Consider the following 55,999-nt stretch of genomic DNA (forward strand, 5'->3'; position numbering starts at 1 on the left):
TGCGACAACATTAACGGAAGCCGGTTATGTTGGAGAAGATGTAGAAAATATTATTCAGAAACTTCTACAAAAATGCGACTATGATGTAGAGAAAGCACAGCGTGGTATCGTCTATATTGACGAAATTGATAAAATATCCCGTAAATCTGACAACCCGTCAATTACACGCGATGTTTCAGGTGAAGGCGTTCAGCAAGCTTTACTTAAACTTATTGAAGGTACCATTGCAGCAGTGCCCCCTCAAGGAGGCCGTAAACATCCACAACAGGAATTTTTGCAAGTCGATACTTCTAAAATTCTATTTATTTGTGGTGGTGCATTCGCAGGTCTTGATAAAGTGATTGGCCAACGGTTAAATACACGTTCAGGTATTGGTTTCTCTGCTGAGGTCAAAAGCGAATCCGAGCGAGCGACTGAAGGTGAGTTACTTTCTCAAGTGGAACCAGAAGATTTAATTAAGTTTGGTTTGATTCCTGAATTTATTGGTCGTTTACCTGTCGTAGCTACTTTAGGCGAATTAAGTGAAGAAGCATTAATTCAGATTCTGAAAGAGCCTAAAAATGCGTTGACTAAACAATATCAAGCACTTTTTGAACTTGAAGGCGTTAATCTTGAGTTTCGTGAAGAAGCATTGAAAGCAATTGCGAAAAAAGCCATGTCGAGGAAAACCGGAGCACGTGGTTTGCGTTCTATTGTGGAAGGCGCTTTGCTAGAAACTATGTATGATTTGCCATCAATGGAGCATGTTGAGAAGGTAGTGATTGATGAAATGGTGGTTGCCGGTCAATCAGAACCTTTAGTGATTTATAGTCAACCTGATATACAAGCATCAGGTGAAAAATAAATCTTAATGCTTTTCTTAGTTGAATTGTGTAATGCAAAATGAGGGTTTTCCCCTCATTTTGTGTTTAATACCGAATCAGGCTATTGAATATCAAAATTTTGTCCCCATGTAACTCTATATTTAAACTGAGGTTTCTCAAAACTTTTAAGGAAACCCTAAAATTGGCATAAGCTAAACGAAGAGAGAACCTTATGAATCTTGAGCGTTCCGAACGCATTGAAATTCCTGTACTGCCTCTGCGAGATGTCGTGGTTTATCCACATATGGTGATCCCATTGTTTGTTGGCCGCGAAAAATCGATTCACTGTCTTGAAGCTGCAATGGATCAGAATAAACAGGTCATGTTGGTGGCTCAAAAAGAAGCATCGACTGATGAGCCAGGTGTAAATGATCTTTTCTCTGTAGGGACAGTTGCTTCTGTTTTGCAGATGCTAAAACTACCAGATGGTACGGTTAAAGTCTTAGTTGAAGGTCTGCGTCGTGCAAAAATCACTATGCTAACAGATAATGGAGAATATTTCATTGCCCAGGCTGAGTATTTTAGTTCTCCGACTGTTGATGAAAAAGAGCAAGAAGTCTTAAATCGGACAACCATTAATCAGTTTGAAGGCTATATTAAACTGAATAAAAAGATCCCACCTGAAGTATTAACATCATTGCATTCTATTGAACAATCGGACAAATTGGCTGATACAATCGCTTCTCATATGCCGTTAAAACTAGCGGATAAACAGCGTGTATTAGAAATGGCTGATGTGGTTGAGCGCCTTGAATATTTGATGGCAATGATGGAGTCTGAAATTGATTTACTGCAGGTTGAAAAACGTATTCGTAATCGCGTTAAAAAGCAGATGGAGAAAAGTCAGCGCGAATACTATTTGAATGAGCAGATGAAAGCAATTCAGAAAGAATTAGGTGAGATGGAAGACGCGCCTGATGAATATGAAATGTTCAAGCGCAAAATCGAAGAAGTTAAAATGCCTAAGGAAGCTCTGCAAAAAGCGGAGGCAGAATTACAAAAATTGAAAATGATGTCACCTATGTCTGCTGAAGCGACAGTTTTACGGAGCTATATTGATTGGATGGTGGAGGTCCCGTGGAATGCTCGTAGTAAAGTTAAAAAAGATTTGCTGAAAGCTCAGGAGACACTGGATAGCGATCATTATGGTTTAGAACGTGTTAAGGAACGTATTCTTGAATACTTAGCTGTACAAAGTCGCGTGAGTAAAATTAAAGGGCCAATTTTATGTTTGGTCGGACCGCCTGGTGTTGGTAAAACATCATTGGGTCAATCAATTGCTAAAGCGACAGGGCGTAAATATATTCGTATGGCACTTGGTGGTGTCCGTGATGAAGCAGAAATTCGTGGACATAGACGAACATACATTGGCTCTATGCCCGGGAAACTTATTCAAAAAATGGCAAAAGTGGGTGTTAAGAACCCCTTATTTTTGTTAGATGAAATTGACAAAATGTCTTCGGATATGCGTGGCGATCCGGCATCGGCTTTACTTGAAGTACTTGATCCAGAACAGAATGTTGCGTTTAATGATCACTATTTAGAAGTTGATTATGACCTTTCTGATGTGATGTTCGTTGCGACTTCAAATTCGATGAACATTCCAGCACCGTTATTAGATCGTATGGAAGTGATTCGTCTTTCAGGTTACACCGAAGATGAAAAACTTAATATTGCCAAAAAACATTTGTTACCTAAACAGATTCAGCGAAATGCATTGAAAAAAGGCGAGCTTACGATCGACGATAGCGCAATTATTGGTATTATTCGTTATTATACCCGCGAGGCTGGTGTTCGTGGTTTAGAACGTGAAATTTCCAAATTATGCCGTAAAGCAGTAAAAGCACTACTGATGTATAAATCATTGAAACACCTTGTCATCAATGAAGATAATCTAAAAGACTATCTTGGTGTGCGTAAAGTTGATTACGGTCGTGCAGATACCGAAAATCGTATCGGTCAAGTGACGGGTTTAGCTTGGACAGAAGTTGGTGGCGATTTATTAACTATTGAAACCGCTTGTGTACCTGGCAAAGGTAAACTCACTTATACCGGATCGTTAGGTGAGGTTATGCAAGAATCTATTCAAACGGCGTTAACTGCAGTTCGGGCGCGAGCAGAAAAGCTGGGTATTAATGCTGATTTCTACGAAAAACGGGATATTCATGTGCATGTACCTGAGGGAGCAACACCAAAAGATGGTCCCAGTGCAGGAATTGGAATGTGCACAGCGTTAGTTTCTTGTTTGACCGGTAATCCTGTACGAGCAGACGTAGCGATGACTGGTGAGATAACATTACGAGGATTAGTGTTACCAATTGGTGGTTTAAAAGAAAAATTGTTAGCCGCTCACCGTGGTGGTATAAAAATCGTGCTAATTCCCGATGAAAATCGTCGAGATTTGGAAGAAATACCCCAAAATGTTATCGCAGATCTAAAAATTTACCCGGTAAAGACCATTGAAGAGGTTTTTTCTATTGCACTACAAAATCCCCCCTTTGGGATGGAGATAGTGACTAAAAAATGCTCTTAATGCATTGATTTAAATTAAAAATTTCACATAAACTTAAAACTGATAAATCTTAAATGATTTATCAGTTTTTTTTATCTACTAAATAAATTAAGTAAACAAATCTATAATTATTTGGCTGTAATATGTTTTCTTGCCATACTTTTGTAGTATTGATACGACGGTGTCATCTTTTTGTGAACCGTTAGCAATATGTTTGTTTAATCCATAATTAATAAAATGGGGATGATAAGCGTGAAAAAGAAAGAGCTAATAGAAAAAATTGCTAAAGAGTCAAAGGCTGCTAAATCAGTCTCTGAGAGCGTGTTAAATGCATTTCTCAAAATTGTATCTCAAACTCTCAAAAAAGGAGATAAAATTCAGTTAATAGGCTTTGGTGCTTTTGAAAGTAAAGAGCGCCCAGCACGTACTGGACGTAATCCTCAAACAGGTAAGGCTATTAAGATAGCTGCGGCAAAGGTACCGACATTTAAAGCCGGCCAAGGATTAAAAGATGCTGTTAACGGCCACAAGAAAAAATAAGGATTGCGGCATACTGTTAACGGATAAACTAAAACCGAATCAATTGTTTTAGTAAGTTAGGATAGAGCGCATCATAAAGGTGATGCGCTTTTTTCTTTTACGCTAAAATAGCGTATTATGCGTCTATTTACTTTGACTAAAACGGAGAGTAGCCTCTTTATGATGGACAACCTACGCACGGCGGCGAATAGTCCTGTGCTAAAAATAGTATTTGTGATTATTATCCTATCTTTTGTGCTTACCGGCGTTTGTGGTTACCTGATTGGCGGTTCAAGTAATCACGCGGCGAAAGTGAATGGCACAGCAATTAGTCAAGTTCAATTACAGCAAGCTTTTCAGCAAGAAAAGCAAGCATTACAAGAACGACTAGGTAATCAATTTGCTGAAATTGCCAGCAGCGAGCAAGGGATCCAGATGCTGCGTCGTCAAGCTTTAGAACGTTTAATTGGTGTGACATTGCTCAATCAATATTCAAATCAATTGGGTTTAACGGCGAGTGATGAGCAAATTAAGCAAGATATCTACAACATGCCGATATTTCAGACTGACGGGCATTTTGATAGTGAAAAATATCGGGCTATTTTATCTCAACATAATGTTAATGCCGATGATCTTGCCCAAGAAATACGACAAAATTTGATTAACCGTCAACTCAGTAAAATGTATGTGACAGATGAATTTGTCTTACCTGAAGAAATTAAGTCCTATGCTGAGTTACTTTTACAGCAACGTGAAGTAAAAACAGCAACTATATCGCTTGCTAACTATCAATCTAAACAAACGGTGACAGATAAAGAATTACAAGATTACTATAATACACATCAGAACAGTTTTATTTCACCCGAACAGGTACAGGTTAGTTATATTAAGTTAGATGCCGCTTCTCAACGTGAAAATGTGGCAGTCAAAGATGAAGAGCTGAAAAGCTATTATGAGCAAAATATAGCTAATTTTACGCAGCCTGCGCAAAAACATTACAGCATGATCCAATTGGCAACAGAAAAAGAAGCCGATTCCGTTGCTAAAGAATTGGCTGGTGGGGCTGATTTTAAGCAATTAGTTACCGAAAAATCGACAGATAAATTTAGTGCAGCAAATCATGGTGCTCTTGGTTGGATGGAGGTGACTTCAACGCCAAGTGAAATTATTGCTGCGAATCTAACTAAAAAAGGACAGGTTTCTGGCGTAATAAAATCGGCTAGCAATTATATTATATTTCGTCTTGATAATATTAAACCTGAAGTAATAAAACCTTTTCAGTCAGTAAAAACTGAGATTGCCGATAGCCTAAAAAATGAAAAAGCGATTAATGCATTTTATTCATTACAACAAACTGCAAGTCGCGTGGCGATGGATGATAACGAATCATTAGCAGCAGCTGAAAAAGTTACTGGTATTAAAGCGGTAACAACAGATTGGTTTAGTCGTAATAATCTTCCTGAAGAAATAAGATTTGATAAAGTGGCTGATTCTATTTTTAACGGCAACTTATTAGATAAAAATGGGCCAACAGGTATTAACTCAGATGTTATTAATGTAGATGGTGATCGTGCGTTTGTTATTCGAGTTGAAAAATATAAACCAGAGGTAACACAACCATTCGATGAGGTGAAAAAATCAGTAGCTGAATTAGTCAAGCTTAATAAAGCTACAAAAGAGATGGAAGCAGAGGGCAATAAATTGCTGAGCGCATTAAAACAAGGGACAGATGCAGCGGCTTTGGCAAAACAGTGTATTACCTTTGGTGAGGCAAAGATTATCAAACGTTTTGATCAAAATGACTCATTGGCTGAGCAAATTTTTCAGATGCCAATTCCTAAAGAAAATACACCGACTTATCTCAGTAGCAAAGATAGCAAAAATAATTTAGTTATTATTCAATTGGTCAAAGTTACTCAGGGGCAACCGACGGAAGATGAATTAAAAGTCTTTTCGCAACGCTATAAAATGATACTTGGCGATGTGATGATGGAATCACTGATGTTGAATTTACGTGATAAGGCTAAAGTCGATTTAGGCCGAATTGAGTAATTTGCGATCGACTTCCACATAATTTTATACAATTACATAAATTAGAGGCTGCGCTTGTGCAGCCTCTTGCTGTTATATCATTTTATTGTCGTAATGTTTTTTTATTCTTGTATCTTATTCATTGCTTAGGTGTGCCACGAATGCACCCTGAGGCAAATAAGGGTGCAATGCTGTGCGAGAGATGAGGGTCGGCCCCTCGGAGGCGGTGTCCAGACGCAGCCTTCAAACTACCCTGAGCTGCTGCTGTTAAGAGCGGTGGTGGTGAGCGTCAGGGAAAAGGCGTAGTCAGATGTGTCATGTATGTGTTGTGAAGATGAACGAAAGTGAACTGTAGATGCAGTGTCGAAAGGAACAAGATGATGTCAAAAACGCGCTTTTTAAGCGGTGCGTGATAAGTCCAGCGGTTATCTGGTTACTGGCTGGTCGGCATCCGGCATATAGACAGCATGAGCATAACACAGGCTCTGGCATGGAACGTGGGAACCTGTCGTCCCGATGCGAAGGGAGCGGCGTCGAACAGAAGCCCTGTGAGCGCCTAAGTACCAATGCGGGGCACAGGGGCAGATGGTTCCGTAGTAGTGATGAAACGCCTGTAATGGGCGTGGAGCGAAGGGGGCCAGTCGTTGGGGCTGTATTACAGGTCAACCGCGCAAGCGGGAGGAGCCTGTGAGCCAGTCCAAACCGTTTGCGTTATCTAGACAGGCTGTCTGGTGTGCGTACAAGAAGGTAAAAGCCAACAAAGGCAGTGCCGGAATCGATGGTCAGTCGATCGAGGAATTTGATAAGAACCTCTTGGGGAACCTATACAAAATCTGGAATCGAATGGCTTCGGGCAGCTATATGCCGCCAGTAGTTCGGCGTGTTGAGATACCAAAGGCGACGGGTGGAACGAGACCGCTGGGGATACCTACGGTCTCGGATCGCATCGCGCAGATGGTGGTCAAAAACATGCTGGAGCCGATTCTGGAGCCACTATTCCACGATGACTCCTGGCTACCGCCCACACAAATCTGCGCACGATGCCCTGAAGCTAGCCCGGCAACGATGCTGGCGCACTGACTGGGTGCTGGATGTAGACATCAAAGGGTTCTTCGATAACATCGATCATGAGCTCCTGATGAAGGCGGTGCGCAAGCACACGGATTACAAGTGGGTGTTGCTCTACATTGAGCGATGGCTGACCGCTTCGGTACAGATGCCGGATGGGACTGTGCAGACAAGGGATAAAGGTACGCCTCAAGGGGGCGTCATTAGTCCGTTGTTGGCAAATCTGTTCCTGCACTATGCATTCGACATGTGGATGAAACGGGAATTTCCTGTCGTCCGGTTTGAGCGATACGCTGATGATATTGTCTCCACTGCAAGAGCCATGCGCAGGCAATGATGTTGCGTGGCAGGCTCAGAGCGCGCCTGGGTGAATGTAAGCTGGAAATGAGTCCGGGCAAGACGAAAGTCGTCTACTGCAAGGACAGGGAAAGAACGGGGGCATATCCTGAAATCAGCTTCGACTTTCTGGGCTATACATTCAGGCCAAGAAAGTCATTATCGAAAGAGGGAGAGCTGTCAGTGAATTTCCTGCCAGCGATAAGCGCCAGAGCTGCGAAGGCAATCCGGCAGACGGTACGGGGCTGGGATCTGAGTCACAAAACTCCGTTGTCTTTGGAAGTAATGGCACGCTGGCTCAATCCCATGTTACGAGGTTGGATTAAGTATTATGGACGCTTTTATCGGTCAGCGATGGACTGTATAGCCAGTCATATAGATCTGCACCTTGCGAAATGGGTCGCCCGCAAATATAAGCGGGTACACGGTAGCCTGGCTCAGGCATATGAATGGTTGAGAAGGATACAGAGCGCTAAGCCCTGTCTGTTTGCACACTGGGAAATTTGTACGCGGCGTGAATGGTCAACGACAAGAGCCGGATGACGGGAGACTGTCACGTCCGGTTCCGTGGGAGCGCAGGGGGGAAGTTCCCTTGCGCGACCCGATAGTATCAGATCGAGATTAGAAACTGCCTCATCAAGGATCAGCAATTTAGGCTCCACAACCATAGCGCGTGCCAGGCATACACGTTGTAACTGACCACCGCTTAGTTGAGGTGGACGTTGATTGAGTAGAAAACTATCCAATTCAACAGCATTTAGCATTTTAGTTATGCGTGCATGCTGTTCCTTTTTAGTTAGCGATAAAAGGTGACGAATGGGTTCACGAATAATTTCGTCTATGGTTTTACGTGGGTTAACGGCAGTTATCGGATCTTGAAATACGATCTGAACATCTTTACGAAATTGGCTAATTGCTTTTCCTTTCAGCTTGGTTAGAGAAGTTCCGCACCAGCGGATCTCGCCACAACTAGGCGAGATAAGACCCACCAATAAACGTGTTAGCGTACTTTTTCCACAACCACTGCGACCCAATAAAGCAACGGTTTCTCCAGCCTTTAGTGTTAGCGTTATTTGGTTTCACGAGTTTCGCACAAAACTAATTTGGGTACGCTAATAAAACACGGATTTGCTCAGTAATAGCACTTTTGATTACGTCCCAATTTTGTTGATAAAGGGTTATTTTTTCAGATATACGACGTTTATGTTGTTCAAACCACGCAGAAATAGCGAGAAGAATATGATTTCTTTGCGCTCGGCTCGTGCGAGCCTGACAGCGTTCAATACCACAGTTTTGTTTAACTTCTCGATGATAAACTTCAACAGACCAACGGGCATCCATGATAGATTTGAGGTATTGACGGGTGGGATTCTCTTTGTTTGTTACTATGTAATCAATACGGCCGTTTTTGGCTGTAAATTTGAAAACGGTTACCCAACCATATCCTCGCAAGTGTATTGACGTTCCTTCTTCTGAGATGTCTAACTTGTTCAGTTCACGAGTTTCGCACAGGCATATAAAATTCTAGAAATGGCTTAAAAGCAATGATCAATCTGCAAGTTACTAAAACACATGAATTTTCTTAAATTACAATAAGTTGTATTTGATTTATAAGGTTTTATCTATTTATATATTATGCTGAATTAAACTTAAAAATAGCGCGTTTTTTTATTGGTGCGAAACTCGTGCAGTTGTTTGTTATGGTTAACAATCCTATTTTTCCTCAGCGTGGTTACCCAGATCCAACCATGAGAGCGAATTGATTTCAGGTTATCCAGGCTAGAATACCAAGCATCCATCACTACGGCTTCTGGCATGATCCCTCTTTTTTTAGCAAGAGTGAGCATTTCGGAAAAGTGCGTGTTTTTTGTTTTTCCATCAGAATCTTTATCATAAATAAGATAATTGATAGGAATTGATTCAACCTTCGTCAGATCATGCCAAAGCAAATTAACTAAACCTATGCCAGCAATAACATCATGTTCATTACCTGAATATTGATAATGGACCATCACTATTTTTTTACTACGTGTTTTGGCAATCAATGTATCATCGGCAATTAGTACGCAAGGGCTTTTTTTGTCTATAGAAGGTTCAACTAATCGCCATAGGTCTTTAGGTCTAAAACATCTACTTTTTAGCCATCGGCTAACAGTGTTATGAGATAAAGGCGATGGGCTTACTTCTGATAACGCTAAACCAGAGTATCTTAAACTGCTTACTTGTAAGAATGTTTTATAGATATCTTTAATACACGAGTTTCGCACGGGCATATAAAATTCTAGAAATGGCTTCAGAACAATAATTAATCTGTAACTTGCTAAGACGTATAAATTTACTTAAATTACAATAAGTTATTTTTAATTTATGAGATTTTTTCTATTTATATATTATGCTGAATTAAACTTAAAAATAGAGCGTTTTTTTATTGGTGCGAAACTCGTGTAATACATGGATAACCCGACAAAATATGAACACCCTGATTTTTTCTTGTTTTTAAATTTATACTTCTTTTTTGGAGATTGCGAAACTCGTGGGTTTAAAAGCAGGGGTTGATCGGGATGTCGCTACCAATGTAAAAATGATCCACTTGCTAATGTAAAACTGATCCACTAAGAGTAAATATGGCAGTTTTAAGGTACTGCCGATGATAACATTGGAGATCAGAGTGGAAATTTCTGTTTTACATCGCCAGGGTATGTCTATACGTGCGATTGCGCGACGGCTTTCATGCTCAAGAGTAACCGTGAGGCGATATCTTCGTAGCACTGAAGCGGCGGCGAATATGCGTTATAAATCGAGAGCGCCTAGACCCGGTAAGTTGGATCCCTTCAAGGTATATATTCTCGAACGCGTAGAGGCGGCCAGACCTGATTGGATACCGGCCTGCGTATTGCTACGGGAGATCCGTGAACGAGGCTACACAGGCAGTTATAGCTTGCTGACCGCTTTTCTTCATCCTATGAAAAAAACCGTTATTGAAGATGTTGTCCGCTTTGAGACTGAACCCGGTGAACAGATGCAGGTTGACTTCACGATTATCAGACAGGGGAAGAATCCTTTGATGGCATTCGTTGCCACGTTAGGCTGGAGTCGCTCCACTTTTGTTAGGTTTTACACCTGTCAAAATTCAGCAGCCTGGGGCGACGGGATTGAGTCAGCCCTACAGTATTTTGGCGGTACGCCTCGTCAGCTGCTATTTGATAATCCGAAGACCATTATCATTGAGCGTGATGTTTATGGTCCTGGTAAACACCGCTGGAACCCACAGCTTATCAAACTTGCCGAAAAATATGCTTTCAGTCCGAAAGTCTGCCGTCCATACAGGGGGAAGACTAAAGGTAAGGTTGAACCTTTTGATCACTATCTTAAGAACAGTTTCATTGTTCCACTAACCGCGTTATTTCGTCAGGCAGGGCTTACTTTGGATGCTACCGCCGCCAACTCACGTATTGGAGACTGGCTGAGTACAATAGCTAATGTACGTAAACACGGCACTACGGGTGTATCGCCGGAAGAGCGCATGCTACAAGAACGCTTGGCACTGTTGCCGCTGCCGAAAGTCATGCAAGCATTTCCTTTACCGATACATCAGACTCGCCCCATTCCTATCGAGAGCCTACAACATCCTTTGTCCGTCTATCAGTCGATTCTGGAGATGCCGATATGAATCTTCAGTATGAACGCATCGAAAAATTCTACCAGCAGCTTAAACTGGACAGACTAAGCACAGAGTGCCCAGCTGTAGCGCAAGGAACTGTCGACAAGAACGGTACACTCGCTGACTTTCTAGAGTCTGTTTTACGACACCAGTATGAAGGACTTACTGAACGTCGGCGTCAAACGATACTCCGTTTATCTGGGCTGCCAGTGATAAAGACGTTGGAGCAGTTTGATTACAAATATGCCAGCGGTGTTCCCCGTAACCAAATACAGGAACTGGCTGGACTGGCTTTTATTGAGCGCCAGGAGAATACGTGTTGCTAGGTCCGTCTGGTGTCGGTAAGACCCACCTTGCTACTGCCATCAGCTATAGGGCTGCGATGCAGGGATTAAGCATCCGTTTTCTAACTGCGGCGGACATGATGTTGCAGCTGCTTACCTCTCATCGACAAGGTGACCTTAAAGGATATCTTACCCGAGTTATCAGTAAACCTAGACTATTGATTATCGATGAAGTTGGCTATTTACCTTTTGGCAAGGAAGAAGCAAACCTGTTCTTCCAGGTGGTGGCAAAGCGATATGAAGCGGGTAGTGTGCTCTTAACTAGTAACCTGTCTTTTGCTCAGTGGTCAAGTACATTTGGTGACGATGAGACGCTAACAGCGGCTATGCTGGATAGATTGCTGCACCATGCACATATTGTACAGATTAGTGGACAAAGTTATCGGTTAAAAGACAAGCTAAAAAGCGGTCAGCTACATAAAAAATTGAAACCGGAACTTAGCGAGTAAATTAAAGGGGGTGGATCAGTTTTACTTTGGCAAAGTGGATCAGAATTCAGTTGGCATTGACAGGGATAGCCAAAAGTGACTCTATCAATCTCAAGCAATGTCATACAGAGAACCTCAGATCATATAATGCCAGATGAGCGGCTACTAAATTATGCGTAATTTGGTGTTTAGGTGTGTTAAAGATGGTGTTAACGTTGCTATATTCGACAATTTTACCATCGTGCATGACCGCGACGTCATCAGCCAAACGCGCTACTACTCCCATATCATGGGTGACTAATAACATACCAACCGCTCGAGTTTGGATAGTGTTTTCTAGTAGATCAAGAATATGTGTTTGGGCAACCGTATCAAGATCAGTCGTTGGTTCATCAGCAATGATAAATGGTGCATCACTGAGTATCGCTATTGCTATCATCAGGCGCTGTAACATCCCTCCACTCATTTCAAAAGGATAAAGTGAAAGTATATGGCTAGCATTTTCTAATCCAACTGACTGTAATGTTATGTTAATCCTCTCGATATCGACAGGTTTGCCAAGAGCCCGGCAGGTTTCTTGAATATGGCTAGCCATTGTATTAAGCGGATTAAAAGCACTGCGTGGATTTTGCATGATGGTTGCGATGTGGCTACCACGTAATTGTTGAGCGGAGATAATATCTCCATCTAGTAGTAAGCTTCCGGCGGTCTGATTTACGCCTGCAGGTAATATTCCGAGCATGGCGGCGCATGTTAATGACTTGCCACAACCGCTGCTACCGACTAATGCTAACACTTTGCCTTTATTAATGGTGAGTGATACATCTTGAACCAGCAGTCGTTGTGCTTTTAGTGTTATATTTTGTAGCTCAATTTTCTGTGACATTAGCCGTTACGCTCCGCTAGCAGATAAGGATCGAGGTGATCGCGTAGGGCATCGCCAAGTAGATTAAAAGCCATCACCGTTAGAAATAGGGCTAAACCCGGCCACAACATTTGTAGAGGTTGAGTCCAGATATATTGGCGAGCATCATTGATCATAACTCCCCATTCAGCCGTTGGCGCACTAACACCCAGTCCAAGAAAAGACATGCCTGCCACATGTAACATCATATGACCAAGATCTAAGCTTGCCAAAACCAATAACGATGGAATAATTGCACCGGCTAGGTGATCAATGAATAAACGGCTGTTGCTGGCGCCATACATCCTTGCTATTAGAATAAATTCACGTTGACGCAGAGAAATAACAATGTTTCGCACCATACGTGCATACCAAGCCCAATGTGATAAAGCGATAGCAATGATTACGTTTGCTAGCCCTGTTCCTAAAACGCCGACCATAAAAAATGATAAAATTGAAGCAGGGAACGTCATAAAAAGTTCAGTGGTACGCATCAGGATTTGATCTATTTTGCCACCCAATAACCCAGCGCTGCCACCAATGATTAATCCTAATGACAGTATCAAAATAAGACAGAGTATGACGGAGCCTAGCGAAACACACGTAGCTGCTAATAAACGAGAGAAAATATCGCGGCCTAAATGGTCGGTGCCAAGCCAGTGTTGCTGATTTGGTGGTAGTAGTCGCTGTGTTAACTCGATCGCTTGTGGATCGTAAGGTAGCCACCAGTAGTACAATAATGATGATCGCTAAGCGGACAGACCAACGAGTTGAAAGATAAAAATTCATGCATTTCCTCTTTCATGACGTTGGATCCTTGGGTCAAGAATGGCGTTAAGGAGATCAACCAGCAGATTGCATAACACATAAACTACAACCATCATTAAGGTGAAACATTGGATCACCGGATAATCTCGATATTGCAGATACGGCATAGCGACCTATACCGGGCCAGGCAAATATGCTTTCAATAATCAGGGTACCACCGATGAGCTCACCAATGTGCATTCCAAGTGCGGTTACTATCGGTAATGATGCATTACGTAAAATATGTCGTCTTTCAGTTTGTTGCTTGTTTAGTCCCCGTAACCTTGCCCAGCTAACATGTCGTTGTCCTGCAACTTCTAACATACTGGCACGTAGCAATCTGGCGTTAATGGCTAGTGACATAAAAGCAATAGAAAATGCCGGCAAGATAATATGTTGCCAGCTACCTATAGAGAAGTAATTTATTTGATACTTGTGGGAATATCCGGGAATTGGCGGGAACTCATGGGATTTCTTGAGGTTAGAAGTGATTTTCTGATTTGATACCAATGCTTAAAAAATAAACAATTGTTCGCCTAGAAGTAAAATATTTGATACCACTACAAGCAAGCTTTAATGTCCTTTAAATTGCATTTACAAAAAATTTTAACTGGGCCAATGCCTATTTCAGGCTCTGGCCCGGATGTTAGTATCAGAGTGGTCTACTTCTGAAATGGTTTCTCTGGTACTGATTTCAATTTTGGATAAAATCTCTCTAAATTGTTTTTCTGACATGGACTCCATCCTCAAAGCAGCTCGTTTTTTATCTTCTGTTAGCTCAAGAAGTGCTTGGTTTTCAGGATTAAGCAGGTAGAGGATTGTCTCTACCCCTTTACGAGCTAGCATAGCTGTCAGTTGTACCCGCTCTTCTTGAGTTAAAAATGATAGCATCTCCACCAGTGAATCACGACAATCAATATTTTCTGGTTTTTTTGGTGTTTCATCATTTCCAAACTTAAGCCATTCTAGAGTCACGCCCTCACTTTCCGCGATTCGAGAAAGAAGGTTTTCACGTGGCATTGGTGGATTTGCCTCCTTTTTGTAATAAGTATTGAGTGTATTGATGTTTATTCCCCAAGCCCTAGCCGCCGCACTTCTAGAAGGGTACTTTCTTGCTAGCTGGGCAATTCTATCAATGACAGGTTCTTTATCAGGTGCACGAAAAACACCAACTTGTTCTTTTTTCATAAGCAGTTCCTTTCTGTAAAAACAAAGCAAAAACATATAGTTATAAATAAATCACCAAAAATACCTTGATTTGGTGTTTTTGGTGATTTATATTTTACCCGTATAGATAACCATCTGATTACTCATGCGGATAACTTTTTAGGATAGACGAATGATGAGCAAAAAAGAAGACATGTGTGCTGATTGGCACCCTGAGATCATTAAAGCGGAGATCCATAAGCGAGGGTTGTCGTTTCGCTTACTGTCCTTGCAAGCCGGTTACAGCAAGGATTCGCTCAAAACGGTTTTACGGACTCCTTGTAAAACCTATCAGAAGATTATTGGTGAGGCGCTGGGGGTCGAACCTGAAACCATTTGGCCCAGCCGTTACAAGATTAAAAGTTACATACGTAAGGCATCATAATTATGTTTGTTGTTGCTAAAGAACTTATTGGCGTAATGGGTCTCCCAAAAACCACCAAGGGCATTAGAGAGATATTGGCACGTTTAACCAAAAATACGCCCGCTCTGGTACGTAAACGTCAAGGGACCAAGGCTTACGAGTACCACATTGATTGTCTGCCCCTTGAAGCCCAATGCGCGATCCGTGAGCGTCATCTTCAACAACTGATGAACGCTGCACCAGTGGATGATGCCGGCAAACAACCCACCGTATCAAAGGTCAACACCGCTCCTGAAAAGCTTGGCAAGCTGGACGTTTACCGCCGTTGCCCGGCATTGGTTGGCAATAAACTGGCCGACCTGACGGATAAACAGCGCCAGATCGCGGATGCACGCATGTTGTTGGTTCAGCACATTATCACGATCGGCCAACAGCCTCGTTATAGCTGTGCGCAGGCCATCCGCTTTATCGTCCAGCAGGCGAAAACCGGCCAGTTGCCCGAGAGCATCGCGCAAGCGGCACAGGTAGCCAATGCCAAGAAAGGCCAAAACCGTCAACTGAGTGAAATCACGCTTAAGCGCTGGCTGGCCGACTACAGAAAGGCCACTACCCCCGCCGAACGCCTAATAGTGCTGGCACCGGGTAAGCGCGAGGTGGTCAAACCGGAGCAAATCGCCTGGTTACATGACTATCTGGCGCACTATCGCAAGCCGAACGGGTGCAGCATGAAAGAGGCCTATGCGGATTTTTGCGCCGAGTGGCAACAACGCTATGCCGATGAGCCGCTGATGTTGGCCGCGCAGCCTTCCTATGATGCGGTGCTGTATGCGATGGATAAACTACCCGAAATCGTCAAACAGCGCGGGCGCAAAACCGGCAGCGAATATCGCCAGCTGGAAGGGTTTGTTCGCCGCGACTGGACCAGCCTGCCGGTGAACTACGTCTGGATTGGCGACGGTCACGGTATGAAGATGAAAGTGGCTCATCCCGATCACGGTCAACCCTTTTCGCCGGAAGTGACGTTTATTATCGACGGCAGCTGCCGCTATATCACCGGCTGGAGCCTGTCGCTCTCTGAAAATGTGATTGCCGTCACCGATGCCCTGCGTTATGGCATTGCCACCCACGGTAAGCCGTTTCTCTACTACTCGGATAACGGCAGCGGCGAAACCAATCTCACCCTGGATGCAAACGTGACCGGTATTCTACGGCGGCTCGAAATTGACCACCCGACCGGTATCGCCGGCAATCCCCAGGGGCGCGGCATTATCGAACGCCTTAACCGTACTTTGCCCATGTACATTGCTCGCCGCTTTGCCACTTATTACGGTACCGGCGCTGACCGGGAAACCGTGCGCAAGACCGGCAAGGCGCTTAAATCCGCCTTAAACGCCCAGGCAAAGGGCCATGCACTGACGGTCGCCCAGCAAAGCACGCTACGCAAGCTCCCCTCTTGGGAGATGCTGATTGATGAAATCAAGGCCGGGGTGGAATGGTACAACGCCCGCCCGCACAGTGAATTACCCAAACGCCCGGATGGCCAGCATTACAGTCCGGCCGAGTTTCGCCGCTGGAAACTGGAGCACGACGACACTGAGCTGGAGTGGCTGACACAGTTTGAACTGCGCGACCTGTTTATGCCACAGACCGAGCGCACGGTCAGGCGCTGTGAAATCCGTTTCCTTAACAATATTTATTATGCCGCCAAACTGGCCGATGAGCACGACCGCAAGGTGTTAATCAGTTACGACATTCACGATGCCAGCAAGGTTATCGTGCGCCGCAGGGACGGTACTTACCTCTGTGAAGCCCTGTGGGACGGCAATAAACAGCTGGCCTTCCCGGTAACGGCGGAATACCACAACCGGCAGCAACGTATCAAAGGGATGCGTAAGCGGGGTGAGGAGAAAGTGGCGCTTGCTGAGGCAGAAAATACCCTGACCTTGCCGGGCGAAAAAGTCAATGACCTCGGCTTACCGGTCAATGTTTATCGGCAAAGGGGGAATGCCGCATTACAGGCTGAGGTTGAAGAACAGAGCGACCTCGATACGGAAGCCGCGTTACAACGAGGTTTGGCATTACTGGAAGCACAACAGATTGACCCGTTGTTGTAAAAAAGCCATCTGGTCTGCCAACCGAATGGCCCAGCAAGAGACAAATCTTTTCTCTTTAAGGAGGTAGCTATCATGACTGAAAACATAGCGATTATCAAGCAGCTGCAACCGCTAATCGATACGGGCCAGATAACACAGGCGCAGATTGCCCGCGAAACCGGCCAGTCGAGCGCGGTGATATCCAGCTTTATCAACGGCAGTTATAACGGCAATAACCAGCGGGTCGGTGAACTGTTAACCCGCTGGCTGACGGATTATCAGCAAAAAAAGACTTTGCCCGCGCCACCACAGTTTGTGGAGACGGCCACGGTCAAGGAGATATGGGCGGTGTTCCAGTTTGTCCGGCTGGCACAGTGCATGAATGTGATTGTCGGGGTGCCGGGGGTGGGTAAAACCTTTGCCGCCCGCCAGTACTGCCAGCATGCCAATACTTGGATGGTGACCCTTTCCCCGGCCCACGCCAGCATTACCGAGTGTCTGCTGGAGCTGGCCGAGGCGCTGGGCCTGAGCGACCTGCCCAAAAACAAGGGGACGCTGGCGCGCGCGATTCGGCGGCGGCTGACCGGCACTCACGGGCTGGTGATTGTCGATGAGGCTGACCACCTGGGCATTGACGGCCTGGAGCAGCTGCGTGCCATTCAGGATGCGACCGGGGTCGGTATGGTGCTGATGGGTAACCCGCGCGGCCTGTCGAAATCGGCCCGTTCAACCCAGGGGGCGGATGACCTGGCCCGGCTGTACAGCCGTATCGCCCGCTCCAAACGGCTGTTAAAGGCCAAAAAAGCGGATGTGGCGGCGATTGCTGCCGCCTGGGGCATTACCGGCGAAAGTGAGCTGACGCTGGTACAGGCCATTGCCCAGAAAGCCGGTGCCTTGCGGGTGTTATCCCACACCCTGCGCCAGGCATGGCTGATGGCCAGCGGTGATGCACAGGCCCAACTGGGGGAAAAATACATCAAGGCGGCGTTCAGGGAGGTGTATACCGATACCGACCTGCTGCCGGCCAGGGGGTGAGCATGGGCGGCGTACTCTTTACCGACAGCGCCGGACGCCAGGTGCTGCTCAATACCCGGCGGGTGGTGTCCGTCTCACTGGAATCGTCACGCAGCCTGTTAGTGTCGTTTGGCAACCGGGGAGACGCGCTCTATGTGCTGCCGGATGCACAGGAGGTGATGATGCACTTATACCATGACATGAACCAGTTAATCAGGAGAGCCAGTGATGAATAACTCTTTACGCCATGAAGTCCGCGCCCTGCGGCGTATGGCCCGCTACGCAAGCTATAACGTTGATGGCACTATCCGGCCCAATATTACCCTGTCACGCGGGGCAACGCCGTACCTCTGGCTGGACCGGTATGAGATGGCAGCGGCGACCTTGCCCCCGGCGCAGCAACATTATTACCGGTGGCAGGGATTTGATGTAGATAGCTGGGAAGCGCTGCAACTGGGCTGTTATCTCTCTGGCCCAAGCCAGCGTCAGGCGTGGTACGCCGCCTGGCGCACCTTACGGGCATTGCTGTCCGGGCGTGCAGTGCCGTCCGAATCGGGGCCGGTTTTACTGAGCAAACTACTGTGTGAGGCTCGGCTATTAATGAAAATGCTGAAAAGGACAGGTCACCATGATGAACATGTTTGATGCCATGAACGCCGTGCGCAGCCGGCTACGTCAGGCGGGCAGCGACATCCTGCATACCCGGCGTTACTGCCAGCGCCCCTTTATAAAAATCACCCCGCCGGTACGCCCGGAGGAGAGGGATAACGCGACGGAAATCACCCTTTGCTGCCAGGGAGAGCGCCGTCAGGTGTACGCCCGCCGGATTGAGGGGTGTCTGGTGTATTGGGAGTGGCCATGAGTGAAGACGACGTTGTGGCAGTGCTGTTTTTTATCATCATACCGCTGGCGATAGCCGCCAGTGATAATCGCAAAAAGTAAACATGAGGCTGACGATGAACGAGCTAAATACCATGCCCTCCATCCCGGCGGGCTACCGGCGCAACGCACAGGGTCACCTGGTGCCCACTGACACTATCAAACCCGTTGATGACATGCGCGACGAGCTGGTCAATGCCCTGTTTGACGAGGCGCTTCAACTACGGTGTCAAATGGCCGCGTTCAAACAGCGCGCCATGCAGCAGATAAGCGATTTTATCGACCTGTCCGCCGCAGAGTACGGCGTCAATTATGGGGCCACTAAAGGTAATGTGACGCTGACCAGCTTTGACGGCGAGCGACGTGTGCGCAGAGCGGTGGATGAGCACCGTATTTTTGATGAGCGTATTCAGGTCGCAAAAGAAAAAATAGAGGCCTGTATTACTAAATGGTCAGGCGGTGCAGATGCCAAATTGATGGCGCTGGTCAACCGCGCTTTCAATGTCAATAAACAGGGCTACATTGATATCAATAGCGTGCTATCACTACGAGACCTTGATATTGATGATGAAGACTGGCAAGAGGCTATGCGCGCCGTGACGGACTCAATAAAAGTCAGCGGCTCGACCCGTTATATTCGTTTTTATCAACGGGAGGGGAACAAAGAATATACACAATTGCTGCTCGATATCTCCAGACTGTAATGCCTTTTTAATCGATTGTTTTAAATCCGGCGCGTGCGTCAGGGCTTCGTGCGCGCAAAATTTAGCCGAGGACATATTATGTCAGTGAATGAAAAGTCTATTTATGATGCCGCCCTGGCGCCATGACCGGCAAATGTTAAAAACCATTGATGCCTGCGGCCAACTGGCCGGGGCGCTATCGCGTTTCCTGACTCATGAGCAGAACGTCGGGCAGGTCTGCATCGCTGCCGCTGAGGTGGACATCATGATTGGCCAGCTGCATGCTAACGGCATGGGGGCAATAATGGAGGATGAAAAAATCCGCAGACTGCAACGCCTGGCGCAGCGTCTGCTGGCGGAAAATCTGCCGGATAACGAGGGGATTGCCTTTGCGCCTGACCGCCTTATCAATGACGCGCTGGATGCCGGCGAGCAGGCGTTGGCTCTTTATAATCGTGGCCTAAGCACCGCCGCCGACAAGCGTCTGGCCGCCCGGTTTATCCGTAAGGCGGTCGGGCATTTCTGGCATGCAGCCCAGCATTGCATCAGTGAAGCACAGCGTGAAGCAACACTGTCCCGGGAGGTTTCAGCATGAGCAATATGGTGATGAAACAGGTCCTTGAACAACTGCATCTTACCCCGCGCCTGACCTGTAGTGACCTGGCTCAACGCACGGGCTTCAAGCCCGGTGAGCTGATTGATACGCTGCGCCGGGCCGTGCTGGATGGCGTCCTGGCAGAGCTTAACGGCTTCTATGCCCTGAGCAGTCCGACCACAAGCCCCCGTCCTGGCTATCCCTGGGTGGAAGGTCGGTTGTTGCCCGATTGGGTTGCGCGGCTGGCGACCGGCGCAAAAGGCGGTGAGCAGGTTTGCGTGGTGGCAGAAACCCAGGAATGGGCACAGAAAAAAGACGGCGTGCCCGCCTTTATGCTGGCGTATCTGACACTTTCCCCCACACGATGCCACTGCGCCAGCAGCGGGCAGGATATCAGCGCGCAGGTGCTGCGCTATTTACCCTTTGACCCGACGCCGGTCTCGAGGAGGTAAGCATGGAATTATTATCGATTCCCGTCGCCCAGTGGCCGCCGCAGAACCATGATCCTCGCCGCCTAAAGGTGTTTATCCATCCCGAGGTGCTGGTTCAGGTATTCGATGAAGGTAACGGCATTTACCGATTGACGGTCAATCTGCTGGCCCTTGGTGGTAACGGGCGCTGGAAAGACGGGATATCGTGGGACAGGCTGCAAGAGATTAAGGATGCGGTCGGTTTTGCCGGGCAGGATGCAGTCGAGGTCTATCCTGCCGCACAGGATGTGGTCAACGTCGCTAACATGCGGCATCTGTGGGTGCTGCCCGAAAAGCTGCCTTTTGCCTGGCGGCATAAGCCATGATGTTGCGAAACAGGAGAGAATACGTGAACCGCTCAACACTTATCAAACTTATTCACCTAGCCCGGCGTCAACTCCAGCTTGATGACGAGACCTACCGCGCGGCGCTTGGCAAGGTATGTAGCACAAAAACCAGCTGCCGGGATATGACCGTACCCGAGCTGGTCAGGGTGTTACATGCCTTTCAGCAAAAAGGCTTTAAAGTGTGTTCAAAGCCGGTTTTACGCGGCGTTAAACCCGCTTCACCGGGCGCTAAAATCCTCGCCATCTGGCAGACCCTGCACCGCCAGGGGTTTGTGCAGTCGGGCGATGAGGTAGCACTGAATGCCTGGATAACGCGTACCACGGCAAAGGAGAACGGCGGCCTGGGGGTGGTGCAGCTGGCCTGGCTCAATCAGGATAGTGCGTTGGCCGTCAAGGTGCTTGAACGTCTCAAGCGCTGGCATCGGCGCTGCATGCTGGCGACACTCCCACCGGGTACGCCGACTGAAAGTTATCCGCGCGTTTGTCAGCGTTATGAGGCCGAGACCCGTGTATCGTCATAACGTCGGTAACGGGTTATCGTTACCGTGGGCAGAAGGGGCGTCTCGCTTTAGGGTTATGGGATAATATATTGTATAATAACATGATTACTCAACTTACCTGATGAGGTAGACGATGAAGACACACCAAGCAGATTTACTCGCCGATGATACCCAGTTGCATGCGTTAATTGACCGAATAGACACGGTGGATGAGGAAACCTTACAGCCTCAGTGGCCACAATTACTCGCGGCCCTGGTGGATGTGATGGATAATGAACTGCAACGCCAAGGATTTACCACCCCCCAATCTCGCCCTCTGGCGCGTAAAATGGCGGCGGCCCTGGCCGCGTATGCGGGTGGGCGTAACTATTATTTGCCCAAAGGCGACAGTCTGCTTACGGCGTTACGCGACGATGAAATTTTCCACCGCTGGCAGCAGGGCACACCGATTGAAACGCTACGCAAGGAATACCGGCTCGGCCAGATACAGATTTATAAAGTGATTGCCACCCAGCGCCAGCGCTATGTCAAGCGTACCCAACCCGCCCTGTTTGCCGACTAACCCCTGCTAACGTATCCGAACAATCGACAGGCCCCCAGGGGACGGATTGTTAACGGAGCGTAATCCCCCGCCTTATCACGCAACGCTTACCCTGTGACCAGGAATCCCTGTATCAAGGTTATCGCTATGCCGCCGTTGCCCGACCCGTTACGTAAAAAACTCCTCGCCGTCTCCGGTGCCGGTCTGTTGACTATCGCCGCCTGCTATACCGCGTTCTGGGAAGGTCACGCCCCCCAGCCCTATGCCGACAGCGGCGGGGTGCTGACGGTGTGCTACGGCCATACCGGTGGCGATATCACCCCCGAGATGACCAAAACGCCGGCGCAATGTGAGGCCCTGCTGGCGGCGGATATGCGCCAGGCTTTCGCTGTGATTGACCAGCATGTCACCGTACCGCTGTCAGAGGGGCAGCGCGTGGCGCTCGCGGCGTTTATTCACAATGTCGGGTCGGGGGCCTTTGCGCGCTCGACCCTGCTAAAGCGCCTGAATGCCGGCGATATCCCGGCGGCCTGCGATGAGTTTCGTCGCTGGGTTAAGGTGAAGGGCGTCACGCTGAACGGTCTGGTCAATCGCCGCGCCGCCGATGAATGGCTGTGTCGGCATGGACTGCCTGACCCCGAGGCGACGCCGTGAACACGTTACTTAAAACGGGGCTGACGCTGTGCCTGCTGGCGTTATTACTCGCTACCGCCGGCTGGCTCTGGCAACGTGAACGCCTGCGGGAAACCGCGCTGCACGATTTGCGCCAGGAGCGGGACGAAGCCTGGCAGGCGCTGGCAGAGCAACGCCAAATACAGCAGGTCTTTCATACCCTGGAGCAGACCGTTGAGCATGAAAAACAGCAACAGCGCGGAGAAAGTGAAAAAGGCCGCCAGCAGGTGCGCCAGCGGTTATCGCGGGTCAATTGTGCCCGTGAGCCTGTGCCTGGCCCTGTGGCTGACCGGGTGCGCCGCGCCGCCCGTGAAAGTGGTAACGTTGCCGCCGGTACCGCTCCCTGAAGGCTTACTGGCGGCCTGTCCGGCTCCGCTACCACCGGAGCCGTTGACCTTTGGGGCCAACGTGGAGTATTCCCTGCAACTGCTGGCCGTGATCAAGCAGTGCAATGCCGACAAGGCCGCCTTGCGCCAGGCCGAGCATTACCGACAAGAGCAACCCCATGATGAGTAAACGATGGAAACGATAACCCCCTCAATACCGGACAACGGACGGACCCGAACCCCGACCGCGCGTTATTGCGCCGCGTGCCGGGCTCCGATAGACCCGGCACGGCTGGCCGTGATGCCCCAGGCGCGCTGCTGTGTGGCCTGCCAGGCACGACGGGAGCAGCGGCGTGTGGGTTAACGTGCTTAAAGACTATATTGCCCCGGCGCTCTCTGCTGCCAGCACCGCAGGGGCGCTGTTTATGTGGCTGATGCGCCGCTCCTTTGCCGGACGCGAGCAGGTCGAGCGCCTTAACGCCCGACTGCTGACGGTAGAAACCCAGCTGGGTAATGCGCCGTCGGCACAGACAGTGCATGCCCTGAAAGTGGAAATCACCGAGCTGCGCGGCGATTTGAAAGAAACCCGCGCCAGCTTGCAGGCGGTGACGCATCAGCTGGAGTTACTGGTGGAAAAAGCCCTTTACCGGAGTGACGGATGATTGACGATATTTTGACGCAAGACCAGCGCCTGGTGATAGTGCGTTCACTGAATGAGTATCACGGCGAATTAAATGAATCGGTGTTGCAGGACTGCCTCGACGCCTACGGTCATAAGGTGTCCCGCGACCGGGTGCGCGTGTTGCTGGCCTGGCTGGCGGAGCAGGACCTGTTGCGGCTTGATACCTTGCCCGGGGGTTATCTGGTGGCCCATCTGAGCGGGCGCGGGCAGGAGGTCGCCGAGGGTCGCGCGACCGTGCCGGGCGTGAAGAAGCCGCGTCGGCGCTAGGGAGGTCGCGATGGAAGAAAACCTCACGCGCGGGCGCGCCGGTAAGGTGGATTTATTACCGGCGGATATTCGTCAACGCCTGTTTGCCCTGCTGCGAGAAAAACGCATTACCCAGTTACAGATTGTGGACGAGATTAACCGCCTGATTGATGCCGCAGGCCTCCCTGTCGAGCAACACCTGTCCCGCTCAGGGGTGAACCGGCTGGCAACGCAGAACGAGCGGGTGGCGCGGGATTTACGCGAGCTGCGTGAACAGACCAGCGCCCTAACCGCCGAACTGGGCGAAAAACCCACCGGCGAAACCTCGCGGCTGATTATGGAGATGGCCCGCTCCCTGCTGTTCAAGGGCATCCGCAAGCACCAGATTGCCAGCCAGGATAATGATGAGATTGATATTGATTTTCTCAAAGAAGCCATGCTGGCCGCCCAGCGCCTGGAGCGCACGGCAGAGATGAGCCACAAGCGCGAGGCACAAATCCGCCAGGCTTATGCCGAGGAAGCGGCGAATGCCGTCAGTGAAGCGCTCCGTGGACAAGAGGGCATGAGTCACCAGATGGAAAGCAAAATCCGCGACATTTTGCTAGGTAAGGCCTAATGCATTTTTTAACAGTTTGATTTTTAATGGAAACAGACAATGCGAACCGCTGAACAACCGGCCCCGATGACCCGATTGACCGACCCGCGCAAAATTGACCTGCGCGAGGCCACCCGCGTCTGCGGCGTTGATGTACCCGAATCGCTGACGTTACCGGAAAATGAACCGGTGTTTTTACCTTACCAACAACGCTGGTTCCTCGACGACAGCCCGGTGTGTATTGCCGAAAAATCCCGCCGTACCGGCCTGACCTGGGCCGAGGCCGGGCGCAACGTCATCACCGCCAGCAAGTCGCGGCGCGATGGCGGACGCAACGTGTTTTACGTCGGCAGCAAGAAGGAGATGGCGCTGGAATATATTGCCGCCTGCGCGCTGTTTGCCCGCGCCTTTAACCAGCTGGCCCAGGCCGATGTTTACGAGTCCACCTTCTGGGATAGCGAGAAGCACGAGGAAATTCTCCAGTACATGATCCGCTTTCCGCACAGCGGCTTTAAAATTCAGGCGTTAAGCGCTCGCCCGTCCAACCTCCGTGGCTTGCAGGGCGATGTGGTGATTGACGAGGCGGCGTTCCATGAATCCCTTGAAGAGCTGCTCAAGGCGGCGCTGGCGCTCAACATGTGGGGCGCGCGGGTGCGGTTGATTTCCACCCATAACGGGGTCGATAACCCGTTTAATGCCTATATTCAGGACGCCCGCGAAGGGCGCAAGGATTACAGCCTGCACCGCATCACGCTCGATGAGGCCATTGGCGAAGGACTGTATCGCCGTATCTGCACGGTCACCGGGCAGGTGTGGTCGCCTGACGCCGAAAAAGCGTGGCGCGATAACCTGTATAAAAATGCGCCCAATACGGAATGTGCCGAGGAGGAATACGGCTGCGTGCCGCGCAAGTCGGGCGGTGCTTATCTTTCCCGCCCGCTGATTGAGGCGGCGATGGCCCCGGCAGGCCGTGTCCCCCTGCTGCGCTTTGAAGCCCCAGCGGTATTTGAACTGTGGAGCGCCGCGCAGCGCGAAGCTGAAGTAGAGGCCTGGTGTCAGGCGCATCTCGAGGCGGTGCTGGCGACGCTTACGCTGGACTGTCGTTACTGTTTCGGCGAGGACTTTGCCCGTAAGGGCGATCTGTCGGTTTTTGTGGTACTGGCCATCGCCCCGGATTTAAGCAAGCGCGAGGCGCTGCGCGTCGAGCTGCGCAACGTCACCTATGACCAGCAAAAGCAGATAATGCTCACCATCCTGACCCGGCTGCCGCGTCTGGTGGGGGCCGCCTTTGACGCCACCGGCAACGGCGGCTATCTGGCCGAGGCCGCCCGGCTGCATTTCGGCCCGGGCATGGTGGATTGCGTCACGCTCTCGGCAAAATGGTATGCCGAATGGATGCCCAAACTGAAAGGTGAGCTGGAAGCGCAAAACCTCACCTTGGCCCGCCATCAGTCGACGCTGGATGATTTGCTGCATATCAAGGTAGTCAACGGGGTACCGCAAATTGACAAGGGGCGCAGCAAGGATACGCCGTCAGGCGTTCAGGGGGCGCGCCGCCACGGTGACTATGCGGTGGCGCTTTGTATGGCCAACCGCGCCGCGGCGCTGGACGGTTTTGCGCTGGATGAGGCGGCCTGTCAGGCATTGCCCGCCCGTATCCGGGCGATGGAATATGACGATGAGGTCGGCGATGACGATGATAACGCCGATGAGCGGGGGTGCTGGTAATGAAACGGCTGGTAGATATTCAGGGTCAACCCCTGGTGTTTTCACCGGACAGCCAGACGGCAAAGACCGATATTCCCCAGGTGGCCAGCCGGGCGCCCGAGCATCCGGCGTCCGGTATTACCCCTAACCGTGCCGCGCTCTGTTTGCGGGCGGCAGAGCACGGTGACATGACCGCCCTGGTGGATTTGGCCGCCGATCTGGAAGAAAAAGACACCCATCTGTTTTCTGAACTCAGCAAGCGCCGCCTGGCGCTGCACAGCGTGGAATGGCGTATTCAGCCACCGGATAACCCCAACGCCCAGGAGAAAGCCCAGGCGGTGGCGCTGGAAGCGCGGCTCACCGATGCGCCCTGGTTTGACAATGCCTTGTTTGACGCCACCGACGCCCTTCTCAAAGGCTATGCGATGCAGGAAATTATCTGGGGTCCCCGGCGTGGCGGCGAATTTTTCCCGACCGCTGTCCACTGGCGCGATCCGGCGTTGTTCTGCGTCAATCCCGACGACTACCGCGAACTACGGTTACGCGACGGCAGCCAGTCCGGGCAGACGTTACAGCCGTTTGGCTGGATTTGCCATGAGGCCAAAGCCAAAACCGGCTACCCCGGCACCCAGGGGCTGGTACGCACGCTGATTTGGCCGTTTATCTTCAAGAATTACAGCGTGCGGGATTTCGCCGAGTTTTTGGAGATTTACGGGCTGCCACTGCGGGTGGGGAAATACCCCAGCGGCGCGAGTGCCGAGCAGAAAAGCGCCCTGATGCGGGCGGTGATGGATATTGGCCGCCGGGCCGGGGGGATTATTCCCGCCGGCATGAGCCTGGAGTTTGAGGCCGCCGCTAACGGTCAGTCTGACCCGTTTATGGCGATGATTGCCTGGGGAGAGCGCGCGATATCTAAAGCGATCCTCGGCGGGACACTGACCTCAGAGGCCGGCGATAAAGGCGCGCGCTCGCTAGGCGAGGTGCATAATGCGGTACGCAAGGAGATCCGCAACGCCGATTTACGCCAGCTGTCACGGACCTTTAACCGTGATCTCATTTATCCGCTGCTGGCGCTGAACAGCCCGGTCCCGCTTGACCCGCGGCGACTCCCCCGCTTGGTGTTTGATACGCTGGAATGTGAGGATATGGCCAGCTTTGCCGAGGCTATTCCCAAACTGGCGACCGGTATGGCGATACCGGTGTCCTGGATCTACGATAAGCTGCGCATTCCGGTGCCGGATGGCAATGAGGCGGTGTTTACCGTCTCGTCGCCACCGGCGGTGGCGCAAACGGCGCTATCAGCGACCCTCACACCGGCAGCGCCGATAAGCGACGCGGTGGAGACAGCACTCGACGCCACAGGGTTGAACGCCAGTGCCGACCCGTTACTGGCACCGGTGATAGCCGCTATCCGTGAGCAGGGGCCGGAGGCGGCGCTGGAGCAGGCGGCGATCCTCTATCCCGAGATGGACGACCGCGCGTTGATTGAACTGCTGACCCGCGCCACCTTTGCGCTGGAAGTCTGGGGGCGTCTCGATGCCACAACCGATTGATTTGGGCGTCGTCGCCCGTCTGCCGCCGAAAGAGGCCATCGCCTACTTCCGCGCCAAGGGGTATCAGATCACCTGGAACTGGTTTGAGCAACGGGCTGCCGTTCACGCCCGGATGTTTACCGTCGCCAAGGCGGCGCGGCTGGACGTCCTGAGTGCGATCCGTGACGAAGTGGACCGGGCCATTGCCCAGGGAATATCCCGGCAGGACTTTATTGACACGCTGACGCCCCGGTTGCAAAAGCTCGGATGGTGGGGGAAACAGGTCATGGTGGACAGCCAGGGCAATGCCGACGCCGTGCAACTGGGGAGCGCCCGACGCCTGGCGACGATATATAACGTCAATACCCGCGTCGCCTATAATGCCGGGCGCTATGCACAGATGATGGCCACCGCAGACCTTTATCCCTACTGGCAGTATGTCGCCGTCGGGAATAGCCGCACCCGGCCCTCACATGCCGCCCTGCATGGCAAGGTTTTTCGTTACGATCACCCCTTCTGGCAAAGCCATTACCCGCCCAACGGGTTTAACTGCCGCTGCCGGGTACGCGCCTTGTCAAAACGCCGACTGAATGAGTTAGGCCTGCGCGTTACGGAAGAGGTCGGTCAGCTACACACTCATGAGGCCGAGGCGGGTGTCGATAAGCGTAGTGGGGAAATCATCACCACCTCCGTGACCACCTTTGATGATGGCAAGGTAAAAATGACGCCGGATGTGGGCTGGTCCTATCACCCCGGCGCGGCGGCGTTCGGTGTTGACCAGACCATGATCCGCAAACTCCTTGAGGTCAAAGACGCGGCGCTGCGTGAAGCCGTGGTGCAGGAGCTGAACAACAGCCCGGCGCGTCAGTTGAGTTTTTCGCTGTGGGCCACGCGCATTATGCAAAGCCGGCGTGCCGGCAACGGCATTCACACGCTGGGCTTTTTGCCGGATGCCATTGCCCGTGCGGTACAGGCGCGCACGGGGCAGGCACCGGCCCGTCTGCTGGCAATGAGCGAAAAAAACCTGTTGCATGCTGACAGTGAAAAACATCACCTTGGCGGAATAAGCCTACGGGCGGAGGATATTCAACAGTTACCCAGGCTAATGACTCACGCTCAGGCAGTATTGTGGGACAAGCAACATAACAATTTACTTTTTGTGATCAGTACATCGGATGGGACGGCAAAAGTTGTCGTTAATGCACCGTACAAACTGCGTAAAACCCAAGATCAGCTTGATGTCGTGATTAATGCCTATCGATTGAATGTCGAGAAGCTCAAAGGTGAAATTGCCGGAGGACACTTAGAGTTGCTGGAGGGAAGTCTTGAGTGAGCCGATGGTGGGAGTCGAACCCACATATACGAACGCATTGACCGCAGTCATACGCACGCCGCTTTACCGTTAAGAGTACATCGACCGACAATAATTTTAACCGACCCCCATACGGAGGGCAAGATGTCACAGACTGAATTAACCGCAGTGATTGATCGCCAGCGCCTGCAAACCTTGTTTGCTGAACTGCAACGCGTTGGCGACGACGGCAAGGCGATCACCCGTATCGTCGCCGCCAGCCTCCTTTCGGCCACTGAGCAGGCGTTTGAGCGCGAACGCGCGCCGGATACCGGGGCGGCCTGGGCAGCCTTGAGCGATCCGTATCGCCGCTGGCGTGAGCGGCACGGTTACAGCCCCATAAAGGTGTTGACCCGCGAGGGCGATATGGCGCGCTCGGTGAGCATCGACTGGGGCGATAGCTGGGCGCGTATCGGGGCCAATGTGCCGCAGGCGGCCATCCATCAGTGGGGCGGCAAACCGGGGATGCGTCCGGGGCCGGCAGCCATCCCGGCCCGATCGTTTATGGGACTGGATCTCACCGGCGAGCGGGATATCCTCGACGCCTTGGCGCAACGCCTGTCTAACGCCCTACACCCATAAACGTCTGTGCGCCCCACCACGCGATGATGACGGAGACGGGGTGCCTTGGCATCAAAAAAATCTTTTGAACGCGCTCCGGCGTTTTTGAAGGGGTTTTGAACGGGGGTATTCAGGCGATCGCTCGCCGTTTTCAGTGCCCATTGAAATCTGCCCCCCTGCGAAAGTAAAACTGCCCACCCCGTTGATTGGTAATGTAGCGTAATCCCACCGTCCGCGCTGATGCTGCCACACTGGCGGCATGACGACAAAACCCCCTGTTCCCAAGATAGCCTATGCGGTGCTCAACGCCGCGCCGCTCTCGCCCTTTGATCATGACGGCTGGTGTCAGGTGATGCCCGCCGGCCATGTCCGGGCGCGTGACGGTCGCCCCGAGACGCCCGCCGAGGGCTGGCTGATTAACGAGGCCGCGTTTAACCGCATGGTGGCGCGGGTGGTGGCACTCAATCAGCCCATCAAAATCGATTATAACCACCAGACGCTGTTTAAACCGGAAGCGGCCCCGGCAGCCGGTTTTGTTCCGGCGACCCCGGCGCGTTTTCGCTGGGACGACAACACCGGGGTCTGGGTCAAGCCGGACTGGAACCCGCCGGCGCTTGAGCGCCTGAAAAACAATGAATTTCCCTATTTTTCGCCGGTGATGGGCTATGACGCGCGCAGTGGCGAACCCCTTGAGCTAAGAATGTTAGCCATTACCGGCGATCCGGGTCTGACGGGCATGCGCCCGGTGGCCGCCCTGAGCGCCGAAGATATCTACCAGGCGTTAACTGTTCCCCCTTCCTCCCCTAAGGAGCCTGCAATGAATCCATCGTTAAACGCGCTGCTGGCCGCGCTGGGCCTGACGGTGCCGGAGGGCGGCGATCTGACCGATGAGATCGCCACCGCCGCCCTGTCTGCCCTGACCACGCTAAAAAACCAGGCGGACAAGGCCGCCGCGCTGGAAACCACTATGGCGGCCCTGTCCGCTGACCTGAACGCGCTGAAAACCCACGCTCTGACTGAGGCCGTGGATTTACGCCGCTATGTCCCGGTCGAGACCTATAACGCGATGCGTGAGCAGGTGGTGTTACTGTCTGCCGACCTGGGAAAAACTACCCTGGCGCAGACGCTAGACCAGGCCGAGCAGGACGGGCGGATATTGAAATCCGAGCGCGCCTACCTGGAAACACTCAGCGACCAGATTGGCGTGGCGGCGTTGTCGGCGCAACTGGCGACGCGCCAGCCGATAGCCGCCCTGACCCGGGTGCAGACTGAAACCCTGGCGCTGCCGCCCGAAAACCGTGAAAAAACCGCCACCGTCGCTCTGTCGGCGGAAGAGTTACAGGCCGCGCGCGTGCTGGGGATGACCCCGGCGGCGTTCCAGAAAATCAAAACCGAGGACGCACAATAATGCCAACCCCGATCACCCCGTCACAAATCACCGCCCTGATGACCGGCTTTCGCAAGGAGTTTCAGAACGGGCTGGCGATGGCCCCGTCCCACTATCAGCAGGTGGCGACCAGCGTGCCCTCGACGTCTAAATCCAATACCTACGGCTGGCTGGGGCAGTTTCCCGCGTTCCGTGAGTGGGTCGGTGCACGCAGTATCCAGCAGATGAAAGTCTACGGTTACACCATCAACAACAAGACCTATGAAGGCACGGTGGCCATTACCCGCGATGATTTCGAGGATGACAATCTGGGCGTGTATACCCCGCTGTTTCAGGAAATGGGGCGCGCTGCGGCGGCACAACCGGACGAACTGGTGTTTACCGCCTTGCGCGACGGCAATAAAACGAACTGCTATGACGGCAAACCTTTTTTTGATAGCGAGCATCCGGTGTATTCCAAGGTCGACGGCAGCGGTGACGCGACCAAGGTCGCCAACCAGTTGATTGAAAAAACAGGTACAGGTGCAGCTCAAAAAGACTACGAGGGGGCGGTGTGGTATCTGCTGGACTGCTCACGGGCGCTCAAACCGCTGATTTTCCAGAACCGCCGCCCGCCGGAGTTACTCGCCCTGACCAAGGTCGATGAGGGGCGCGCGTTTACCGATAACGAATTTGTCTTTGGTGCCTCGGCCCGGCGCAATGTGGGCTACGGCTTCTGGCAGATGGCTTACCGCATGCAGGCGTCACTGACGCTGGATAACCTCTGGAAAGGCTGGAGCGCGATGCGCGGCTTTACTGCCGATGGCGGTCGCAAGCTGGGTATTCGTCCGACCCATCTGGTGGTGCCGGTGGAGCTGGAGAAAACCGCCACCCAGTTACTGGAGCGGGAATTACTGGCCGAGGGTAGCACCACGGTCTCTAACGAAATGAAAGGCAAGCTGACGCTATTGGTGGCGGATGCGCTCTAAACGCGCTTTAAACAGGGTTTTAACGGTCATTAACGGAGAGTCAAGGGATGTATGCCAGTGAGCAGGATTTACGCGCCCGTTATAGCGCCTTGTTGATAGAAAGACTGGTCGACTGGCGTAGTGATGAGGCGGCCGCCCGGCAGAAGGTGGCGCAGGCGCTCAGCGATGCCAGCACGCTGATGGACAGCTTTATCGCGGCCCGTTACGCGCTGCCACTCTCGGTGGTGCCGTCGGTGCTGAAACAGCATGCCTGCACCCTGGCGTTTTACTACCTGAATGACGAGCGGGCCACCGAACAGACCCGCCAGCGTTACCAGGATGCGCTGCGCTGGCTGGAGGCGGTGAAAAACGGCGAGCTGCCGCTCGGGGTGGATAGCGATAACCAGGCCCCCGACAGTGCCGACCTGCCGCAGATGCAGGCTGATGCGTCGGTGTTCGGGCGCAGGCAAAAGGGGTTTATCTGATGATTGTCTCCACCGAAAACGCTTTGCTGGCGCGACTACATGAGGTATTTGGCAACACGTTGCGTGATATCGCCACCCATCCCGGCGACTGGAGCAAGGAAGGGCTGCGTGATGTGCTGCTGACGCCGCCCTCGGTGTATCTGGTGTGGCTGGGGGCGCAGGCCGGTCAGGTCAAAGGCGTGATTGACAGTCGCTTTGTTTTTTACGTGGTGGCCGAGGTTATCAACGGTGCTGAGGGAGACCGGCCCGGCCTCTACCAGATAGTAGCGCGCCTGATAGCGGGCTTATCGGGTTTTTGTCCCGCAAACGCTGGGTCGATGCGCTTTGAAGAGGGGCGCAACCTGTACACCGAGCAACAGGGGCAACATGGCGTGGTGCTGTATGGCACTTATTTCACCTGCGAGGAGCCGGTGCCGCCTTTGCTTCAGGATGACGGCGTGGATGCGTACCTGCGCCATTATCAGACCTTTACCCAGGCGGACGGCAGCCCGCCGTTCGCCGCCCGTATCACCCTGCACGGGGAGAGCCACGACAATGAATGACACCGACAATACCGCGATGCGCTTCCCTAACCCGCATGACTTACCGATGATTTTTGTGGTGCCGGCCCCGGAGCGTGCGGTGCGTGAACCGAATTCCATGCGGATGTTACCAGATACGGGGGCCTGGGTGCCGCGCAATGCTTTCTGGCTAACGCGCCTGCTGCGTTTCAAGGATGTGCTGGAAATCCCGCCCCCATCCAATCCGGCGGCCACCAGGCAAAAGTCAGCCCCTGCCGCCTTGAGTAAACAGGAGTCGCCTTCATGACCATAAGCTTTAATGAAATCAGCGCCGGGGTTCGCCTCCCGCTGACGCATATTGAGATTGATAATTCGCAGGCCGTCACCGGTACCCCGACCACGCTGACCCAGGTGCTGATGTTGGGTCAGGCCGCCATCAAGGACGGCAAGGTCGACGGCAGCGGCGCAGTAGACACGCCGGTCCGCATCACCCGCGCCGATCATGCCGCGACACTCTGGGGCCAGGGATCGATGCTGGCGGCGATGGTGAGAGAATTTTTAACCGATAACCCGGATGCGGTGTTAACCGTGATGGCGCAGGGTAACGGGGCGGGCAAGGCCGATGCCGGCAGCCTGACCTTATCGGGCACAGCACAACAGGCCGGGGTGCTCAATGTCTATCTCGGGGGCGTGCGGGTGCGCGTGACGGTGGAGAAAGGGTAGCAGGGTAAGGCGGTCGGCGATGCGCTGGCCCTGGCGATTAATGCCCTGCCGTCGCTGCCGGTGACCGCGGTGTCTGCCGCGCCGGGGGGTGAGAATGTCACTGCCGATCAAACGGTGGTGACCCTGACGGCACGGTTTATTTCTGACTATTCGGCGCAGGATATCCGCCTGAATTATTACGATGGCGAGATAACGCCACCGGGGCTGGCAGTGGCGATGGCTGCCCCTGCTGCACGGGCGACGAACCCTGATCTGGCTAACAGTATTGCCGCGTTGGGCGATACCCAATATCACCATATCGTCATGCCCTGGCTCGATACCGCCAACCTAAAATTATTAAGCGAGGCGCTGCGCGACCGCTGGGGACCGGCCAAAATGTCCGACGGCATCGCCTGGGCTGCCCATACCGGCAGTCTGGGGGAAATCACCCAGTTCGGCAAGTCGCGTAACGATTTTCTGCTGACCTGTAGCGGTATTCAGCGCGCGCCGGAGCCGGCCTATCTGTGGGCGGCCACCCTGTGCGCCATTGGTGCAAAACACTTAAGTCTCGATCCGGCACGCCCGCTGCAAAGCCTGCGCCTGCCGCGGCGGTTGGCCCCGGCGCTGTCTGACCGGCTGCGATCCAATGAGCGTAACCAGCTGCTGTATGACGGCATCGCTACCGTGACCGTGGGGGCCGACGATGGGGTGCAGATTGAGCGGCAGATAACCACCTATCGTACCAACGCCTATGGCGATCCGGATCCGTCTTACCTCGATGTCAATACCGTGGCGACGCTGTCCTATCTGCGCTATTCCACCCGGGTACGCATCACCCAGCGCTTTCCGCGCCATAAGCTGGCCAACGACGGTACGCCGGTGGCACCGGGGCAGGCGATGGTGACACCGGGCATTATCCGCACCCAGTTACTGGCGCTGGCGATAGAGTGGCTGGAGGCGGGGCTGATTGAGAACTTCGATAGCTTCCGTGACAGCCTGATTGTCGAGCGCAACAACAATGACCGCAATCGGGTAGACGTGCAGTGCAAGCCGGATATTGTTAATCAATTTCGCATTTTCGCGGAACAAATTCAGTTCATTTTGTAAGGGGGTACGATGGCATTTGGCAAATACCAATACCAGGGCAAGGCGATTGTCCGGGTTAACGGGCAGGAATACCCGACCCTGACAGGGGCCACCTTTACCCCGTCCGGGGAAAAACGCGAGGAAGTGACCGGCGCACGCGTTTATGGCTACAAATCGACGCCCCGTGCCGCCACGCTGGAATGCAAATTCCCGGCACGGGGTGACCTGAGCGTGGAAATCATCAACGGCTGGCACGATGTCACGCTGGAGTTTGCAGCCGATTCCGGCGAAACCCATATGATGACCAACGCCTGGAGCAACGGGGAAGAGTCCCTGACGGATGCGGGAGACATCTCCGCCAAATTTACCGCCATTCGCAGCCAGCGTGTGGCGTAAGGAGCAAGCATGACCCACAGCATGGAAACCCTGGCGGCGGCAGCCCACGAGGTTGAAGGGGTGTCGCCGGATATCGCCAGTGTCGCCGACGAACTGGCGCGCGGGCAACTGACCCTGGTTGACGGTCTGGTCACCGGCAGCGGTGATGATGAACAGCGGCATACGGACGTCACCCTGCGGCCATTAACCGGCAAAGACATTATTGATGCCGAGCTGGCTGCCGAGCGGGTGGTGCAGACGGCTAACGGCTCGGAATTAGTGCGTTCGCCGGCGATGGTGGAGTTTGAGCTGCTGCGCCGGCAGGTCGCCCGGCTGGGCAACCTCAACGGCCCGTTGTCACTGCTGCAACTGAAAAGCCTGTCGGCGCGCGATATTGAACGCCTTATCATCGCCCAGCGTCTGGGCGGTAGCGCGCTGGCCGGCCAGCTGGCGGCTGACGCGGGGCGACTGGATGCAGTGTCGGGAAAAAATTGAGGAAGCGGCGCTGATGCTCGCCACATCCACCAGGTCGGGCATGGACTGGGCGCTTTCCCTGCCGTTAATCCGGCTCTACCGGCACTGCCAGCAAGCCACTCAACTTTTACAGCGTGAGTAACCGATGGCAGAAAAAAAAGTCAAAGCCGCCGTCATTGTTGATCTGCTGGGCAACCTGCCCCGGCAGTCACGGCTGTTCGGTCAAAGTCTGGTCGGCATGGGGCGGCAAGGCGGCGCCTCCCTGCACGGTCTCGGTCTTCGGGCAAATACTTTGGGGAGTCAGCTTGACCGGCTGGGCCACCAGGGCCAGCGCACCTTTAGCGGTCTGCGCCTGGGGCTGGCGTCGGTGTCATCCGGTTTTGACCATCTGGAGACGCGCGCCAAAGCGGCCTATGGCGGCGTAGCACGCCTTTACGGGCTACTGGCCGGGGGCGCGGCGCTGATTGGCCTGAAAAAAGCCTTTATCGACCCGGCGGCGACGATGGAAAACATGACGCTGCGTCTGAACTCCCTGAACCATCACGATAAAGCCCAGACCGACGCTGACCTGAAATGGGCGCTACAGAATGCCAAGGACTCCACCTGGGGATTGCAAGGGGTGGTGCAGGAATACACCGCCAGTCGGGGGTTTGGCATGAGCCGTGAAGAAGCGCGCCACTTTATTACGATGCTGGAAGACCAGGGTGCGCGGCACGGCTGGACGCTGCCGGAAGCCCAGGGAGCCTCCCTTCAGCTGAAACAGATGTATTCGCGTAAAAGTATTCAGGCGCAGGATGCGAGCCTGCTGACCGGCTACGGCATTGATGTCTATAGCGTGCTGGCAGAAAAGCTCGGCAAAAGCCGTAACGAACTGACCCAGCAAGGCGAAAAAGGGTTACTCGGGGCAAAATCGGTTGAGCTGTTGTTCCAGGCGCTGCGCGAGCAGGCCAAAGGGGCGCAAAAAGACGCGATGAACTCGTGGACGGGACTCACTTCCCAGTTGGGTGATGTCTGGCAGCAGTTCGCCGTCAAGGTAATGAATCAAGGGCCGTTTAAACGGCTTAAAGGCGAGTTAAAAGACTTTCTGGATGTTGCTGGCGAGGCGCAGGAAAGCGGTTTGCAGGACCAATGGGCCAACCGACTGGCCAGTCGTTTTAACGGGGTATTCGACAGCGCCCGACGGGGCGTTACGTTATTCAGGCAAGGTCTAGAGCGGGTCAATGCCGAACTGATGGCGCTGCGCAAAGCTGGCTACGGCGAGACTATCGACAACATCGGCAAAGTCGCCGCCAATACGGCCAAAGCCATTCTGGCGATTTACGTCGCCTCGAAGCTGGCCCGTGTCGGCATGGCAATAGCGCGTCCCGCCTGGGGGTTGGCGAGTGCACCGGTACGCTATCCGTGGCGGGCTTATCGATGGTGGCGTGGGCGCGGTAAAAATGCCCCTGCGGGTTTGCCTGGCCCGACACCGTTTGCGATGGGCGGCGGACTGGGTGCGCCGGTGAGCGTGTTTGTCACCAACTGGCCGGCGGGCAGCGGCGGCGGTGGCAGTGAGACTTATGTCGATGGCAGCGGACGCACCCGCCGTAAAGGCTCGCGCGTGCGTCCGGGCCGTCCAGCACCCCCGGTGCCACGCTCCCGCCTGGGGCGGGCGGCCTCCGCCGTCTCAGGCTTCTTTGGCGGCCTGGTCAATCGCACCGGCGCACGGTTAAGCCGGCTACCGGGCATGAGTACGGTCGGGCGCTGGCTGTCCGGTGTGGGTGGCGGGTTGCGCGATATGGGACAGCGCGCGCGTGGCCTGCTGGGTGGGGCAACGGCGCAGCTCACCGGTTTCACCGGCTGGCTGGGACGGTCTGCCGGGGCACTCGGTCGCGGTACAATGCGCCTGGGCGGGCCGGCGCTGACGGCGTTGTCACTGGCCCCGACATTGTTAGATAAGGACGCCAGCGCCGAGGATAAAGGCGGTGCGCTAGGTTCGGCAACCGGGGCAACGGTGGGCGGCCTCGTCGGCGCAATAGGCGGCCCGATTGGCGCAGTGGCCGGCTCGATGCTGGGCAGCGTGCTCGGCGAAAAACTCGGCGGCTGGCTGGGCGATATCTACGCTAAGTGGGACGATAAGGACGCGCAACAGACGGTGCAGCCGCCCGTCAAAGCCCAGGCGGATATGCGTATCGCGCTCGGGCCGGGACTGGTGTTGCAAAACAGCGCCGTCACCGACAGCAACGCCTTTGGGTTAAATCTGGATGTGTATAACGGCGACAACTACCGTATTTATTGAGGTAAGCAGATGAAAAGTACCGGTCAGGGCCGCTTTCGCGGCGTGCCTTTCTGGGTTTACAAAGAGCAGCGCAGCCGCGGCGGTCGCCGGGTGGTGCGGCGGGAATATCCGTTGCGCGAGCAGGGTGGTGCGGACGATTTAGGAAAAAAACTGCCTGAGCACACCTTCACCCTGTCACTGACCGGCGATGATGTGCAGGCGCAGCGGGTACGGCTGACGCAGGCGCTGAATGCGCCGGGACCGGGCGAGCTGTTGCACCCTGACTGGGGTACGCTGTCGGTGCTGGTTGATAATTTTGAAAGCCGCTACAGCGTCGATAACCAGCGTCTGGTGGAGTTTACCGTCACGGTGGTGCCGGTGGCCGATGAGACCGCCCCTACGGTGGCCCAAGATACCGCCGGGGTGGTCAATCGCCAGGGCGACAGCACACTGGCCGCACTCTTTTCAACCCTGGCTGACGGCTGGCAGGCCTCGCTGCATGACGTGCAGGCGTTAATGGATGGTGTTAGCGAAAAGGCCAACACGCTGGAAAGTGCCCTCAATGGTCTGGGGTTGCTGGCCGATATGCAGAGCTTTAGTACCTCGTTTACCGCCCTGCGCGGCAATATCCAGGGGCTTATCACCACCCCCGACCGCCTGGCGCTGGCCTTAAAGGGCATTTTTCAGGGCATACAGCGCCTGCCGGCTTACCCCCAGCCGGAAAAAATAACAAACCGGGCACGCGCGCCGGTCTCCCCGCAGCCCGGCGCACTCCAGCACCAGATAGTCCAGTTGGCCGACCGGCTGGACAGCGCGCTGGTCCGTCAGGAGCGCCAGCGCGATAGGCAGGGGCTGCAACCGGCCACCCGCGCCACGGTGCAGCTGTTGCACAATACGCTGCGCCTGGCGGTAGCCGTGGTGCAGGTACAGATGTTGTCGTCCCTGCTCACCGCCAGTCTGGCGGCGGTCAGCCCAAACGCACCGGCGCAGGTGTTGCCACGCACGGCCTCGCCCGCCCCGCGCCCGCTCAGTGACAGCGGCAGCGTCTGGCTGGAAAGTACGCCGGATGTGGTGCGCGTCAGTCAGCAGGTCGCGCGCCGCCTGGATGCGTGTGCCCTGACCAGCTCGGCGCTGGGCTATCAGACCCTGGCCTTGCAGGTGCGGGCGTTAAGCCGCGCCTTTGTGGCGGATTTATCCCATCGCGGCGTGGCGTTACCCGGCCTGATCCAGGCCGCAGTGACAACCACCGAGCCAGCGCTGGTGATCCTGTACCGCATCAGCGGCGATGCGCGTGACACGGCGCGCTTTATTCGTCGCAACCGGCTGCGTCATCCGCTGTTTGTGCCGGGGGGCGAGCGCGTGGAGGTGCTCGGTGGCTGAGGTGGCGTTGCGCATCGACAACCGGATTTTCACCCACTGGCTTTCGGTCAGTATTACCCGCGGGCTGTCGCGTCTGGCCGGGGATTTTACCCTCGGGATCATGATGCCCGGCCAGGCGTTGCCCGACAGCCTGCGCGCCGGCGGAACGCTGGCGCTGACCCTTGACGGGCAACCGGTCATCACCGGCTACCTGGACAGGGTATCGCACAAGATGGGAGCCGACGCGGCACAGGTCACGATAAAGGGCCGGGATAAAACCGGCGATCTGGTGGACTGTTCGGCGGTCTATCCGGGCGGTCAATGGCGTCACCGCACCCTGCAACAGATTGCGCAAGACCTATGCAGCCCTTTTGGCATTGCGGTGCGCTGGGCGGTGTCTGATCCCGAGGCCGCCAAACCCTTTACCTCCTTTACCCTTGAACTGTCTGAAAGCGTGGCGGATGTGCTGAGCCGGGCGGCGCGTCACCGGGGCGTTTTGGTGACCAGTGATGCCGCCGGCGATCTGGTGTTTACCCAGGCGGCGAACACCCCCACTGACACCCTGCGTCTGGGTGACAATCTGTTGTCCGCCGAGTACAGCGAGGACTGGCGCGACCGTTACCGCCAGTATCTGATTAAGGGGCATGGCAGCGGAGGCGGTCAAGCGGGCGATGCCAACACCAACGCGCTGCGTGCTGCGCCCAAGGGAGAAAGCGACGATCCCGCGATGGGGCGTTACCGCCGCAAAGTCATTCTGGCTGACAGCACACTGACCCCCGCCACCGCACGGGCGCGCGCGCTGCGGGAAAGCCGCCGGGCATTGGCCCAGTCAGAGCGCTTTACCGCCGTGGTCAAGGGCTGGCAGCGCGAAAGCGGCGAACTGTGGCAGACCAACCAGCTAACCCGCGTCATTGCGCCGCGTCTGTCGATGGTCAGTCGTGACCTGTTGATTAGCCAGGTACAGTTTGATCTCGATGCGGACAACGGGGAACGCACAACGTTAACACTGGCCCCGCGCGAGGCGTTTATCGTGCCGGCTGAGGCGGAGCGTCAGGCCAGCGGGGCTGACGGTGGCGTCGATGGTCTGGTGCGGGCCTGGCTTAATCAGGGGAATAAACTCGATGAGTAATATCGCACTGCAACGCCTGCTTGCCCCGGTGATGCGCGGGATCCGCCTGTTGTTTGGGCGGGGCATCCTGACCGGGGTGAATGACGGCCTGAAAGCGCAAAACGTCCAGTTGACGGCGCTGGACGGCGAAACCTTCGATGAGGTCGAGCGCCCGCAGCAATACGGGCATATCAGTGTGCCGTTGCCGGGGGCTGAGGTGGTGTTTGCCTGCCTGGGCGGCAGTCGTGATCAGGCGACCGTGCTAGTGGTAGAAGACCGGCGTTATCGACCGACCGGGCTGCCCGCCGGGGATAGCGGCCTGTATCACTATGAAGGGCATCGCCTGCGTCTGACTCAGGATGGCCGCTGCATCATCACCTGTAAAACGCTGGAAGTGGTCGCTGAGCAGGAGGTGGTGTTTAACACCCCGACCGCGCGGTTTACCGGTGATGTGGAAATAGCAAAGAGTGTGACTGTGAAGCAGAACATGGCGATAGAAGGCAACGCTGGATCCAAAGGCACCTTCACCGCACCGGAAGCCGTTATCGGCGGTGTCAAACACAGCACCCACCGCCATCAGGAAAATGGCCAGGGCAGTCTGACCGGGGGGCCGCAATGAGCGACGCGGCGCTGCGCTGGATGAATGGCGAGGGGGGGCTGGTACAGGCAGGCGCGGATTTACTCGCCGACGACAGCCTGACGACCACGGTGCTGCTTTGCCTGTTTACCGACCGGCGCGCTGAGGTCTCCGACCGTTTGCCGGATGGCGGCCATGACCGACGCGGATGGTGGGCGGACAGTTACCGCGACCGCCCGATTGGCTCGCGGCTGTGGCTGCTGTCACGGGAAAAGGCGCTGCCTGCGGTATTGGCGCGGGCGGAAGCCTACGCCGATGAGGCGCTGCGTGGCCTGCTGGAGGCCGGGATGATCAGCCAATTACATTGCCAGGCGAGTGCGCCGCTGCCGGGCTGGCTGCGGCTGACCGTGCGACTGACGCTCAAGGACGGCAGTGCGCGCCCGTTTACCTTTAAAGCCCGTTTGGAGGGGATGTAAATGCCGTATCAGATACCCACGCTCGGTGAGCTTATCAGCCAGACGCAGCAGGATGTGGCGCAACGCCTGCCGGGCGCGCTACCGGCCCAGGACAGTCTGCTGGGTGCCGTGGCGATGGCGCAGGCCGGGCTGTCGGCGCTGGAGCATGAGCACCTGGGCTGGATAGCCCGGCAGATTATTCCGAGCGACGCCGATGAGAGCGAGTTGCTCAAACATTGCGCCTTTTGGGGCGTGGTGCGCAAGCAGGCAGCGCGCGCCAGCGGCCCGGTTAGGCTGTCGCTGTATGATGCCGCCAGTGTGCCTGTTGGGGCGCGTTTGCAACGGGCCGACGGCGCGCTTTACCGCCTGACAGACGCCGCCGCGGGCAAGGCCGGCAGCGTAACGGTCAACGTCGAGGCCGACCAGCCGCGGCTGGCGGGGGATTGCGGCGCGGGGCAATCACTCGGTTTTGTCACCCCGGTCGCCGGGGTGGTCCAGCAGGCGCTGACGGAAGCCCCCGGTATTCGTGGCGGCGCTGATCGCGAGCGCGTGGAGGAATTGCTGTCGCGCCTGCTGTATCGGGTGCAGTTTCCGCCGGGCGGCGGCACACGCTGGGATTACGAACGCTGGGCGCGCGAGGTGCCGGGTGTCACCCGTAGCTGGTGTCTGCCTACCTGGAACGGGGCGGGCACGGTGGGCGTGACCTTCGTGATGGACCATCACCCGGATATCTTCCCCGGCCCAGCCGATATTGCGCGGGTGACCGACTATCTCGCGCGCCACCGGGATCCGGCCACCGGCGAGTGGGTCGGCCAACCGGAGGGGCCGACGGTGACGGTGTTTGCGCCAGGGGCAAAAAAGGTCGATATCACGCTGCGTATCGCCCCCAATACCCCGGATAACCAGGCCCGTATCCGCGAGGCGCTCAGGCAACTGTTTTACACGGCGGCCAAGCCGGGCGAAACCCTGTTGCCCTCGGCATTTTGGCGTGTGCTGTCCGGGATAGGCGGACTGGATGATTACGCCCTGAAAAACCCGCTGACGCCGGTCAGTAGCGGAAAAACCGAGCTACTGGTGATGAGGGATATCACATGGCTTTAAAAGCACACCAACGCGCACTGCTGCAACTGCTGCCTAATGGCCTGGCCTGGAACAAAGCGCCGGATACGCTGCTGGCGTCGCTGGCCGACGGCCTGGCCCGCAGCACAGCGCGCGTCACCGAACGCGCCGAGCAATTGCTCAGCGAGCGCTTTCCACTGACCGCCACACGGTTGCTGGCTGACTGGGAGCGTTTTTTAGGGCTGCCTGACTGTGATATCGGCGAGGATGCCGGCATCGATGAGCGCCAGCGCTATGCGGCCAACAAGCTGCGGATGAAACCGAGCCTCAACCGGCAGTTTTACATTGAACTGGCGCGGTCTTACGGCTTTACGGTGAGCCTGAGCACCTTGCCGGATAATCAGTGGGTCACGATGGTGACGATTGAGACCCACGTGGACTATCGCCCAATGCATGTGCTTGACCCGATCACCACGCCGCTGCGTATTTATTATGCAGGAATACTGGAATGCCTGTTAAACCGCTATAAGCCGGCGCATCAGGACTTTCGCTATGTGTATGCTGACAAAAAGGAGAAAGGCTAATGTATTTTTTGGATAACAACAGCGGCATTGCCACCATGCCGCCGCTGAAAGAAACCCAGAGCACCACGCCGTTATGGTTTACCGAGGGCGACGGCCACAAGGGTATCAGCTGGCCGGGGGAAGACTGGTTCAATATCCAGCAAGCCGAACAGCTGGCCTTACTGGACGCCGCGGGCATACGCCCGGATAAGGGCAAGTTAAACCAGTTGACGCTGGCTATCCGGGCCATTATCGGTCAGGAGGCGTTGCTGAAAACCCAGGCATTGGCGGAAATTGCCGCGGCGGGCAAAGGGGCACAGGAAAAGGCGCGTACGCATCTGGGGCTGGGCAAGCTGGCGACCCAGGACGGCATTCAGGAAGCCACGGTGCACCGCAAAGGGATAGTGCAGTTAAACAGTTCCCCTCGCAGCGAGGACGACACTACGGCCGCGACACCCAAGGCGGTCAATGAGCGGGTGAATGCGGTTGTTGACAAAGCGCCATCCGATTTAGATACGCTGAACAAGCTGGCACAGGCCATCAGCAATAACCCGAAATTTGCTGAAAGCGTCATGCAACTTTTGAGTCAAAAACTGGCAAAAAATGAAAATGGGGCCGACATCCCGGACAAAAATCAATTTATAAAAAACCTTGGTTTAACGGAAACGGTAGATTGTGCAAAAAATGCACTGGATAAACGAACGGGTGGTAGCGTCAATGGCAACCTCCATGTGACCCAATCTGTGCATATCGGCGATAACGATTCAGGATTACGGGCTAATGGCGATGGCAACGTGGCATTTTATGCTAATAATGCAAAAGTAGCTTCCTGGAATAATGATCGATTGCATTGGTTAAAGAGTGTAGAAATTGATGGAACCATCAATACTCATAGCAATTTGCATATCTCATGGGGCGGCAGAACCGCGGTTTATCAAGAAAATGGTGATGTAACTGGCCCTATTTGGGGCGGGGCGTTAAGCAGCTGGCTTAATATGCAGATTAACAATCGAGGAGCAAAAAATACAGCTCACCTCGCTACGAATGGATGGTGGAAATGTGGTGACAGCGGCCTTATCAGACAATGGGGCATCACACCACCACTCAATGCCGGACAGATTTATACGGTATCTTTACCTTGTCCCGTCCCTCATGCCATTTTCTCGGCAAACGCGACGGTAAAATACAAAGGTATTGCTCCCGAGGGCAATTTAGGTACTTATGTCGAAATAGTCGGAAAATCGTTAATTATCAGTGCAGATTATACCAGAACAGGGATTAAAGCGCCGAGAACATGGGAGCTGGTTTGCTACTAACTCAACATTATCAGGCCGCCCTGACAATGTAGTTAAACGCGACATTTCGCGGGCGGGTTTCGCTACCGCCTGCATTAGACGTTGTTTTGTCAATGAATAGAAAAGAATCATTATCTCCATCCGTAGCACGTGAACCTGTATCTGCATTATACCCTACAGGCATTTTTTCTTTATTGTTTGCGTGGCCTAGTGGACCATCATCTTCAACATAATACCTGTCCCGATAACCATGAGCGTGGCTCTCGAGTGATGCAGTTTCAGACGATAAAACCTTACGCCTAGGATTCACGCCTCGCCCAGCATCCCAGCCACGAATAAACTCACCACGTAAATCAGGGAGTTTTCCTGATGGATAGGCGAGTGCTAAAAGCGGGTATTTTTTCTTATCGAATGGCTCACCGTTGCAGATAAACCAACCGGTCGGCGCTCTTTCAGCAGGCCAAGGCAGGGGAATACCTACCGGGATTTCGACACGCAATACTTCGGGTGTAACAGCATGAACATCTGTGGCAGTTAGCTGCACATCCTGAGTGAGAGTTTTGCCGTTAATTTTACGCTGATTGGGTGTGGCATTTTTAGCCAGATTTACCGTTTCTAACAAACCAAGGTTTTATTGAATTCAGAATTTAGCTAATATTTTGACCAAAACCAGGCATAATAAGTCTTTTAGAGGAAGGTTAAGGGGCTAAAATGGCAAAAATAGGCTATATGAGGGTGTCAAAAAATGACCAAAACACCGATTTACAGCAAAAATCCTTGATTTGCGCAAATTGTGAACAGATTTTTGAGGATAAAATCAGCGGAAAAACAGACCAGAGACCCGGATTAAAACGTGCTCTAAACGCACTGAAATCGGGTGACACATTGGTGGTCTGGAAGCTGGATAGACTGGGTCGCAGCATTAAACATTTGATTACTTTAATATCCAAACTTGAAGATGAAGGCATTCATTTTCATAGTTTAACGGATTCTATCGACACCTCTTCGTCAGCAGGTCGTTTTTTCTTTCATGTGATGAGTGCCTTGGCGCAAATGGAGCGGGAGCTTATTGTTGAACGTACTCAGGCAGGTTTGGCTGCAGCGAGAAGCAGAGGACGAAGAAAAAAAACCGCTTTACCACGACGGCTGAACTTATGTTGCAACTCTCAACTGCAAAACGACAAAATAAGCTCAAACAATATCTATCACGTTCGGTGATGGCCCCGAAGTTATTGATCATAGATTAGATTGCATATCTACCGTTTGGGCGAGAGGAAGCAAACCTATTTTTCAATGTGATTGCCAAACGTTAGCAAAGACTTGAAAAATTTAGTGGAGTGTGAGACTAAAGAGACTGTATTTATTTAAGGGGGATAATAATGAGTGAATTTTCGGGAAAGGATTTATATCAAATAAAAATCACACTAATTGATAGTAAACCACTAATTTGGCGACGTTTGATCGTTCTGAAGACAATACCTCTTGATGAACTACACATGGTTATACAATTAGCTATGGGTTGTACAAATGATCATTTGTACAGTTTTGAAAAAGGAGATTTGCGATATGGAATGATTATGGACGATTTTAAAGAAACATATCTGCAAGATAGTACAGGTGTGCCTTTGAGCAAACTCCTTCGTAAGAAAGGAGAAAAAATGGTTTACTTATACGATTTCGGAGACAACTGGGATCATTGCATTTTGCTTGAAGAATCATCATTGCCTGATCAGGAATTACTCCAGCTCCCCATCTGTATAAAGGGAGCGGAAGCCTGCCCATCTGAAGACTCTGGGGGGCTTTGGGGATATTACCAAAAGCTCAAAGATATTCAAGATGTTGATAATCCAGAGCGTGAAGAATTACACGAGTGGCTAATGTGCGACATAGCTGAACGAGCATATGACCTTAAAACTATCAATCAGCGGTTGATTAATTTTTACTCTTGAAATATACACATGGAGTGTCCATAGTTCAAAAGGTAGCATTTTAAGTGCTACCTCTGAGACTAAGGTGAGAACATGAGTGCTCTATTGACGAGCAGTTTGGTTAATAAATATTCGCTATCTTGCCCTCGCTGGGACACAGCATCAAGAATTTAATCGGTTTAATCTCTGAATTGAAAGATAAAGGGATTCATTTTCATAGTTTGACAGATTCTATCAACATCTATTCGTAAGTAGGGCGTTCTTTTATGTGATGAACGCTTTGGGGCTAATGGAGCTTACAGCGGCGAGAAGCAGAGAGAGCGTATCGGCGGTAGGTCTTGCTCATTTATCTTATGTATAGGAACAGTAGGCTCAAGAATTACTTGAGTCCTGCCATAGTAGAAAAAAGCTTGTATTACTTTATCTAGTTTCATCGGCCATCATCTACAAATATTGTCCCGTTGATCGTACCACTAGAACAGACCAAAGTGCCTCCGATGAAAAATAACAGTGTAATTCCGTTGCACTGATGGAAACAAGAGTAGCTCACCATTTATCGCACGTTTTGGCTTCAAATATCGCACGCCGCATCAATATATGGGCCGGTATGGGCATGGGAAAAACAGCAGCAACCCTGACGGCGTTAGAAAATCTCTATCTAGCAGGCAGCGAAACCAAACCCACATTGGTGTTAGCCCCTTTACGGGTAGCCCAATCTACCTGGCCGGATGAAGCGCTTAAATGGAACCACCTGCGTAATATTGAAGTGCAACCCATCATTGGCACCGCCAAAACACGGATGGCGGCACTCAAAAATACCCATGCCAGCGTATTTACGGTCAATTATGACAATCTCGTCTGGCTGGTTGACATCCTTGGGGACAGTTGGCCTTTTGGCACAATTATTGCCGATGAGAGCACCCGGTTAAAATCATTCCGGTTACGCAAAGGGGGTAAACGCACCGCAGCCCTCGCCAAAATCGCGCATAAATCTGTTCATCGCTGGGTAAATCTAACCGGTACGCCTTCACCCAATGGCTTGATGGACTTATGGGGGCAAGCGTGGTTTGTAGACCAGGGCGAACGGCTAGGCAGAACCCATAATGCGTTTACGTCTCGCTGGTTTAATCGCATCCAATTTCCTGGGCAACAGTGGAGCAGGTTTGAGCCTTTAGGATTTGCGCATCTACAAATTCAGTTAGCCCTGAGTGATGTCACGCTATCCCTTAATGCCGCCGATTGGTTTGATATCGATGAACCGATACACAACGTTATCAACGTTACGCTACCCACAAAAGCCCGAGCACACTATCAGGCGATGGAAAAAGAACTGTTTCTTGAGTTGGGCGATAGCGCTATTGAAGCGTTAAATGCCGCGGCAAAAACAATAAAATGTTTGCAAATTGCAGCAGGCGCTATTTATAGCGATGACAATCACAACTGGATAGCGATACACGATGCCAAAATCCAGGCACTGGAAAGTATTGTGAATGAATCCGGAGGGATGCCAGTACTGGTTGCTTATCACTGGAAACATGACCTGGAGCGTTTATTAAAAGCGTTTCCAAAAGGCAAAATGTTAGACGCTAACCCCCAAACCCTTACCGACTGGAATAGTGGCAAAATTCCGTTGCTTTTTGCCCACCCCGCAAGCTGTGAACACGGCTTAAATTTACAGGACGGCGGTAACATTCTGGTTTTTTTCTCCCATTGGTGGGATTTAGAACAGTACCAGCAAATTATCGAACGTATCGGCCCTACGCGTCAAGCGCAAGCCGGACACAATCGCCCTGTCTTTATTCACCATATCGTCGCTAAAGATACGCTTGACGAAGTGGTGATGGCGCGCCGTAATTCAAAACGGGCAATACAGGATTTATTACTCGAAGCAATGAAAAGGAAATAAAAAAGACCAGAGCTAGGCTGGCCAACACCAGGGAAAAAATTGTGAATAGCAAACACACAACCAAATAATTATACAAGAAAAATAAAGAATTAACCTTAAATTTACAAATATTTATACATTTAAATCAAATAGTTATCATTAACATTATTATTCTTATTAACAACGGAGAACTTACCATGTGGATTTTAATCTTGGCCATGTACGCCAGTCCTTACGCATCCAGTAACTTTGCAAGTGTCAATGCCAACTGAATTCTGATCCACTTTGCTAAAGTAAAACTGATCCACCCCCTTTAATTTACTCGCTAAGTTCCGGTTTCAATTTTTTATGTAGCTGACCGCTTTTTAGCTTGTCTTTTAACCGATAACTTTGTCCACTAATCTGTACAATATGTGCATGGTGCAGCAATCTATCCAGCATAGCCGCTGTTAGCGTCTTATCGTCACCAAATGTACTTGACCACTGAGCAAAAGACAGATTACTAGTTAAGAGCACACTACCCGCTTCATATCGCTTTGCCACCACCTGGAAGAACAGGTTTGCTTCTTCCTTGCCAAAAGGTAAATAGCCAACTTCATCGATAATCAATAGTCTAGGTTTACTGATAACTCGGGTAAGATATCCTTTAAGGTCACCTTGTCGATGAGAGGTAAGCAGCTGCAACATCATGTCCGCCGCAGTTAGAAAACGGATGCTTAATCCCTGCATCGCAGCCCTATAGCTGATGGCAGTAGCAAGGTGGGTCTTACCGACACCAGACGGACCTAGCAACACGATATTCTCCTGGCGCTCAATAAAAGCCAGTCCAGCCAGTTCCTGTATTTGGTTACGGGGAACACCGCTGGCATATTTGTAATCAAACTGCTCCAACGTCTTTATCACTGGCAGCCCAGATAAACGGAGTATCGTTTGACGCCGACGTTCAGTAAGTCCTTCATACTGGTGTCGTAAAACAGACTCTAGAAAGTCAGCGAGTGTACCGTTCTTGTCGACAGTTCCTTGCGCTACAGCTGGCCACTCTGTGCTTAGTCTGTCCAGTTTAAGCTGCTGGCAGAGTTTTTCGATGCGTTCATACTGAAGACTCATATCGGCATCTCCAGAATCGACTGATAGACGGACAAAGGATGTTGTAGGCTCTCGATAGGAATGGGGCGAGTCTGATGTATCGGTAAAGGAAATGCTTGCATGACTTTCGGCAGCGGCAACAGTGCCAAGCGTTCTTGTAGCATACGCTCTTCCGGCGATACACCCGTAGTGCCGTGTTTACGTACATTAGCTATTGTACTCAGCCAGTCTCCAATACGTGAGTTGGCGGCGGTAGCATCCAAAGTAAGCCCTGCCTGACGAAATAACGCGGTTAGTGGAACAATGAAACTGTTCTTAAGATAGTGATTAAAAGGTTCAACCTTACCTTTAGTCTTCGCCCTGTATGGACGGCAGATTTTCGGACTGAAAGCATATTTTTCGGCAAGCTTGATAAGCTGTGGGTTCCAGCGGTGTTTACAAGGACCATAAACATCATGCTCAATGATAATGGTCTTCGCATTATCAAATAGCAGCTGACGAGGGGTACCGCCAAAATACTGTAGGGCTGACTCAATCCCGTCGCCCCAGGCTGCTGAATTTTGACAGGTGTAAAACCTAACAAAAGTGGAGCGACTCTAGCCTAACGTGGCAACGAATGCCATCAAAGGATTCTTCCCCTGTCTGATAATCGTGAAGTCAACCTGCATCTGTTCACTGGGTTCAGTCTCAAAGCGGACAACATCTTCAATAACGGTTTTTTTCGTAGGATGAAGAAAAGCGGTCAGCAAGCTATAGCTGCCTGTGTAACCTCGTTCACGGATCTCCCGTAGCAATACGCAGGCCGGTATCCAATCAGGTCTGGCCGCCTCTACGCGTTCGAGAATATATACCTTGAAGGGATCCAACTTACCGGGTCTAGGCGCTCTCGATTTATAACGCATATTCGCCGCCGCTTCAGTGCTACGAAGATATCGCCTCACGGTTACTCTTGAGCATGAAAGCCGTCGCGCAATCGCACGTATAGACATACCCTGGCGATGTAAAACAGAAATTTCCACTCTGATCTCCAATGTTATCATCGGCAGTACCTTAAAACTGCCATATTTACTCTTAGTGGATCAGTTTTACATTAGCAAGTGGATCATTTTTACATTGGTAGCGACAGCAAGTCTTCATACTCAGGAATTTGACACTGAAAATATGTGTCAATTTGCCGCTAAGCAGTTTCAGCGGGAATTTGAAACTTTCAAGGATATTAACGCCAAAGCGATTTGCGTTAAGAAATAAGCTAATTTTACCGAGGTTCAACCATGAAACTTAACATCATCAAATTACTAATCACGACATTACCACGAGTTTCGCACGGGCATATAAAATTCTAGAAATGGCTTCAGAACAATAATTAATCTGTAACTTGCTAAGACGTATAAATTTACTTAAATTACAATAAGTTATTTTTAATTTATGAGATTTTTTCTATTTATATATTATGCTGAATTAAACTTAAAAATAGAGCGTTTTTTTATTAGTGCGAAACTCGTGATTACTTTTTATCAGTGCAGCGTTCGCCTTCGAAATGGTAGTAGGACATCTTGCACACGCCGATACCGTCATCGACCCGCAAATCAGGTTTAAACGTGGCGAATTAGGCAATATTCATTTAGGCGGACAAGAGCTACTGGTTATTCGCATCATGATAGCACCTGCACTCTTAATCTATTTGGGGATATTCCTCGACACATTGAAGAAATAGCATAGAGAGAATAAGCATTATTCCACCTGAATTTTCCTACTCTAATTAACCTGAGTTCGGGATAAGCGTTAGTTATGAGAAAATAAAAATAGCTCATTTATCAATAAAAACCTTTTAAAATCAATAAAATGATAAAAAAAGGAATATTTTTAGTTGGTTGTAGGTTAAAAAATAAGCTATTTTCTCTGCTAAAATCATGAAAAAAGCCAAAATTTAGCACTGTTTTATGTAATAATTTTAATTTAAGTAATTGAATATATAATGAAAAAATTTATATTCCTTATCCCGAACTCAGGTTAATTAGCAATATCGAAAGGTAAGCGTTTAGCCATTAAAAAAGACCAGCTCGGGGATGGCCAACACCAGGGAAAATTACGTTGTGAGTTTTTCAATGAGGACATAAACGTGAATAATAATTCTATGTTTATTACAGATGAACAAATGAAAGAGTTAACAGGCTATCAGAAACCATCCAAACAATGCAAAGTTTTGGAAGAAGCGGGAATATTTTTTATTAAGAGGCCTGATGGTCGCCCCAAAACGACATGGGAGCATTTCAATAACCCCTCTTCAAAAAAATTTGATATTAATTTTGCTGAGAAACCAAATTTCGGAGCTATGTAGTTATGTCTGGGAAACGAAAAAATCCTGCTGATAATTGGATGCCCCCACGTGTATTTCGTGGAAGAGCTGCATACGAGTTTAAACACCCAAATGGTCGTACAATTCGTTTATGTGCTCTAAATCACGAGTTTCGCACCAATAAAAAAACGCTCTATTTTTAAGTTTAATTCAGCATAATATATAAATAGAAAAAATCTCATAAATTGAAAATAACTTATTGTAATTTAAGTAAATTTATACGTCTTAGCAAGTTACAGATTAATTATTGTTCTGAAGCCATTTCTAGAATTTTATATGCCCGTGCGAAACTCGTGTAAATGTAGATAAATCTGTTGTTTGGAGTCACTATGAACAATACGTTAATGACGAGAAACATATTTTTAATTATGAATCGCTGATTAATCAATTTCTATGTTCAGCAGATTTTATCGAATTATCGAAAGACACGCAGAATGACTATCAAAAATATTCCAAAAAAGTTATTCCTGTTTTTGGCAAAATGAAGCCGGATAATATTAAACCTGAACATATTAGAAAGTATATGGATAAAAGAGGATTAAAGAGTAGAACACAGGCCAACACGAGTTTCGCACAAAACTAATTTGGGTACGCTAATAAAACACGGATTTGCTCAGTAATAGCACTTTTGATTACGTCCCAATTTTGTTGATAAAGGGTTATTTTTTCAGATATACGACGTTTATGTTGTTCAAACCACGCAGAAATAGCGAGAAAAATATGATTTCTTTGCGCTCGGCTCGTGCGAGCCTGACAGCGTTCAATACCACAGTTTTGTTTAACTTCTCGATGATAAACTTCAACAGACCAACGGGCATCCATGATAGATTTGAGGTATTGACGGGTGGGATTCTCTTTGTTTGTTACTATGTAATCAATACGGCCGTTTTTGGCTGTAAATTTGAAAACGGTTACCCAACCATATCCTCGCAAGTGTATTGACGTTCCTTCTTCTGAGATGTCTAACTTGTTCAGTTGTTTGTTATGGTTAACAATCCTATTTTTCCTCAGCGTGTTTACCCAGATCCAACCATGAGAGCGAATTGATTTCAGGTTATCCAGGCTAGAATACCAAGCATCCATCACTACGGCTTCTGGCATGATCCCTCTTTTTTTAGCAAGAGTGAGCATTTCGGAAAAGTGCGTGTTTTTTATTTTTCCATCAGAATCTTTATCATAAATACGATAATTGATAGGAATTGATTCAACCTTCGTCAGATCATGCCAAAGCAAATTAACTAAACCTATGCCAGCAATAACCTCATGTTCATTACCTGAACACGAGTTTCGCACCAATAAAAAAACGCTCTATTTTTAAGTTTAATTCAGCATAATATGTAAATAGATAAAACCTTATAAATTAAATATAACTTATTGTAAATTAAGTGAATTTATGCATTTCAGTAACTTGCAGATTAATCATTACTTTTAAGCCATTTCTAGAATTTTATAGGCCTGTGCGAAACTCGTGCTGAATATTGATAATGGACCATCTCTATTTTTTTACTACGTGTTTTGGCAATCAATGTATCATCGGCAATTAGTACGCAAGGGCTTTTTTTGTCTATAGAAGGTTCAACTAATCGCCATAGGTCTTTAGGTCTAAAACATCTACTTTTTAGCCATCGGCTAACAGTGTCATGAGATAAAGGCGATGGGCTTACTTCTGATAACGCTAAACCAGAGTATCTTAAACTGCTTACTTGTAAGAATGTTTTATAGATATCTTTAATACATGGATAACCCGACAAAATATGAACACCCTGATTTTTTCTTGTTTTTAAATTTATACTTCTTTTTTGGAGATTGCGAAACTCGTGTATAGTACTTAAAAGAGCCATAAAGATATGACTCTTTTATTATGAGTATCATAATATTGCTTACAGATTAGCTACCCATTAGGTATTAGTACATTAATTAATTGCGGTTTAATAATATACCTCGCCACTGTTTCATGACTAACAAATGTGGTGCTGCAATTGACATTTTGGCATTGATTATAGTTTTCTTTGGTTTCGTTGGTGATGATGTATCGGTGAGATTATAATTTTCCCAATATAACCGCTTTTAAGTTATTTATACTTTTGGGAAAGTGATTACGTACGCATGGATTTTTAGTGTTTAAGATTTTGTTTTGTAAAAACACAAGTCATAGAGGTTAGTTGGGATGGAACAATTAGAGTTACCTCTTATCTCGCGAGAGGAAAATAATGAACTTGATGCTATTTTAATAAAAATTTTATCCTCATAAGATTTAGTTCACATTTTAAATGCTTTGTTTGCAAATTTTATTTAACTAAAGAGAAACATTTAATAATATTCTGAATAATAAAAAAATAACCATATTTATGGTGAATATATGTTCAATAAAGTATTAAGTGTTTTTCATCACAATAAGTTCAGTGTATCTGCTGCATTATCGGAAAAAAACGATATAGAAAATAAAAATATTAAACTAGGAAAGCTAATTGGAGAGGGAATTGAGGGGAAAATATATCGAGATGCTAATAATAAAAATTTTATATTAAAGAAATAATATGCTGATGATATCCATTACATAGAATCTTTCGCTAGAGAAGAAGTGAACTGTTTTAATAAATATTATGGAGAAGGCTCTGCGGCCTTATTAGAAAGTAAGGGTACATTTTACATTAGAATGTATAAAATACCAGGGGTACCACTTAGTAGCATTAATGACAACATATTTCCACCCACTGCGCAGGAGCGCTTTCGGCATATGATCTGCGATTTAGGTGATAAGGGCATAATGCATGATGATTTAAATTTTAAAAATATTCTATATGATATAGAAAGCAACACATTTTATCCAATAGACTTTTCTAACCGATATGAAGAGTATCACAGTGGAAATAATGCGATCAAAGATTCAATAAATAATAGTTCACAAATGAGATATAGTTGGGCACTTGAGCATATTATTGAAAATACCTACAAGCCATAAAGATTGTAGCAACTTAGTGCTGATAGATATGGTATAAAAACTGTTGAATCGAATTTGAGTTATTACATCTTCCATAGCTCAAAAAATCTGGTAAGTAACAGATGCCGTAAGTCTGGAAAGGCTTACGGTCATCGATTGGAAGAAAATTAAATATTATCATACTAAAAATTATCGTTTTGCCTTTGAGGGAATGAGTCAAACTCTGTCTGATTTTCTGCTGACCGGCAAAGCCAACTTCGCTGATTTTACCAAATCGGTACTTGAAATGATTGTCAAAATGATGACCCAAATGGCAATCTTAAACGCGATGGAATCAGCCTTTGGTGGAACTGGTTTTGGCAGTTTTTTAGGTCTTAAGGGGCATGCATCTGGTGGCTATACTGGCGATGGTAATAAATACGATATTGGTGGTTATGTTCACAAGGGTGAATTTGTATTTACCAAGGAAGCTACTAGCCGCCTTGACGTAGCTAATCTCTATCACTTAATGAATAACACAAAAAAAGGTTATGCGACCGGTGGTTATGTTGGCCCTGCAGCAACCCCGATGTATGGCATGCAGCCGGTCGCAGGGGGTGTGAATGTCAATTTGGGTGGTATTCATCTCGATAGTCAACCGCAACAATCTGGTCACACCAATATGGATATGCGTTTAGCAGAACAATCATTGACGCGGAAAATCAAGTCTGTATTAGTGGCTGAAAGCCGCGATGGCGGTGATTTACATAAGATTATCAAAGCGGTTAATGGCAGGTAGTATTAAATCCTGTCTAAGTAACAAATAATGCCTTCTGTTTGCTTCATTTTACTCCGCATTTTAGTTAAAATTTTCAGATTTGATTAATTCGAGGATGTAATAAATGGAAGTAATACTTTATGCTATTTTTTTAGGGCTGATACCCGCCATTATAGCAAATAGCAAAGGGCGATCATTTGCACTGTGGTGGCTTTATGGCACACTGATTTTTATCGTTGCGCTAGTGCATTCTATTTTGATCAGAAAAGATAATCATGTAATTGAAAAGCGGCTAGCGTCTGATGGACTGGTTAAATGTCCATTTTGTGCTGAAATGATCAAACATGAAGCCATCAAATGTAAGCATTGTGCTAGCGACTTACCAAAAGCGCAATTACACGCTTCCAACCATCCAACTGACTTCGATGTAACCGCATTAACTATTAGAAAAAAAGAGGGTTACCTGATTAATGATGATGAAGTAAAAAAGTTTGTTGAATATTTACTTAAAAAATCATCAGAACAGTGTGACATTGATGTTGAATTTAAGGATGAAATTAATTCCGTCAGAGCAGCACTA

At 50.7% G+C, this 55,999-nt stretch carries 63 protein-coding genes, 1 tRNA gene and 10 pseudogenes (2 of these 74 only partly in view); 60 read left to right on the forward strand and 14 right to left on the reverse strand.

Going from position 1 to position 55,999, the window contains the following annotated elements; all coding sequences use genetic code 11:
* From clpX to V3224_RS12100, 7 genes are all read left to right on the forward strand, one after another.
* Positions 1-844: the 3' portion of an ATP-dependent protease ATP-binding subunit ClpX gene (gene clpX / locus V3224_RS12070; RefSeq protein WP_334470732.1), read on the forward strand. The gene continues 443 nt to the left of window position 1, outside the view; only the last 844 of its 1,287 coding nucleotides appear in the window; the start codon falls outside the window, past its left edge; it ends in the stop codon at positions 842-844.
* A 191-nt stretch (positions 845-1,035) separates the two neighbouring features.
* Positions 1,036-3,396, forward strand: coding sequence for an endopeptidase La (gene lon / locus V3224_RS12075; RefSeq protein ID WP_334470733.1), 2,361 nt, complete (start codon positions 1,036-1,038; stop codon positions 3,394-3,396).
* A gap of 231 nt (positions 3,397-3,627) precedes the next feature.
* The gene (locus V3224_RS12080; protein WP_032115129.1) at positions 3,628-3,915 is read left to right on the forward strand and encodes an HU family DNA-binding protein; all 288 of its coding nucleotides are present in this window, start codon (positions 3,628-3,630) and stop codon (positions 3,913-3,915) included.
* Positions 3,916-4,032: 117 nt separating this feature from the next.
* Complete coding sequence (ppiD, locus tag V3224_RS12085; RefSeq protein WP_334470736.1) at positions 4,033-5,946, forward strand: peptidylprolyl isomerase; 1,914 nt, start codon at positions 4,033-4,035, stop codon at positions 5,944-5,946.
* A gap of 666 nt (positions 5,947-6,612) precedes the next feature.
* A complete protein-coding gene (locus tag V3224_RS12090) occupies positions 6,613-7,005 on the forward strand; it encodes a hypothetical protein (RefSeq protein WP_334468885.1) in 393 nt (130 codons plus the stop codon).
* Positions 6,929-7,330, forward strand: coding sequence for a reverse transcriptase domain-containing protein (locus tag V3224_RS12095; protein ID WP_334470738.1), 402 nt, complete (start codon positions 6,929-6,931; stop codon positions 7,328-7,330). The genes V3224_RS12090 and V3224_RS12095 overlap by 77 nt, the downstream gene beginning before the upstream one ends.
* Positions 7,330-7,872: a group II intron maturase-specific domain-containing protein gene (locus tag V3224_RS12100; protein WP_334470740.1), complete on the forward strand. Its 543-nt coding sequence runs from the start codon at positions 7,330-7,332 to the stop codon at positions 7,870-7,872. Before V3224_RS12095 ends, V3224_RS12100 begins: the two co-directional genes overlap by 1 nt.
* A gap of 62 nt (positions 7,873-7,934) precedes the next feature.
* On the opposite strand, the pseudogene V3224_RS12105 reads toward V3224_RS12100, so the two are convergent.
* From V3224_RS12105 to V3224_RS12115, 3 genes and pseudogenes are all read right to left on the reverse strand, one after another.
* A pseudogene (locus tag V3224_RS12105) lies at positions 7,935-8,402 on the reverse strand (ATP-binding cassette domain-containing protein); the annotation flags it as partial.
* A gap of 25 nt (positions 8,403-8,427) precedes the next feature.
* Positions 8,428-8,823, reverse strand: a pseudogene (locus V3224_RS12110) (transposase); the annotation flags it as partial.
* A gap of 155 nt (positions 8,824-8,978) precedes the next feature.
* Positions 8,979-9,602: a transposase gene (locus V3224_RS12115; RefSeq protein WP_442890280.1), complete on the reverse strand. Its 624-nt coding sequence runs from the start codon at positions 9,600-9,602 to the stop codon at positions 8,979-8,981.
* 374 nt (positions 9,603-9,976) lie between these two features.
* Between V3224_RS12115 and istA (V3224_RS12120) the strand changes: the two genes are divergently transcribed.
* A complete protein-coding gene (istA, locus tag V3224_RS12120; protein WP_334470746.1) occupies positions 9,977-10,999 on the forward strand; it encodes an IS21 family transposase in 1,023 nt (340 codons plus the stop codon).
* Positions 10,996-11,783, forward strand: a pseudogene (gene istB, locus V3224_RS12125) (IS21-like element helper ATPase IstB). Before istA (V3224_RS12120) ends, istB (V3224_RS12125) begins: the two are co-directional and overlap by 4 nt.
* Positions 11,784-11,883: 100 nt before the next feature.
* On the opposite strand, the gene V3224_RS12130 reads toward istB (V3224_RS12125), so the two are convergent.
* The 4 genes and pseudogenes from V3224_RS12130 to V3224_RS12145 form a co-directional block, all read right to left on the reverse strand.
* Positions 11,884-12,648: a nickel import ATP-binding protein NikD gene (locus tag V3224_RS12130; protein ID WP_334470748.1), complete on the reverse strand. Its 765-nt coding sequence runs from the start codon at positions 12,646-12,648 to the stop codon at positions 11,884-11,886.
* A pseudogene (gene nikC / locus V3224_RS12135) lies at positions 12,648-13,455 on the reverse strand (nickel ABC transporter permease subunit NikC). The gene V3224_RS12130 and the pseudogene nikC overlap by 1 nt, the downstream one beginning before the upstream one ends.
* A pseudogene (locus tag V3224_RS12140) lies at positions 13,452-13,881 on the reverse strand (ABC transporter permease subunit); the annotation flags it as partial. The pseudogenes V3224_RS12140 and nikC, both read right to left, overlap by 4 nt.
* A gap of 219 nt (positions 13,882-14,100) precedes the next feature.
* Positions 14,101-14,661, reverse strand: coding sequence for a hypothetical protein (locus V3224_RS12145; RefSeq protein ID WP_334470750.1), 561 nt, complete (start codon positions 14,659-14,661; stop codon positions 14,101-14,103).
* Positions 14,662-14,812: 151 nt separating this feature from the next.
* On the opposite strand from V3224_RS12145, the gene V3224_RS12150 reads away from it, so the two are divergent.
* The 22 genes from V3224_RS12150 to V3224_RS12245 all read left to right on the forward strand — a co-directional run bounded on the left by V3224_RS12150 (position 14,813) and on the right by V3224_RS12245 (position 29,258).
* Positions 14,813-15,064, forward strand: coding sequence for a helix-turn-helix domain-containing protein (locus V3224_RS12150; RefSeq protein WP_442890284.1), 252 nt, complete (start codon positions 14,813-14,815; stop codon positions 15,062-15,064).
* A gap of 2 nt (positions 15,065-15,066) precedes the next feature.
* Positions 15,067-17,157 (forward strand): Mu transposase C-terminal domain-containing protein, encoded by a 2,091-nt coding sequence (locus V3224_RS12155; RefSeq protein ID WP_334470752.1) that lies wholly within the window; start codon positions 15,067-15,069, stop codon positions 17,155-17,157.
* A 72-nt stretch (positions 17,158-17,229) separates the two neighbouring features.
* Complete coding sequence (locus V3224_RS12160) at positions 17,230-18,171, forward strand: AAA family ATPase (RefSeq protein WP_334470754.1); 942 nt, start codon at positions 17,230-17,232, stop codon at positions 18,169-18,171.
* Positions 18,172-18,173: 2 nt separating this feature from the next.
* Positions 18,174-18,386 (forward strand): hypothetical protein, encoded by a 213-nt coding sequence (locus V3224_RS12165; RefSeq protein WP_334470755.1) that lies wholly within the window; start codon positions 18,174-18,176, stop codon positions 18,384-18,386.
* Complete coding sequence (locus tag V3224_RS12170) at positions 18,379-18,795, forward strand: hypothetical protein (protein ID WP_334470757.1); 417 nt, start codon at positions 18,379-18,381, stop codon at positions 18,793-18,795. The genes V3224_RS12165 and V3224_RS12170 overlap by 8 nt, the downstream gene beginning before the upstream one ends.
* Positions 18,779-19,012, forward strand: a complete 234-nt coding sequence (locus tag V3224_RS12175) for a hypothetical protein (RefSeq protein ID WP_058948937.1) — start codon at positions 18,779-18,781, stop codon at positions 19,010-19,012. Before V3224_RS12170 ends, V3224_RS12175 begins: the two co-directional genes overlap by 17 nt.
* A gap of 94 nt (positions 19,013-19,106) precedes the next feature.
* Entirely contained in the window at positions 19,107-19,733 is a 627-nt protein-coding gene (locus V3224_RS12180; RefSeq protein ID WP_010618221.1) for a DUF3164 family protein, read from the forward strand.
* Positions 19,734-19,866: 133 nt separating this feature from the next.
* Entirely contained in the window at positions 19,867-20,307 is a 441-nt protein-coding gene (locus V3224_RS12185) for a hypothetical protein (protein WP_334470764.1), read from the forward strand.
* On the forward strand, positions 20,304-20,759 hold the full coding sequence (locus tag V3224_RS12190) for a hypothetical protein (RefSeq protein ID WP_334470766.1): 456 nt from the start codon (positions 20,304-20,306) through the stop codon (positions 20,757-20,759). The genes V3224_RS12185 and V3224_RS12190 overlap by 4 nt, the downstream gene beginning before the upstream one ends.
* A 2-nt stretch (positions 20,760-20,761) precedes the next feature.
* Positions 20,762-21,103 carry a DUF7694 domain-containing protein gene (locus tag V3224_RS12195; protein WP_334470768.1) on the forward strand — a complete coding sequence of 114 codons (342 nt, stop codon included), beginning with the start codon at positions 20,762-20,764 and terminating at the stop codon, positions 21,101-21,103.
* On the forward strand, positions 21,103-21,645 hold the full coding sequence (locus V3224_RS12200; RefSeq protein ID WP_334470913.1) for a gp16 family protein: 543 nt from the start codon (positions 21,103-21,105) through the stop codon (positions 21,643-21,645). Before V3224_RS12195 ends, V3224_RS12200 begins: the two co-directional genes overlap by 1 nt.
* Positions 21,646-21,757: 112 nt before the next feature.
* Positions 21,758-22,186 carry a Mor transcription activator family protein gene (locus V3224_RS12205; protein WP_334470770.1) on the forward strand — a complete coding sequence of 143 codons (429 nt, stop codon included), beginning with the start codon at positions 21,758-21,760 and terminating at the stop codon, positions 22,184-22,186.
* Positions 22,187-22,312: 126 nt separating this feature from the next.
* The gene (locus V3224_RS12210) at positions 22,313-22,819 is read left to right on the forward strand and encodes a lysozyme (RefSeq protein WP_334470772.1); all 507 of its coding nucleotides are present in this window, start codon (positions 22,313-22,315) and stop codon (positions 22,817-22,819) included.
* Complete coding sequence (locus tag V3224_RS12215) at positions 22,816-23,184, forward strand: hypothetical protein (RefSeq protein WP_334470774.1); 369 nt, start codon at positions 22,816-22,818, stop codon at positions 23,182-23,184. The genes V3224_RS12210 and V3224_RS12215 overlap by 4 nt, the downstream gene beginning before the upstream one ends.
* Entirely contained in the window at positions 23,153-23,353 is a 201-nt protein-coding gene (lysC, locus tag V3224_RS29945; RefSeq protein ID WP_442890292.1) for an Rz1-like lysis system protein LysC, read from the forward strand. The genes V3224_RS12215 and lysC overlap by 32 nt, the downstream gene beginning before the upstream one ends.
* A 3-nt stretch (positions 23,354-23,356) precedes the next feature.
* Entirely contained in the window at positions 23,357-23,527 is a 171-nt protein-coding gene (locus V3224_RS29950; protein WP_442890295.1) for a TraR/DksA family transcriptional regulator, read from the forward strand.
* Positions 23,517-23,825, forward strand: a complete 309-nt coding sequence (locus tag V3224_RS12220; RefSeq protein ID WP_334470776.1) for a DUF2730 family protein — start codon at positions 23,517-23,519, stop codon at positions 23,823-23,825. The genes V3224_RS29950 and V3224_RS12220 overlap by 11 nt, the downstream gene beginning before the upstream one ends.
* The gene (locus V3224_RS12225) at positions 23,822-24,112 is read left to right on the forward strand and encodes a VpaChn25_0724 family phage protein (protein WP_010618208.1); all 291 of its coding nucleotides are present in this window, start codon (positions 23,822-23,824) and stop codon (positions 24,110-24,112) included. Before V3224_RS12220 ends, V3224_RS12225 begins: the two co-directional genes overlap by 4 nt.
* Positions 24,113-24,122: 10 nt before the next feature.
* Positions 24,123-24,707, forward strand: a complete 585-nt coding sequence (locus V3224_RS12230; protein WP_334470778.1) for a DUF3486 family protein — start codon at positions 24,123-24,125, stop codon at positions 24,705-24,707.
* 39 nt (positions 24,708-24,746) lie between these two features.
* A complete protein-coding gene (locus V3224_RS12235) occupies positions 24,747-26,414 on the forward strand; it encodes a hypothetical protein (protein WP_334470780.1) in 1,668 nt (555 codons plus the stop codon).
* Positions 26,414-27,946 (forward strand): DUF935 domain-containing protein, encoded by a 1,533-nt coding sequence (locus V3224_RS12240; RefSeq protein WP_334470782.1) that lies wholly within the window; start codon positions 26,414-26,416, stop codon positions 27,944-27,946. Before V3224_RS12235 ends, V3224_RS12240 begins: the two co-directional genes overlap by 1 nt.
* Positions 27,930-29,258 (forward strand): phage minor head protein, encoded by a 1,329-nt coding sequence (locus V3224_RS12245; RefSeq protein ID WP_334470784.1) that lies wholly within the window; start codon positions 27,930-27,932, stop codon positions 29,256-29,258. The genes V3224_RS12240 and V3224_RS12245 overlap by 17 nt, the downstream gene beginning before the upstream one ends.
* Here V3224_RS12245 and V3224_RS12250 read toward each other — a convergent pair.
* Positions 29,258-29,343: transfer RNA gene (locus tag V3224_RS12250), tRNA-OTHER, on the reverse strand. The genes V3224_RS12245 and V3224_RS12250 overlap by 1 nt on opposite strands.
* 38 nt (positions 29,344-29,381) lie before the next feature.
* On the opposite strand from V3224_RS12250, the gene V3224_RS12255 reads away from it, so the two are divergent.
* From V3224_RS12255 to V3224_RS12340, 18 genes and pseudogenes are all read left to right on the forward strand, one after another.
* Positions 29,382-29,858 carry a phage virion morphogenesis protein gene (locus V3224_RS12255; RefSeq protein WP_334470785.1) on the forward strand — a complete coding sequence of 159 codons (477 nt, stop codon included), beginning with the start codon at positions 29,382-29,384 and terminating at the stop codon, positions 29,856-29,858.
* A gap of 238 nt (positions 29,859-30,096) precedes the next feature.
* Positions 30,097-31,245: a phage protease gene (locus V3224_RS12260; RefSeq protein ID WP_334470787.1), complete on the forward strand. Its 1,149-nt coding sequence runs from the start codon at positions 30,097-30,099 to the stop codon at positions 31,243-31,245.
* Positions 31,245-32,192, forward strand: coding sequence for a Mu-like prophage major head subunit gpT family protein (locus tag V3224_RS12265; protein ID WP_334470789.1), 948 nt, complete (start codon positions 31,245-31,247; stop codon positions 32,190-32,192). Before V3224_RS12260 ends, V3224_RS12265 begins: the two co-directional genes overlap by 1 nt.
* A 47-nt stretch (positions 32,193-32,239) precedes the next feature.
* Positions 32,240-32,656 (forward strand): gp436 family protein, encoded by a 417-nt coding sequence (locus tag V3224_RS12270; protein WP_334468780.1) that lies wholly within the window; start codon positions 32,240-32,242, stop codon positions 32,654-32,656.
* Positions 32,656-33,198, forward strand: coding sequence for a phage protein Gp37 (locus tag V3224_RS12275; protein WP_334468782.1), 543 nt, complete (start codon positions 32,656-32,658; stop codon positions 33,196-33,198). The genes V3224_RS12270 and V3224_RS12275 overlap by 1 nt, the downstream gene beginning before the upstream one ends.
* A 46-nt stretch (positions 33,199-33,244) precedes the next feature.
* A complete protein-coding gene (locus V3224_RS12280) occupies positions 33,245-33,463 on the forward strand; it encodes a DUF2635 domain-containing protein (protein WP_334470287.1) in 219 nt (72 codons plus the stop codon).
* Positions 33,460-34,965 (forward strand): annotated as a pseudogene (locus V3224_RS12285) (phage tail sheath subtilisin-like domain-containing protein). The gene V3224_RS12280 and the pseudogene V3224_RS12285 overlap by 4 nt, the downstream one beginning before the upstream one ends.
* A 9-nt stretch (positions 34,966-34,974) precedes the next feature.
* Entirely contained in the window at positions 34,975-35,340 is a 366-nt protein-coding gene (locus V3224_RS12290; RefSeq protein WP_334468784.1) for a phage tail tube protein, read from the forward strand.
* A gap of 9 nt (positions 35,341-35,349) precedes the next feature.
* On the forward strand, positions 35,350-35,814 hold the full coding sequence (locus tag V3224_RS12295) for a hypothetical protein (protein ID WP_334468786.1): 465 nt from the start codon (positions 35,350-35,352) through the stop codon (positions 35,812-35,814).
* A complete protein-coding gene (locus V3224_RS12300) occupies positions 35,792-35,935 on the forward strand; it encodes a hypothetical protein (protein WP_334468787.1) in 144 nt (47 codons plus the stop codon). Before V3224_RS12295 ends, V3224_RS12300 begins: the two co-directional genes overlap by 23 nt.
* Before the next feature lie 3 nt (positions 35,936-35,938).
* Positions 35,939-38,071, forward strand: coding sequence for a tape measure protein (locus tag V3224_RS12305; RefSeq protein ID WP_334468789.1), 2,133 nt, complete (start codon positions 35,939-35,941; stop codon positions 38,069-38,071).
* A 9-nt stretch (positions 38,072-38,080) separates the two neighbouring features.
* Positions 38,081-39,430 carry a DNA circularization protein gene (locus tag V3224_RS12310; RefSeq protein ID WP_334468791.1) on the forward strand — a complete coding sequence of 450 codons (1,350 nt, stop codon included), beginning with the start codon at positions 38,081-38,083 and terminating at the stop codon, positions 39,428-39,430.
* Positions 39,423-40,538 (forward strand): phage baseplate assembly protein, encoded by a 1,116-nt coding sequence (locus tag V3224_RS12315; protein WP_334468793.1) that lies wholly within the window; start codon positions 39,423-39,425, stop codon positions 40,536-40,538. Before V3224_RS12310 ends, V3224_RS12315 begins: the two co-directional genes overlap by 8 nt.
* Positions 40,531-41,136 carry a phage baseplate assembly protein V gene (locus V3224_RS12320; protein WP_334468795.1) on the forward strand — a complete coding sequence of 202 codons (606 nt, stop codon included), beginning with the start codon at positions 40,531-40,533 and terminating at the stop codon, positions 41,134-41,136. Before V3224_RS12315 ends, V3224_RS12320 begins: the two co-directional genes overlap by 8 nt.
* Positions 41,133-41,570 carry a phage GP46 family protein gene (locus V3224_RS12325; RefSeq protein ID WP_334468797.1) on the forward strand — a complete coding sequence of 146 codons (438 nt, stop codon included), beginning with the start codon at positions 41,133-41,135 and terminating at the stop codon, positions 41,568-41,570. The genes V3224_RS12320 and V3224_RS12325 overlap by 4 nt, the downstream gene beginning before the upstream one ends.
* Entirely contained in the window at positions 41,571-42,650 is a 1,080-nt protein-coding gene (locus V3224_RS12330; protein ID WP_334468798.1) for a baseplate J/gp47 family protein, read from the forward strand.
* Positions 42,641-43,192: a putative phage tail protein gene (locus V3224_RS12335; protein WP_334468800.1), complete on the forward strand. Its 552-nt coding sequence runs from the start codon at positions 42,641-42,643 to the stop codon at positions 43,190-43,192. Before V3224_RS12330 ends, V3224_RS12335 begins: the two co-directional genes overlap by 10 nt.
* Positions 43,192-44,487 (forward strand): phage tail protein, encoded by a 1,296-nt coding sequence (locus V3224_RS12340; protein ID WP_334470791.1) that lies wholly within the window; start codon positions 43,192-43,194, stop codon positions 44,485-44,487. Before V3224_RS12335 ends, V3224_RS12340 begins: the two co-directional genes overlap by 1 nt.
* Before the next feature lie 10 nt (positions 44,488-44,497).
* Here V3224_RS12340 and V3224_RS12345 read toward each other — a convergent pair whose 3' ends face one another.
* The gene (locus tag V3224_RS12345; RefSeq protein WP_334469890.1) at positions 44,498-45,088 is read right to left on the reverse strand and encodes a tail fiber protein; all 591 of its coding nucleotides are present in this window, start codon (positions 45,086-45,088) and stop codon (positions 44,498-44,500) included.
* A gap of 89 nt (positions 45,089-45,177) precedes the next feature.
* Between V3224_RS12345 and V3224_RS12350 the strand changes: the two are divergent.
* From V3224_RS12350 to V3224_RS12365, 4 genes and pseudogenes are all read left to right on the forward strand, one after another.
* Positions 45,178-45,585 (forward strand): annotated as a pseudogene (locus V3224_RS12350) (recombinase family protein); the annotation flags it as partial.
* A 2-nt stretch (positions 45,586-45,587) separates the two neighbouring features.
* Positions 45,588-45,776, forward strand: a pseudogene (locus V3224_RS12355) (ATP-binding protein); the annotation flags it as partial.
* A 69-nt stretch (positions 45,777-45,845) separates the two neighbouring features.
* On the forward strand, positions 45,846-46,415 hold the full coding sequence (locus tag V3224_RS12360) for a plasmid pRiA4b ORF-3 family protein (RefSeq protein ID WP_334470793.1): 570 nt from the start codon (positions 45,846-45,848) through the stop codon (positions 46,413-46,415).
* Positions 46,416-46,923: 508 nt separating this feature from the next.
* The gene (locus V3224_RS12365; protein WP_334470795.1) at positions 46,924-48,300 is read left to right on the forward strand and encodes a DEAD/DEAH box helicase; all 1,377 of its coding nucleotides are present in this window, start codon (positions 46,924-46,926) and stop codon (positions 48,298-48,300) included.
* 297 nt (positions 48,301-48,597) lie between these two features.
* Here the strand turns inward: V3224_RS12365 and istB (V3224_RS12370) are convergent, their stop codons facing one another.
* Positions 48,598-49,386, reverse strand: a complete 789-nt coding sequence (istB, locus tag V3224_RS12370; protein ID WP_334470797.1) for an IS21-like element helper ATPase IstB — start codon at positions 49,384-49,386, stop codon at positions 48,598-48,600.
* A pseudogene (istA, locus tag V3224_RS12375) lies at positions 49,383-50,405 on the reverse strand (IS21 family transposase). The gene istB (V3224_RS12370) and the pseudogene istA (V3224_RS12375) overlap by 4 nt, the downstream one beginning before the upstream one ends.
* Positions 50,406-50,902: 497 nt before the next feature.
* On the opposite strand from istA (V3224_RS12375), the gene V3224_RS12380 reads away from it, so the two are divergent.
* From V3224_RS12380 to V3224_RS12395, 3 genes are all read left to right on the forward strand, one after another.
* Positions 50,903-51,079, forward strand: coding sequence for a hypothetical protein (locus V3224_RS12380; RefSeq protein WP_334470799.1), 177 nt, complete (start codon positions 50,903-50,905; stop codon positions 51,077-51,079).
* A 405-nt stretch (positions 51,080-51,484) separates the two neighbouring features.
* Positions 51,485-51,703 carry a DUF4224 domain-containing protein gene (locus V3224_RS12385; protein WP_310513192.1) on the forward strand — a complete coding sequence of 73 codons (219 nt, stop codon included), beginning with the start codon at positions 51,485-51,487 and terminating at the stop codon, positions 51,701-51,703.
* A 427-nt stretch (positions 51,704-52,130) separates the two neighbouring features.
* Positions 52,131-52,304 (forward strand): hypothetical protein, encoded by a 174-nt coding sequence (locus V3224_RS12395; protein WP_334470915.1) that lies wholly within the window; start codon positions 52,131-52,133, stop codon positions 52,302-52,304.
* Here the strand turns inward: V3224_RS12395 and V3224_RS12400 are convergent.
* The 3 genes and pseudogenes from V3224_RS12400 to V3224_RS12410 all read right to left on the reverse strand — a co-directional run bounded on the left by V3224_RS12400 (position 52,301) and on the right by V3224_RS12410 (position 53,750).
* Positions 52,301-53,017, reverse strand: a complete 717-nt coding sequence (locus V3224_RS12400) for an IS701 family transposase (RefSeq protein ID WP_442890301.1) — start codon at positions 53,015-53,017, stop codon at positions 52,301-52,303. The genes V3224_RS12395 and V3224_RS12400 overlap by 4 nt on opposite strands.
* Before the next feature lie 179 nt (positions 53,018-53,196).
* Positions 53,197-53,472, reverse strand: a pseudogene (locus V3224_RS12405) (IS701 family transposase); the annotation flags it as partial.
* A gap of 140 nt (positions 53,473-53,612) precedes the next feature.
* Entirely contained in the window at positions 53,613-53,750 is a 138-nt protein-coding gene (locus V3224_RS12410; RefSeq protein ID WP_072012851.1) for an ogr/Delta-like zinc finger family protein, read from the reverse strand.
* Positions 53,751-54,080: 330 nt separating this feature from the next.
* On the opposite strand from V3224_RS12410, the gene V3224_RS12415 reads away from it, so the two are divergent.
* The 4 genes from V3224_RS12415 to V3224_RS12430 all read left to right on the forward strand — a co-directional run.
* Positions 54,081-54,257 carry a hypothetical protein gene (locus V3224_RS12415; RefSeq protein WP_334470805.1) on the forward strand — a complete coding sequence of 59 codons (177 nt, stop codon included), beginning with the start codon at positions 54,081-54,083 and terminating at the stop codon, positions 54,255-54,257.
* A gap of 21 nt (positions 54,258-54,278) precedes the next feature.
* Positions 54,279-54,683, forward strand: a complete 405-nt coding sequence (locus V3224_RS12420) for an OspG family effector kinase (protein WP_442890325.1) — start codon at positions 54,279-54,281, stop codon at positions 54,681-54,683.
* A 190-nt stretch (positions 54,684-54,873) separates the two neighbouring features.
* Positions 54,874-55,440, forward strand: a complete 567-nt coding sequence (locus tag V3224_RS12425) for a phage tail tape measure C-terminal domain-containing protein (protein ID WP_334470809.1) — start codon at positions 54,874-54,876, stop codon at positions 55,438-55,440.
* Between the two features lie 103 nt (positions 55,441-55,543).
* Positions 55,544-55,999 carry the 5' portion of a zinc ribbon domain-containing protein gene (locus tag V3224_RS12430; protein ID WP_334470811.1) on the forward strand. The gene runs 66 nt beyond the window's last position, so only the first 456 of its 522 coding nucleotides appear in the window; the start codon lies at positions 55,544-55,546; the stop codon falls past the right edge of the window.

This window comes from Arsenophonus sp. PmNCSU2021_1 (assembly GCF_036919435.1).
Taxonomy (GTDB): domain Bacteria; phylum Pseudomonadota; class Gammaproteobacteria; order Enterobacterales; family Enterobacteriaceae; genus Arsenophonus; species Arsenophonus nilaparvatae.

Coding starts and splice junctions, on each gene's coding strand:
- ppiD (WP_334470736.1), top strand. CDS start 4,033: ATGCGTCTATTTACTTTGACTAAAACGGAGAGTAGCCTCTTTATGATG.
- V3224_RS12150 (WP_442890284.1), top strand. CDS start 14,813: ATGATGAGCAAAAAAGAAGACATGTGTGCTGATTGGCACCCTGAGATC.
- V3224_RS12175 (WP_058948937.1), top strand. CDS start 18,779: ATGATGAACATGTTTGATGCCATGAACGCCGTGCGCAGCCGGCTACGT.
- V3224_RS12240 (WP_334470782.1), top strand. CDS start 26,414: ATGAAACGGCTGGTAGATATTCAGGGTCAACCCCTGGTGTTTTCACCG.
- V3224_RS12265 (WP_334470789.1), top strand. CDS start 31,245: ATGCCAACCCCGATCACCCCGTCACAAATCACCGCCCTGATGACCGGC.
- V3224_RS12185 (WP_334470764.1), top strand. CDS start 19,867: ATGTTAAAAACCATTGATGCCTGCGGCCAACTGGCCGGGGCGCTATCG.
- V3224_RS12165 (WP_334470755.1), top strand. CDS start 18,174: ATGGGCGGCGTACTCTTTACCGACAGCGCCGGACGCCAGGTGCTGCTC.
- V3224_RS12225 (WP_010618208.1), top strand. CDS start 23,822: ATGATTGACGATATTTTGACGCAAGACCAGCGCCTGGTGATAGTGCGT.
- V3224_RS12195 (WP_334470768.1), top strand. CDS start 20,762: ATGGAATTATTATCGATTCCCGTCGCCCAGTGGCCGCCGCAGAACCAT.
- istB (WP_334470797.1), bottom strand. CDS start 49,386: ATGAGTCTTCAGTATGAACGCATCGAAAAACTCTGCCAGCAGCTTAAA.
- V3224_RS12095 (WP_334470738.1), top strand. CDS start 6,929: ATGACTCCTGGCTACCGCCCACACAAATCTGCGCACGATGCCCTGAAG.
- V3224_RS12310 (WP_334468791.1), top strand. CDS start 38,081: ATGAAAAGTACCGGTCAGGGCCGCTTTCGCGGCGTGCCTTTCTGGGTT.
- V3224_RS12425 (WP_334470809.1), top strand. CDS start 54,874: ATGAGTCAAACTCTGTCTGATTTTCTGCTGACCGGCAAAGCCAACTTC.
- V3224_RS12320 (WP_334468795.1), top strand. CDS start 40,531: ATGAGTAATATCGCACTGCAACGCCTGCTTGCCCCGGTGATGCGCGGG.
- V3224_RS12330 (WP_334468798.1), top strand. CDS start 41,571: ATGCCGTATCAGATACCCACGCTCGGTGAGCTTATCAGCCAGACGCAG.
- V3224_RS12160 (WP_334470754.1), top strand. CDS start 17,230: ATGACTGAAAACATAGCGATTATCAAGCAGCTGCAACCGCTAATCGAT.
- V3224_RS12100 (WP_334470740.1), top strand. CDS start 7,330: ATGTTGCGTGGCAGGCTCAGAGCGCGCCTGGGTGAATGTAAGCTGGAA.
- V3224_RS12170 (WP_334470757.1), top strand. CDS start 18,379: ATGAATAACTCTTTACGCCATGAAGTCCGCGCCCTGCGGCGTATGGCC.
- V3224_RS12295 (WP_334468786.1), top strand. CDS start 35,350: ATGACCCACAGCATGGAAACCCTGGCGGCGGCAGCCCACGAGGTTGAA.
- lon (WP_334470733.1), top strand. CDS start 1,036: ATGAATCTTGAGCGTTCCGAACGCATTGAAATTCCTGTACTGCCTCTG.
- V3224_RS12180 (WP_010618221.1), top strand. CDS start 19,107: ATGAACGAGCTAAATACCATGCCCTCCATCCCGGCGGGCTACCGGCGC.
- V3224_RS12335 (WP_334468800.1), top strand. CDS start 42,641: ATGGCTTTAAAAGCACACCAACGCGCACTGCTGCAACTGCTGCCTAAT.
- V3224_RS12255 (WP_334470785.1), top strand. CDS start 29,382: ATGTCACAGACTGAATTAACCGCAGTGATTGATCGCCAGCGCCTGCAA.
- istA (WP_334470746.1), top strand. CDS start 9,977: ATGATAACATTGGAGATCAGAGTGGAAATTTCTGTTTTACATCGCCAG.
- V3224_RS12260 (WP_334470787.1), top strand. CDS start 30,097: ATGACGACAAAACCCCCTGTTCCCAAGATAGCCTATGCGGTGCTCAAC.
- V3224_RS12155 (WP_334470752.1), top strand. CDS start 15,067: ATGTTTGTTGTTGCTAAAGAACTTATTGGCGTAATGGGTCTCCCAAAA.
- V3224_RS12340 (WP_334470791.1), top strand. CDS start 43,192: ATGTATTTTTTGGATAACAACAGCGGCATTGCCACCATGCCGCCGCTG.
- V3224_RS12205 (WP_334470770.1), top strand. CDS start 21,758: ATGAAGACACACCAAGCAGATTTACTCGCCGATGATACCCAGTTGCAT.
- V3224_RS12360 (WP_334470793.1), top strand. CDS start 45,846: ATGAGTGAATTTTCGGGAAAGGATTTATATCAAATAAAAATCACACTA.
- V3224_RS12415 (WP_334470805.1), top strand. CDS start 54,081: ATGTTCAATAAAGTATTAAGTGTTTTTCATCACAATAAGTTCAGTGTA.
- V3224_RS12365 (WP_334470795.1), top strand. CDS start 46,924: ATGGAAACAAGAGTAGCTCACCATTTATCGCACGTTTTGGCTTCAAAT.
- V3224_RS12235 (WP_334470780.1), top strand. CDS start 24,747: ATGCGAACCGCTGAACAACCGGCCCCGATGACCCGATTGACCGACCCG.
- V3224_RS12305 (WP_334468789.1), top strand. CDS start 35,939: ATGGCAGAAAAAAAAGTCAAAGCCGCCGTCATTGTTGATCTGCTGGGC.
- V3224_RS12145 (WP_334470750.1), bottom strand. CDS start 14,661: ATGAAAAAAGAACAAGTTGGTGTTTTTCGTGCACCTGATAAAGAACCT.
- V3224_RS12115 (WP_442890280.1), bottom strand. CDS start 9,602: ATGCCCGTGCGAAACTCGTGTATTAAAGATATCTATAAAACATTCTTA.
- V3224_RS12230 (WP_334470778.1), top strand. CDS start 24,123: ATGGAAGAAAACCTCACGCGCGGGCGCGCCGGTAAGGTGGATTTATTA.
- V3224_RS12290 (WP_334468784.1), top strand. CDS start 34,975: ATGGCATTTGGCAAATACCAATACCAGGGCAAGGCGATTGTCCGGGTT.
- V3224_RS12325 (WP_334468797.1), top strand. CDS start 41,133: ATGAGCGACGCGGCGCTGCGCTGGATGAATGGCGAGGGGGGGCTGGTA.
- V3224_RS12210 (WP_334470772.1), top strand. CDS start 22,313: ATGCCGCCGTTGCCCGACCCGTTACGTAAAAAACTCCTCGCCGTCTCC.
- V3224_RS12280 (WP_334470287.1), top strand. CDS start 33,245: ATGATTTTTGTGGTGCCGGCCCCGGAGCGTGCGGTGCGTGAACCGAAT.
- V3224_RS12275 (WP_334468782.1), top strand. CDS start 32,656: ATGATTGTCTCCACCGAAAACGCTTTGCTGGCGCGACTACATGAGGTA.
- V3224_RS12300 (WP_334468787.1), top strand. CDS start 35,792: ATGCAGTGTCGGGAAAAAATTGAGGAAGCGGCGCTGATGCTCGCCACA.
- V3224_RS12245 (WP_334470784.1), top strand. CDS start 27,930: ATGCCACAACCGATTGATTTGGGCGTCGTCGCCCGTCTGCCGCCGAAA.
- V3224_RS12380 (WP_334470799.1), top strand. CDS start 50,903: ATGGTAGTAGGACATCTTGCACACGCCGATACCGTCATCGACCCGCAA.
- V3224_RS12200 (WP_334470913.1), top strand. CDS start 21,103: ATGTTGCGAAACAGGAGAGAATACGTGAACCGCTCAACACTTATCAAA.
- V3224_RS12270 (WP_334468780.1), top strand. CDS start 32,240: ATGTATGCCAGTGAGCAGGATTTACGCGCCCGTTATAGCGCCTTGTTG.
- V3224_RS12130 (WP_334470748.1), bottom strand. CDS start 12,648: ATGTCACAGAAAATTGAGCTACAAAATATAACACTAAAAGCACAACGA.
- V3224_RS29950 (WP_442890295.1), top strand. CDS start 23,357: ATGGAAACGATAACCCCCTCAATACCGGACAACGGACGGACCCGAACC.
- V3224_RS12190 (WP_334470766.1), top strand. CDS start 20,304: ATGAGCAATATGGTGATGAAACAGGTCCTTGAACAACTGCATCTTACC.